Source organism: Pseudomonas sp. RC10-4-2 (assembly GCF_050433085.1).
GTDB classification, from domain to species: domain Bacteria; phylum Pseudomonadota; class Gammaproteobacteria; order Pseudomonadales; family Pseudomonadaceae; genus Pseudomonas; species Pseudomonas aeruginosa.
In genome coordinates, this window is the sequence record NZ_JBNPXX010000006.1 from 280,322 (window position 1) to 335,145 (window position 54,824).

General features: G+C 64.5%; 58 protein-coding genes and 1 other RNA gene (2 of these 59 running past the window's edge). 38 read left to right on the top strand and 21 right to left on the bottom strand.

From position 1 onward, the window contains the following. The 4 genes in view from rng to tldD are tightly spaced (at most 49 nt apart) and all read left to right on the top strand, a layout consistent with a single transcriptional unit that may run on beyond the window. On the top strand, nt 1-882 hold the 3' portion of the coding sequence (rng, locus tag FHW81_RS25080; protein ID WP_012614526.1) for a ribonuclease G. Its footprint begins 576 nt before the window's first position; only the last 882 of its 1,458 coding nucleotides appear in the window; the start codon falls outside the window, past its left edge; it ends in the stop codon at nt 880-882. A gap of 14 nt (nt 883-896) precedes the next feature. Continuing rightward, entirely contained in the window at nt 897-4,727 is a 3,831-nt protein-coding gene (locus FHW81_RS25085) for a YhdP family protein (protein ID WP_023090831.1), read from the top strand. Nucleotides 4,728-4,776: 49 nt separating this feature from the next. Then, complete coding sequence (locus FHW81_RS25090) at nt 4,777-5,625, top strand: carbon-nitrogen hydrolase family protein (RefSeq protein WP_003098871.1); 849 nt, start codon at nt 4,777-4,779, stop codon at nt 5,623-5,625. A 2-nt stretch (nt 5,626-5,627) separates the two neighbouring features. Then, a complete protein-coding gene (gene tldD / locus FHW81_RS25095; protein WP_003098866.1) occupies nt 5,628-7,070 on the top strand; it encodes a metalloprotease TldD in 1,443 nt (480 codons plus the stop codon). Between the two features lie 30 nt (nt 7,071-7,100). On the opposite strand, the gene yjgA is transcribed toward tldD, so the two are convergent. Then, on the bottom strand, nt 7,101-7,625 hold the full coding sequence (gene yjgA / locus FHW81_RS25100) for a ribosome biogenesis factor YjgA (RefSeq protein WP_003094378.1): 525 nt from the start codon (nt 7,623-7,625) through the stop codon (nt 7,101-7,103). A 98-nt stretch (nt 7,626-7,723) separates the two neighbouring features. Between yjgA and pmbA the strand changes: the two genes are divergently transcribed. The 6 genes from pmbA to FHW81_RS25130 all read left to right on the top strand — a co-directional run bounded on the left by pmbA (nt 7,724) and on the right by FHW81_RS25130 (nt 13,037). Then, the gene (gene pmbA / locus FHW81_RS25105; RefSeq protein WP_003123305.1) at nt 7,724-9,073 is read left to right on the top strand and encodes a metalloprotease PmbA; all 1,350 of its coding nucleotides are present in this window, start codon (nt 7,724-7,726) and stop codon (nt 9,071-9,073) included. A gap of 147 nt (nt 9,074-9,220) precedes the next feature. Further along, on the top strand, nt 9,221-9,616 hold the full coding sequence (locus tag FHW81_RS25110; protein WP_033980825.1) for a hypothetical protein: 396 nt from the start codon (nt 9,221-9,223) through the stop codon (nt 9,614-9,616). Next, entirely contained in the window at nt 9,609-10,985 is a 1,377-nt protein-coding gene (gene fumC / locus FHW81_RS25115; protein WP_003098863.1) for a class II fumarate hydratase FumC, read from the top strand. Before FHW81_RS25110 ends, fumC begins: the two co-directional genes overlap by 8 nt. Nucleotides 10,986-11,012: 27 nt before the next feature. Beyond that, on the top strand, nt 11,013-11,462 hold the full coding sequence (locus FHW81_RS25120) for a hypothetical protein (protein ID WP_003094369.1): 450 nt from the start codon (nt 11,013-11,015) through the stop codon (nt 11,460-11,462). A gap of 12 nt (nt 11,463-11,474) precedes the next feature. Continuing rightward, nucleotides 11,475-12,086 carry a superoxide dismutase gene (locus FHW81_RS25125; protein ID WP_003098862.1) on the top strand — a complete coding sequence of 204 codons (612 nt, stop codon included), beginning with the start codon at nt 11,475-11,477 and terminating at the stop codon, nt 12,084-12,086. 18 nt (nt 12,087-12,104) lie between these two features. Then, nucleotides 12,105-13,037, top strand: coding sequence for a ZIP family metal transporter (locus tag FHW81_RS25130; RefSeq protein WP_003120918.1), 933 nt, complete (start codon nt 12,105-12,107; stop codon nt 13,035-13,037). Between the two features lie 96 nt (nt 13,038-13,133). Here the strand turns inward: FHW81_RS25130 and FHW81_RS25135 are convergent, their stop codons facing one another. From FHW81_RS25135 to kdsD, 10 genes are all read right to left on the bottom strand, one after another. Then, complete coding sequence (locus FHW81_RS25135; RefSeq protein WP_003094362.1) at nt 13,134-13,406, bottom strand: HPr family phosphocarrier protein; 273 nt, start codon at nt 13,404-13,406, stop codon at nt 13,134-13,136. Between the two features lie 29 nt (nt 13,407-13,435). After that, on the bottom strand, nt 13,436-14,296 hold the full coding sequence (gene rapZ, locus FHW81_RS25140) for an RNase adapter RapZ (protein ID WP_003094361.1): 861 nt from the start codon (nt 14,294-14,296) through the stop codon (nt 13,436-13,438). A 1-nt stretch (nt 14,297) separates the two neighbouring features. Continuing rightward, nucleotides 14,298-14,762 (bottom strand): PTS IIA-like nitrogen regulatory protein PtsN, encoded by a 465-nt coding sequence (gene ptsN, locus FHW81_RS25145; protein WP_003098853.1) that lies wholly within the window; start codon nt 14,760-14,762, stop codon nt 14,298-14,300. A 13-nt stretch (nt 14,763-14,775) separates the two neighbouring features. Further along, nucleotides 14,776-15,084, bottom strand: a complete 309-nt coding sequence (hpf, locus tag FHW81_RS25150; protein ID WP_003094359.1) for a ribosome hibernation-promoting factor, HPF/YfiA family — start codon at nt 15,082-15,084, stop codon at nt 14,776-14,778. Between the two features lie 77 nt (nt 15,085-15,161). Continuing rightward, entirely contained in the window at nt 15,162-16,655 is a 1,494-nt protein-coding gene (locus tag FHW81_RS25155; protein ID WP_003094357.1) for an RNA polymerase factor sigma-54, read from the bottom strand. A 225-nt stretch (nt 16,656-16,880) separates the two neighbouring features. After that, a complete protein-coding gene (gene lptB / locus FHW81_RS25160; protein WP_003094355.1) occupies nt 16,881-17,606 on the bottom strand; it encodes an LPS export ABC transporter ATP-binding protein in 726 nt (241 codons plus the stop codon). Continuing rightward, the gene (lptA, locus tag FHW81_RS25165) at nt 17,606-18,133 is read right to left on the bottom strand and encodes a lipopolysaccharide transport periplasmic protein LptA (RefSeq protein WP_003120916.1); all 528 of its coding nucleotides are present in this window, start codon (nt 18,131-18,133) and stop codon (nt 17,606-17,608) included. Before lptA ends, lptB begins: the two co-directional genes overlap by 1 nt. Continuing rightward, a complete protein-coding gene (gene lptC, locus FHW81_RS25170; RefSeq protein WP_003094353.1) occupies nt 18,120-18,692 on the bottom strand; it encodes an LPS export ABC transporter periplasmic protein LptC in 573 nt (190 codons plus the stop codon). The genes lptA and lptC overlap by 14 nt, the downstream gene beginning before the upstream one ends. An 8-nt stretch (nt 18,693-18,700) precedes the next feature. After that, entirely contained in the window at nt 18,701-19,240 is a 540-nt protein-coding gene (locus tag FHW81_RS25175) for a KdsC family phosphatase (protein WP_003098849.1), read from the bottom strand. Beyond that, on the bottom strand, nt 19,240-20,220 hold the full coding sequence (gene kdsD / locus FHW81_RS25180) for an arabinose-5-phosphate isomerase KdsD (RefSeq protein WP_003134758.1): 981 nt from the start codon (nt 20,218-20,220) through the stop codon (nt 19,240-19,242). Before kdsD ends, FHW81_RS25175 begins: the two co-directional genes overlap by 1 nt. Nucleotides 20,221-20,633: 413 nt before the next feature. Here kdsD and FHW81_RS25185 point away from each other — a divergent pair, with 413 nt between their 5' ends. From FHW81_RS25185 to hisC, 10 genes are all read left to right on the top strand, one after another. Then, nucleotides 20,634-21,443: an ABC transporter ATP-binding protein gene (locus FHW81_RS25185; protein WP_003094343.1), complete on the top strand. Its 810-nt coding sequence runs from the start codon at nt 20,634-20,636 to the stop codon at nt 21,441-21,443. Further along, nucleotides 21,443-22,240, top strand: coding sequence for a lipid asymmetry maintenance ABC transporter permease subunit MlaE (mlaE, locus tag FHW81_RS25190; protein ID WP_003094341.1), 798 nt, complete (start codon nt 21,443-21,445; stop codon nt 22,238-22,240). Before FHW81_RS25185 ends, mlaE begins: the two co-directional genes overlap by 1 nt. Next, nucleotides 22,241-22,714 (top strand): outer membrane lipid asymmetry maintenance protein MlaD, encoded by a 474-nt coding sequence (gene mlaD, locus FHW81_RS25195; protein ID WP_003094339.1) that lies wholly within the window; start codon nt 22,241-22,243, stop codon nt 22,712-22,714. An 11-nt stretch (nt 22,715-22,725) separates the two neighbouring features. Next, nucleotides 22,726-23,373 (top strand): MlaC/ttg2D family ABC transporter substrate-binding protein, encoded by a 648-nt coding sequence (locus FHW81_RS25200; protein ID WP_003094337.1) that lies wholly within the window; start codon nt 22,726-22,728, stop codon nt 23,371-23,373. Continuing rightward, nucleotides 23,370-23,678, top strand: a complete 309-nt coding sequence (locus tag FHW81_RS25205; RefSeq protein ID WP_003094335.1) for an STAS domain-containing protein — start codon at nt 23,370-23,372, stop codon at nt 23,676-23,678. Before FHW81_RS25200 ends, FHW81_RS25205 begins: the two co-directional genes overlap by 4 nt. A 116-nt stretch (nt 23,679-23,794) precedes the next feature. Continuing rightward, nucleotides 23,795-24,034 (top strand): BolA family protein, encoded by a 240-nt coding sequence (locus FHW81_RS25210; protein WP_003094334.1) that lies wholly within the window; start codon nt 23,795-23,797, stop codon nt 24,032-24,034. Nucleotides 24,035-24,054: 20 nt separating this feature from the next. Further along, nucleotides 24,055-25,320 carry a UDP-N-acetylglucosamine 1-carboxyvinyltransferase gene (gene murA, locus FHW81_RS25215; RefSeq protein WP_003094332.1) on the top strand — a complete coding sequence of 422 codons (1,266 nt, stop codon included), beginning with the start codon at nt 24,055-24,057 and terminating at the stop codon, nt 25,318-25,320. 17 nt (nt 25,321-25,337) lie between these two features. After that, nucleotides 25,338-25,973, top strand: a complete 636-nt coding sequence (gene hisG, locus FHW81_RS25220) for an ATP phosphoribosyltransferase (RefSeq protein WP_003098837.1) — start codon at nt 25,338-25,340, stop codon at nt 25,971-25,973. 125 nt (nt 25,974-26,098) lie between these two features. Continuing rightward, nucleotides 26,099-27,421 carry a histidinol dehydrogenase gene (hisD, locus tag FHW81_RS25225; protein ID WP_003094326.1) on the top strand — a complete coding sequence of 441 codons (1,323 nt, stop codon included), beginning with the start codon at nt 26,099-26,101 and terminating at the stop codon, nt 27,419-27,421. Nucleotides 27,422-27,423: 2 nt separating this feature from the next. Beyond that, the gene (gene hisC / locus FHW81_RS25230; protein ID WP_003098833.1) at nt 27,424-28,479 is read left to right on the top strand and encodes a histidinol-phosphate transaminase; all 1,056 of its coding nucleotides are present in this window, start codon (nt 27,424-27,426) and stop codon (nt 28,477-28,479) included. Between the two features lie 42 nt (nt 28,480-28,521). On the opposite strand, the gene algW is transcribed toward hisC, so the two are convergent. Beyond that, entirely contained in the window at nt 28,522-29,691 is a 1,170-nt protein-coding gene (algW, locus tag FHW81_RS25235; RefSeq protein ID WP_003098831.1) for a Do family serine endopeptidase AlgW, read from the bottom strand. Nucleotides 29,692-29,807: 116 nt separating this feature from the next. Here algW and FHW81_RS25240 point away from each other — a divergent pair, with 116 nt between their 5' ends. Next, nucleotides 29,808-30,566: a Nif3-like dinuclear metal center hexameric protein gene (locus FHW81_RS25240; protein WP_003094318.1), complete on the top strand. Its 759-nt coding sequence runs from the start codon at nt 29,808-29,810 to the stop codon at nt 30,564-30,566. Here FHW81_RS25240 and mltB read toward each other — a convergent pair. Beyond that, nucleotides 30,553-31,656: a lytic murein transglycosylase B gene (gene mltB / locus FHW81_RS25245; protein WP_106120557.1), complete on the bottom strand. Its 1,104-nt coding sequence runs from the start codon at nt 31,654-31,656 to the stop codon at nt 30,553-30,555. The genes FHW81_RS25240 and mltB overlap by 14 nt on opposite strands. Before the next feature lie 342 nt (nt 31,657-31,998). Here mltB and cysD point away from each other — a divergent pair, with 342 nt between their 5' ends. Then, on the top strand, nt 31,999-32,916 hold the full coding sequence (cysD, locus tag FHW81_RS25250) for a sulfate adenylyltransferase subunit CysD (RefSeq protein ID WP_003094311.1): 918 nt from the start codon (nt 31,999-32,001) through the stop codon (nt 32,914-32,916). Nucleotides 32,917-32,927: 11 nt separating this feature from the next. Then, complete coding sequence (gene cysN, locus FHW81_RS25255) at nt 32,928-34,829, top strand: sulfate adenylyltransferase subunit CysN (RefSeq protein ID WP_003120909.1); 1,902 nt, start codon at nt 32,928-32,930, stop codon at nt 34,827-34,829. A 73-nt stretch (nt 34,830-34,902) separates the two neighbouring features. On the opposite strand, the gene FHW81_RS25260 is transcribed toward cysN, so the two are convergent. Then, entirely contained in the window at nt 34,903-35,349 is a 447-nt protein-coding gene (locus FHW81_RS25260) for a YhcB family protein (protein WP_003094304.1), read from the bottom strand. A gap of 144 nt (nt 35,350-35,493) precedes the next feature. On the opposite strand from FHW81_RS25260, the gene FHW81_RS25265 reads away from it, so the two are divergent. From FHW81_RS25265 to zapE, 3 genes are all read left to right on the top strand, one after another. Then, nucleotides 35,494-36,123: an alpha/beta hydrolase gene (locus FHW81_RS25265; protein WP_003098823.1), complete on the top strand. Its 630-nt coding sequence runs from the start codon at nt 35,494-35,496 to the stop codon at nt 36,121-36,123. 67 nt (nt 36,124-36,190) lie between these two features. Then, complete coding sequence (locus FHW81_RS25270) at nt 36,191-37,537, top strand: tryptophan--tRNA ligase (RefSeq protein ID WP_003094300.1); 1,347 nt, start codon at nt 36,191-36,193, stop codon at nt 37,535-37,537. Between the two features lie 94 nt (nt 37,538-37,631). Further along, nucleotides 37,632-38,726: a cell division protein ZapE gene (gene zapE, locus FHW81_RS25275; RefSeq protein WP_003094297.1), complete on the top strand. Its 1,095-nt coding sequence runs from the start codon at nt 37,632-37,634 to the stop codon at nt 38,724-38,726. Nucleotides 38,727-38,790: 64 nt separating this feature from the next. Here zapE and FHW81_RS25280 read toward each other — a convergent pair whose 3' ends face one another. Both FHW81_RS25280 and FHW81_RS25285 read right to left on the bottom strand, forming a co-directional pair. Next, a complete protein-coding gene (locus FHW81_RS25280) occupies nt 38,791-39,753 on the bottom strand; it encodes a hypothetical protein (RefSeq protein WP_003110032.1) in 963 nt (320 codons plus the stop codon). 158 nt (nt 39,754-39,911) lie between these two features. Then, nucleotides 39,912-40,811, bottom strand: a complete 900-nt coding sequence (locus FHW81_RS25285; protein WP_003120906.1) for a GlxA family transcriptional regulator — start codon at nt 40,809-40,811, stop codon at nt 39,912-39,914. 253 nt (nt 40,812-41,064) lie between these two features. Here FHW81_RS25285 and FHW81_RS25290 point away from each other — a divergent pair, with 253 nt between their 5' ends. Then, entirely contained in the window at nt 41,065-42,210 is a 1,146-nt protein-coding gene (locus FHW81_RS25290) for an acyl-CoA dehydrogenase family protein (protein ID WP_003120905.1), read from the top strand. 84 nt (nt 42,211-42,294) lie between these two features. Here the strand turns inward: FHW81_RS25290 and FHW81_RS25295 are convergent, their stop codons facing one another. After that, nucleotides 42,295-43,332, bottom strand: coding sequence for an NADP(H)-dependent aldo-keto reductase (locus FHW81_RS25295; RefSeq protein ID WP_003098813.1), 1,038 nt, complete (start codon nt 43,330-43,332; stop codon nt 42,295-42,297). 245 nt (nt 43,333-43,577) lie between these two features. On the opposite strand from FHW81_RS25295, the gene rplM reads away from it, so the two are divergent. From rplM to FHW81_RS25330, 7 genes are all read left to right on the top strand, one after another. Further along, the gene (gene rplM / locus FHW81_RS25300; RefSeq protein ID WP_003094164.1) at nt 43,578-44,006 is read left to right on the top strand and encodes a 50S ribosomal protein L13; all 429 of its coding nucleotides are present in this window, start codon (nt 43,578-43,580) and stop codon (nt 44,004-44,006) included. Between the two features lie 14 nt (nt 44,007-44,020). Continuing rightward, the gene (gene rpsI / locus FHW81_RS25305; protein ID WP_003098810.1) at nt 44,021-44,413 is read left to right on the top strand and encodes a 30S ribosomal protein S9; all 393 of its coding nucleotides are present in this window, start codon (nt 44,021-44,023) and stop codon (nt 44,411-44,413) included. 249 nt (nt 44,414-44,662) lie between these two features. Next, nucleotides 44,663-45,256 (top strand): ubiquinol-cytochrome c reductase iron-sulfur subunit, encoded by a 594-nt coding sequence (gene petA / locus FHW81_RS25310; protein ID WP_003100631.1) that lies wholly within the window; start codon nt 44,663-44,665, stop codon nt 45,254-45,256. Continuing rightward, nucleotides 45,256-46,467, top strand: a complete 1,212-nt coding sequence (locus tag FHW81_RS25315) for a cytochrome b (RefSeq protein WP_003094159.1) — start codon at nt 45,256-45,258, stop codon at nt 46,465-46,467. The genes petA and FHW81_RS25315 overlap by 1 nt, the downstream gene beginning before the upstream one ends. Then, nucleotides 46,467-47,249: a cytochrome c1 gene (locus FHW81_RS25320; protein WP_003094157.1), complete on the top strand. Its 783-nt coding sequence runs from the start codon at nt 46,467-46,469 to the stop codon at nt 47,247-47,249. Before FHW81_RS25315 ends, FHW81_RS25320 begins: the two co-directional genes overlap by 1 nt. A gap of 85 nt (nt 47,250-47,334) precedes the next feature. Continuing rightward, nucleotides 47,335-47,952, top strand: coding sequence for a glutathione S-transferase N-terminal domain-containing protein (locus tag FHW81_RS25325; RefSeq protein WP_003094155.1), 618 nt, complete (start codon nt 47,335-47,337; stop codon nt 47,950-47,952). Nucleotides 47,953-47,963: 11 nt separating this feature from the next. Beyond that, the gene (locus FHW81_RS25330) at nt 47,964-48,371 is read left to right on the top strand and encodes a ClpXP protease specificity-enhancing factor (RefSeq protein ID WP_003094153.1); all 408 of its coding nucleotides are present in this window, start codon (nt 47,964-47,966) and stop codon (nt 48,369-48,371) included. Nucleotides 48,372-48,427: 56 nt separating this feature from the next. Here the strand turns inward: FHW81_RS25330 and FHW81_RS25335 are convergent, their stop codons facing one another. Genes FHW81_RS25335 through FHW81_RS25350 form a run of 4 tightly spaced genes read right to left on the bottom strand, consistent with a single transcriptional unit; the run spans nt 48,428 to nt 51,813 of the window. Further along, nucleotides 48,428-49,006 (bottom strand): BON domain-containing protein, encoded by a 579-nt coding sequence (locus FHW81_RS25335; protein ID WP_003094151.1) that lies wholly within the window; start codon nt 49,004-49,006, stop codon nt 48,428-48,430. Further along, entirely contained in the window at nt 49,003-49,596 is a 594-nt protein-coding gene (locus tag FHW81_RS25340; RefSeq protein WP_003094149.1) for a phosphoheptose isomerase, read from the bottom strand. The genes FHW81_RS25335 and FHW81_RS25340 overlap by 4 nt, the downstream gene beginning before the upstream one ends. Nucleotides 49,597-49,624: 28 nt before the next feature. Beyond that, a complete protein-coding gene (locus FHW81_RS25345; RefSeq protein WP_003110149.1) occupies nt 49,625-50,002 on the bottom strand; it encodes a YraN family protein in 378 nt (125 codons plus the stop codon). After that, nucleotides 49,999-51,813 (bottom strand): penicillin-binding protein activator, encoded by a 1,815-nt coding sequence (locus FHW81_RS25350; protein ID WP_003103096.1) that lies wholly within the window; start codon nt 51,811-51,813, stop codon nt 49,999-50,001. Before FHW81_RS25350 ends, FHW81_RS25345 begins: the two co-directional genes overlap by 4 nt. Before the next feature lie 126 nt (nt 51,814-51,939). Between FHW81_RS25350 and rsmI the strand changes: the two genes are divergently transcribed. The 4 genes from rsmI to rsmH form a co-directional block, all read left to right on the top strand. Further along, nucleotides 51,940-52,788: a 16S rRNA (cytidine(1402)-2'-O)-methyltransferase gene (gene rsmI / locus FHW81_RS25355; RefSeq protein WP_003120901.1), complete on the top strand. Its 849-nt coding sequence runs from the start codon at nt 51,940-51,942 to the stop codon at nt 52,786-52,788. A gap of 40 nt (nt 52,789-52,828) precedes the next feature. Beyond that, an RNA gene (gene rnpB, locus FHW81_RS25360) (RNase P RNA component class A) lies at nt 52,829-53,178 on the top strand. Between the two features lie 314 nt (nt 53,179-53,492). Continuing rightward, complete coding sequence (gene mraZ, locus FHW81_RS25365; protein ID WP_003103101.1) at nt 53,493-53,948, top strand: division/cell wall cluster transcriptional repressor MraZ; 456 nt, start codon at nt 53,493-53,495, stop codon at nt 53,946-53,948. Nucleotides 53,949-53,950: 2 nt separating this feature from the next. Beyond that, a protein-coding gene (rsmH, locus tag FHW81_RS25370; RefSeq protein WP_003103102.1) for a 16S rRNA (cytosine(1402)-N(4))-methyltransferase RsmH crosses the window boundary here: on the top strand, nt 53,951-54,824 show its 5' portion. It continues 68 nt past the right edge of the window; only the first 874 of its 942 coding nucleotides appear in the window; the start codon lies at nt 53,951-53,953; its stop codon lies beyond the right edge, outside the window.

Consider the following 54,824-nt stretch of genomic DNA (forward strand, 5'->3'; position numbering starts at 1 on the left):
GCCGCGCAGATCCAGACCGTCGGCGCGCCTTCGGTGATCTACGAAGACCTGTCCCTGGCGATCCGTACACTGCGCGACCTGGTGAACCCGCGGATCGAGAAGATCCGCATCGACTCGCGAGAGAACTTCCAGAAGATCACTTCCTTCGTCGAAGAATTGATGCCGGAGATTTCCGATCGCCTCGAACACTACCCGGGCGAGCGACCGATCTTCGATCTCTACGGCGTCGAGGACGAAATCCAGAAAGCCCTGGAGCGCAAGGTACTGCTGAAGTCCGGCGGCTACCTGATCGTCGATCCGACCGAGGCGATGACCACCATCGACGTGAACACCGGCGCCTTCGTCGGCCATCGCAACCTCGAGGAAACCATCTTCAAGACCAACCTCGAGGCGGCCACCGCGATCGCCCGCCAGCTGCGCCTGCGCAACCTGGGCGGGATCATCATCATCGACTTCATCGACATGGAGGACGAGGAGCATCGCCGGCAGGTCCTGCGCACCCTGGAGAAGCAACTGGAGCGCGACCACGCGAAGACCAACATCATCGGCATCACCGAGTTGGGCCTGGTGCAGATGACCCGCAAGCGCACCCGCGAAAGCCTGGTGCAGATCCTCTGCGAGCCGTGCCCCTGCTGCCAGGGACGCGGCATGCTGAAGACTGCGGAAACCACCTGCTACGAGATTTTCCGTGAGATCCTCCGCGAGGCGCGTGCCTACCAGGCCGACTCCTACCTGGTGCTGGCCAACCAGAAGGTGGTGGACCGGCTGCTCGACGAGGAGTCGGGTAACGTCGCCGATCTCGAGGCGTTCATCGGCCGCACCATCAAGTTCCAGGTCGAGGCGATGTACTCGCAGGAGCAATATGACGTGGTCCTGCTCTGAGGCGTATGGCTGAAATGGCGGATGTGGGAAGCCTCGGAACGCGACTGCTACGGATCGTCCTGGGTCTGTGCGCCCTGGTACTGGTGCTGCTGGCGCTGTACGTCAGCCTTGGCCGGCAACTGGTGCCGCTGGTGGCCGAATACCGCCAGCAGCTGGAGGACGAAGCTGGCAAGCAACTCGGCATACCGGTGCGGATTGCCGAACTGACGGGCTCCTGGCGCGGCTTCGAGCCTCTGGTGGTAGCGCGCGACATTCAGGTCGGCGACGGCGAACAGAGTCTGCGCCTGGCGCGGGTGCGGCTGGCGCCGGACCTGCTCGGCAGCCTGCTGGCGCGCCAGGTGCGGATCGGCAGCCTGGAGCTGGAGGGACTCAAGCTGACCCTGCGCGAAGGCGAGGATGGCCAGTGGAGCCTGGATGGCCTGCCGCACAGCGACAAGCACAGCGATCCCCGGAAACTCCTGCAATTCCTGCTGCAGACCCAACGCATCTCGCTGCTGGACAGTCAACTGGAGGTGGCGCCGCGGGGAAGCGCAGCGCTGTCGCTCAGCGCGGTCGGCGCGACCCTGCGCAGTTCATCGGTCGGTGGGCAGAGTCTCGATGCCCGCCTGCAACTGCCGGATGGCCAACCCCTGGCGCTGCACGCCGAAGGGCGGATCGACAGCGAGGACTGGCCGCGCAGCAGCGCCAGGTTCTATCTCAGCCTGCCGCAGAGCGACTGGGCACAATGGTTGCCGGCCGGTCTGACCCAGGAATGGACGATCGTCCGGGCCAAGGCCGGCGGCGACTTCTGGTTCGACTGGCGCGACGGCAAGGCGCAACGGCTGGTGGCACGGCTGCTGGCGCCGCAGTTGAAGGCGTCGTATGCCGCGCGCAAGCCGGTGGAAATCAACGACCTGGGCATGAACCTGTTCTTCGATCGCGAAGCGCAGGGCTGGAAGGTTCGGGTCGGCGACCTGGCGGCGAATTTCGGCGAGCAGCGCTGGGGCGAGGTGGAGTTGCTGTTGCGTCGCGACCAGCAGAACAACGAGCCACACTGGAAGCTGCAGGCCGACCGCGTCGACCTGACGCCCCTGGTGCCGGCGATAGAAGCGCTGGCGCCGCTGCCGGACGCGGCGGCGGAGTGGGTGGCGGGCCTGAAGCCGAAGGGCATCCTGCACAACCTGAACGCCGATTTCTGGCCGCAGCGGGAGGTGCCCGAGCGGGTCAGCTACGCGACCAACCTGGAAAAGGTCGGTATCTCGGCGTTCCATGAGGTTCCGGCAGTGGAAAATGTCAGCGGCACCTTGACCGGCACCCTGGCTGGAGGCCAGCTCGACGCATCGGCGCAGGATTTCATGCTGCACCTGGCCAAGGTGTTTCCCGAGCCGTGGCGCTACCGCGAGGCCCGCACGCGGATGTTCTGGAGCCTGGACGACCGCGCCTTCACCCTCGGCAGCCACCTGATGCGGGTCGAGGGCGAGGAGGGCCGCCTGGCCGGCGACATGCTGATCCGCCTGATGCGCGATCCCGGCGCTGAAGACTACATGGACCTGCAGGTCGGCCTCAGCGACGGCGACGCGCGCTTCACCGCCAAGTACCTGCCGACCCAGTTGCCGGGAATGAACAAAAGCCTGGCGAACTGGTTGAAGACGGCGATCCGCAGTGGCCATGTCGAGCAGGGCTACTTCCAGTGGCAGGGCTCGCTGAACCGCGGCGCGGCGGCCGAAGCCCACGTCATGAACCTCTACTTCAAGGTCCGCGACGGCGAGCTGGCCTACCAGCCCGGCTGGCCCGCCTTGAGCAAAACGGTCGGCGAGGTGTTCGTCGAGGATTCCGGAGTCCGCGTGCTGGCCTCCAGCGGGAATCTGCTGAATTCCCGGGTCAGCGACGTCAAGGTCGACATTCCCCTCGGCCGTCCGGGACAGACGCCGCACCTGTATGTGGATGGGGCCGTCGACAGTAACCTGAAGGACGGCATCAAGCTGCTCCAGGAAGCGCCGATCCCGACCCGCAAGATCTTCGCCGGCTGGGAGGGCGATGGGCCCTTGCAGGGCCACCTGAAGCTGGATATTCCGCTGGACCACGACGAGGCCGGCAAGACCGGGGTGGTCGTGGATTTCTCCACCGTGGGCGCGACCCTGAAGATGCCCAGTCCGAAGCTGGATATGAGCGAAGTGAAGGGCGACTTCCGGTTCGACCTGGCCAAGGGCCTGAGCGCCCCGGCGGTGCAGGCCCGGGTGCTGGGCAACGAGGTACGCGGGCGGATCGTCGCCGAGGGGCGCGGCGATGCGCGCACGCGCTTGCTGCTCAACGGCCAGGTGGCGGTCAAGTCGCTGAGCGACTGGCTCGGCGCTGGCCAGCGTCCGTTGCCGGTCTCGGGACGCCTGCCGTTCCAGCTCAACCTGCTGCTGGATGGCAAGGACAGCCAATTGCAGATCGATTCGGATCTCAAGGGCGCCGTCGTCGACCTGCCGGCGCCGTTCGGCAAGACGGCCGCCCAGGCGCGGCCGACCCAATGGCGGATGACCCTGGATGGCGCCGAACGACGTTACTGGGCGCGTTACGACGGCCTCGCCAGCCTGGCCTATGCGGCCCCGGCGGACAAGCCGCTGAACGGACGCGGCGCCCTGCGCCTGGGCGGTGACCCGGCGTTGCTGCCCTCGGCACAGGGGCTGCGGGTGCGCGGGCGTCTGGCGGAACTGGACTGGGACGCCTGGCAGGCCACCCTGAAGCGCTACGGCAACGGCGACCAGGCCGCCAGTAGCGCTGCGGGCCTGCTGCGCGGCGCCGACCTGCGCATCGACAGCTTCAAGGGCTTCGGCCAGGAGCTGAAGAACCTGACCGTCGACCTGGCCCGCCAGGAGCGGGCCTGGCAACTGGTGCTGGTCAGCGACCTCGCATCGGGGCGCCTGGTCCTGCCGGATGCCAGGGGCGCGCCGATCGTGGTCGATCTGGACCGCCTGAACCTGCCGAAGTCGACCCTTCCCGACGAGAACAAGGTGGAGGACTCGGACCCGCTGGCCGCCGTCGATCCGCGCAGCCTGCCGGCGGTAGACGTGAAGATCGGCCAGGTCGCCCTCGGCGGCCAGCCGCTGGGCGCCTGGAGCCTGAAGGTACGGCCGGGCAGCAACGGCGTGGCGTTCAACGACCTGGACCTCGACCTGCGTGGCCTGCACGTCAACGGCAGCCTGCGTTGGGACGGCAGTCCGGGCAATACCCGCAGCACCTATCAGGGCCGGATCGAGGGCAAGAACCTGGCGGATGTGCTCAAGGCCTGGAATTTCGCGCCGAGTGCCACCAGCGAACGTTTCCGCATGGATATCAACGGCCAGTGGCCGGGATCGCCGGCCTACATGGCCCTGAAGCGCTTCAGCGGCAGCATGGATGCATCGCTGCGCAAGGGGCAGTTCGTCGAGGTCGAAGGCAGCGCCCAGGCGCTGCGAGTGTTTGGCCTGCTCAATTTCAACGCGATCAACCGCCGGCTGCGCCTGGATTTCTCGGACATCCTCGGCAAGGGACTGAGCTATGACCGGGTGAAGGGGGTTCTCTCCGCCACCGACGGCGTCTACGTCACCCGCGAGCCGCTGAAGCTGGAAGGGCCGTCGAGCAACCTGGAGTTGAACGGTACCCTGGACCTGGCTCACGATCGGATCGACGCCAAGCTGCTGGTGACCTTGCCATTGACCAACAACCTGACCCTGGCGGCACTGATAGTCGGCGGTCCGGCGGTCGGCGGCGCGGTCTTCGTCGTCGACAAGCTGCTCGGCGACCGGGTCTCGCGCTTCGCCAGCGTGCAATACAGCGTCAAGGGCCCCTGGCAGGATCCGAAGATCAGCTTCGACAAGCCATTCGAGAAGCCCCGCTGAGCGGCGCCCGGTGCCGCGACGCGGCGCTTTCGTCCGCAAGGAGGAAACCATGTCCATTGCCGTGATCCAGATGGTCAGCCAGGACGACGTGACGGCCAACCTGGCCGCCGCCCGTCGCCTGCTGGAACAGGCCGCCGAGGGCGGGGCGCGGCTCGCCGTGCTACCGGAAAACTTCGCCGCCATGGGCCGGCGCGACCTGGCCGAACTGGGGCGCGCCGAGGCGCGGGGGAACGGGCCTATCCTGCCGTGGTTGAATTCCGCCGCTCGCGACCTCAGGTTGTGGATAGTCGCCGGAACGTTGCCGCTGCCGCCGGATGGGCAACCCGAGGCGAAGGCGAATGCCTGTTCGCTGCTGATCGACGAGCACGGAGAGCGGGTCGCCCGCTACGACAAGCTGCACCTGTTCGATGTGGATGTAGCCGATGCGCGGGGCCGCTATCGTGAATCCGACGACTATGCTTTCGGTCAGAATATCGTGGTGGCGGATACGCCGGTCGGCCGCCTCGGCCTGACGGTCTGCTACGACCTGCGTTTTCCGGAGCTCTATACCGCCCTGCGCGAGGCCGGCGCGGAACTGATCACGGCGCCGTCGGCGTTCACCGCGGTGACCGGCGCGGCGCACTGGCAGGTACTGGTCCGCGCCCGTGCCATCGAGACCCAGTGCTACCTGCTGGCGGCCGGACAGGGTGGCGTTCACCCACGGGGCCGGGAGACGTTCGGCCATTCGGCCATCGTCGATCCCTGGGGCCGGGTCCTGGCCGAGCGGCCGCAGGGCGAAGCGGTGCTGCTGGCGGTGCGCGACGCCGCAGAACAGGCGGATATCCGCCGGCGCATGCCGGTGGTGGCGCACAGACGATTTTTCCCGCCGGCCGAACCGCGGCCGGCGCGTACGGAGTGAATATGAGCGAGTTGTTGTCATCCGTCAGCCAGCAATTGCTGGCCCCCGGTGGTCTGGAACTGGACAGCCTGCCCGGCATTCTTCATGAACTGAACGGCCCGGGCATCGATGCCGCCGACCTGTATTTCCAGAGTCAGGTCTCCGAGTCGTGGATGCTCGAGGACGGCATCGTCAAGGAAGGCAGCTTCAATCTCGACCAGGGTGTCGGGGTACGCGCGCAGTCGGGCGAGAAGACCGGCTTCGCCTATAGCAATGCGATCACCGCCGAGGCGTTGAAACAGGCCGCGGTGGCGGCCCGTTCGATTTCCCGTGCGGGACAGAACGGCAGCGTGCAGGCGTTCAAGGCCGTGGTGCCGGCTCGCCTGTACGCCGGCGAGAACCCGCTGGACGTGCTCAGCCGTGCCGAGAAGGTCGAGTTGCTGAAGCAGATCGACGCCGCTACCCGTGCGCTCGATCCCCGCATCCAGCAGGTCACGGTGAGCATGGCCGGCGTCTGGGAGCAGATCCTGGTAGCGGCCAGCGACGGTTCTCTGGCCGCCGACATTCGTCCGCTGGTGCGTTTCAACGTCAGCGTGATCGTCGAACAGAACGGCCGACGCGAACGCGGCGGCCACGGCGGCGGCGGTCGCACCGACTATCGCTATTTCCTCCAGGAGGATCGCGCCATGGGCTACGCCCGCGAGGCCCTGCGCCAGGCGCTGGTCAACCTCGAGGCGATTCCCGCGCCGGCCGGCACCCTGCCGGTGGTGATGGGCGCGGGATGGTCCGGGGTCCTGCTCCACGAAGCGGTCGGCCACGGCCTGGAGGGCGACTTCAACCGCAAGGGCAGCTCCGCCTACAGCGGCCGGGTCGGCGAAAAGGTCGCCTCGAGCCTGTGCACCATCGTCGACGACGGCACCCTGGCCGGGCGTCGCGGCTCGCTGAGCGTGGATGACGAAGGCACGCCGAGCAACTGCAACGTGCTGATCGAGAACGGCGTGCTCAAGGGCTACATGCAGGACAAGCTCAACGCCCGCCTGATGGGTGTGGCGCGCACCGGTAACGGCCGCCGCGAGTCCTACGCGCACCTGCCGATGCCACGCATGACCAACACCTACATGCTGGCCGGCGAGAGCGATCCGCAGGAAATCATCGCCTCGGTGGAGAAGGGTATCTACTGCGCCAACCTCGGCGGTGGCCAGGTCGATATCACCAGCGGCAAGTTCGTGTTCTCCACCAGCGAGGCCTACCTGATCGAGAACGGCAGGATCACCACCCCGGTGAAAGGCGCCACCCTGATCGGCAACGGTCCGGAAGCGATGAGCCGGGTGTCCATGGTCGGCAACGACCTGGCCCTGGACAGTGGCGTGGGAACCTGCGGGAAGGACGGTCAGTCGGTGCCGGTCGGCGTCGGCCAGCCGACCCTGAAGATCGATGCGATCACCGTCGGCGGCACCGGCGCCTGAGGCATGGCCCGGGCGCCGGCGCGGCGAAACCTAGCGCAGGCCGCGCTTGGTTTCGTCCAGCTCGCGGATGTACTTGAACACTTTGCGTGCGGCGGCCGGCGGTTTGTTGTGCGCGGCCTCGTGCTGGGCGTGGCGGACCAGGCCGCGCAGGTGCTGGCGATCGCACTCGGGGAACTCCCCGACGAAGGCGTCGAGCGCTGCGTCGCCGCCGGCGATCAACTGGTCGCGCCAACGTTCGAGGGCATGGAAACGTTCGTTGTACTGGCGGGTGGAGGAGTCCACCTGGTCGATGAGGGCGACGATGGCGTCCACGTCCTGGTCGCGCATCAGTTTGCCGATGTACTGGATATGCCGTTTGCGGGCGATGTGCGCCTTGTGCTTCGGCGCCTCGAGCAGCGCCTTGCGTAGCGGGTCGGTGAGCGGCAGGCGCTCCAGCAACTGCGGTTGCAGGGTGGTCAGGCGCTCGCCGAGGTCCTGCAGGGCATGCAGCTCGCGTTTGATCTGCGACTTGCTCTTCTCTTCGAATTGCGAGTCGTCGTCGTGAAATTCAGCCATGGTGGTGGTCCAGTGGAAAACGCCGCCATGATAACGAGTCAGGGGCCGCTTGTCCGGCCCGGCCGCGTGGGCGGCCACGTCAACAGGAGAGTCAACAGATGAGTCTACATGCCGCGGCAGTCGGTCCCTCCGTGCTTCCGGACCTTCGCGAGCAGGTCGAGCAGATCATCGCCGAGGCCCGCCGCCAGGGCGCCAGTGCCTGCGAAGTGGCGGTGTCGCTGGAGCAGGGCCTGTCCACCAGCGTGCGCCAGGGCGAGGTGGAAACCGTCGAGTTCAACCGTGACCAAGGTTTCGGCATCACCCTCTACGCAGGCCAGCGCAAGGGCTCGGCGAGCACCTCGGCGACCGGCGAGGCGGCCATCCGCGAGACGGTGGCGGCGGCGCTGGCGATCGCCCGCCATACCTCCGAGGACGAATGCGCCGGTCTCGCCGATGCCGCGTTGATGGCCCGCGAGTTGCCCGAGCTGGACCTCTATCATCCATGGAGCCTGAGTCCCGAGCAGGCCGTGGAACGAGCCCTGGCTTGCGAGGCAGCGGCGTTCGCCGCCGACAAGCGGGTGACCAAGGCCGACGGCACTACCCTGAATACCCACCAGGGTTGCCGGGTATACGGTAACAGCCACGGTTTCATCGGTGGTTACGCCAGCACCCGGCACAGCCTCAGCTGCGTGATGATCGCCGAGGGCGAAGGACAGATGCAGCGTGACTATTGGTATGACGTCAACCGCCGTGGCGAGGCCTTGGCCAGCGCCGAGTCGATCGGCCGGCGCGCCGCCGAGCGCGCCGCCAGCCGACTGGGCGCGCGGCCGGTGCAGACCGCCGAAGTGCCGGTGCTGTTCGCTCCGGAAATCGCTGTTGGCCTGTTCGGCCATTTCCTCGGGGCGATCTCAGGCGGCAGCCTGTATCGCAAGTCATCCTTCCTCGAAGGCGCGCTGGGCCAGCGCCTGTTTCCCGATTGGCTGAGCATCGACGAGCGGCCGCACCTGGTCGGCGCGCTCGGCAGCGCCAGCTTCGATAGCGACGGCCTGGCGACCTATGCCAAGCCATTCGTCGAGAACGGCGAGCTGGTGTCCTATGTCCTGGGCACCTATTCCGGGCGCAAGCTCGGCCTGCCGAGCACGGCCAACGCCGGCGGCGTGCATAACCTGTTCGTCAGCCATGGCGACGAGGACCAGGCCGCTCTCATACGCAGGATGGGGCGTGGCCTGCTGGTCACCGAGTTGATGGGGCAGGGCGTCAACCTGGTGACCGGCGATTATTCCCGCGGCGCCGCCGGCTACTGGGTCGAGAACGGCGAGATCCAGTTCCCGGTCCAGGAAGTCACCATCGCCGCCAACCTGCGCGACCTGTTCCGCCGTATCGTCGCGGTCGGCAAGGACATCGAACGGCGCGGCAACCTGCATACCGGTTCTGTACTGGTCGAGTCGATGATGGTGGCCGGGCGCTGAGGCCGGGTTTCCCTCTATAAAACGCCAGCGCTCGTCGCTGGCGTTTTCGTTTCCGCCTGTTCAATTGTCCGCCTCTATGGGGACCATGCTTGTCTTTTGCCAAGAAGAAAACAATAATCAATCTCATTATCGTCTGGTGAGGTTGCCATGTCCTTCGAGGCGCACGACCCGCAAGCATTGGATCACTGGTACTGGCTGGGCACGCAGATCCGCTGCGCGCTCGATCCCGACGAACCGCGCCTGCTCGACCAGTACCTCGGCGAGGCGCGCTATCTCGCCGGTTGGGAAGGTGTGGCCGCCTGGCCGCTGTTCGAGAAAGCCTACAACCTCCTGCTCGATACCGGTCGCGATCCGATATTGCCCTGGCACTGGCGCAGCCTCTGCCTCGACTACGCCTACCGGCCCCTCTGCGAACTTCAGCGACTGACCACCAACGGCAGCCAGCGACGCCGGCTGCGCCAGCTCTCCGTACGAATGGCCAGGCAGGACCTGGCGCCGTCGATGAGCTTCGATCACCTGCAACAAGGAAACCAAGATGACTGACACCCGCATCGAACGCGACAGCATGGGCGAACTGGCGGTCCCGGCGACCGCCCTCTATGGCGCCCAGACCCAGCGCGCGGTGAACAACTTCCCGGTCAGCGGCCAACGCATGCCCCAGGCCTTCGTCCGCGCCCTGCTGCTGGCCAAGGCCGCGGCGGCGCGGGCGAACGTCTCCCTGCAGCAACTGGATGCACCGATGGGCGAGGCGATCGCCGAGACCTGCCTGCAACTGCTGCAGGAGGACTTCATGCAGCATTTCCCGGTGGATGTGTTCCAGACCGGCTCCGGCACCAGTTCCAACATGAACGCCAACGAAGTGGTGGCGACCCTGGCCAGTCGTCGCCTGGGCGGCAAGGTCAATCCGAACGACCATGTGAACTGCGGGCAGAGCAGCAACGACATCATTCCCTCGACCATCCACATCAGTGCCGCCCTCGAGATCAGCGAACGCCTGCTGCCGGCGCTGCGCCACCTGGAGCAGACTATCCAGAGCAAGGCCGGCGAAGTGCATGCCTATGTGAAGACCGGCCGCACCCACCTGATGGATGCGATGCCGGTACGCATGAGCCAGGTGCTCGGTGGCTGGGCGCAGCAGGTGCGACAGGCCGGCGTGCACATCGAGAGCGTACTTCCTGCCTTGCAGCAGTTGGCACAGGGCGGCACCGCGGTGGGCACCGGGATCAACGCCCATCCTCGGTTCGCCGAACGTTTCAGCCAGGAGCTGAACGACCTGACCGGGCTGGCGTTCCGCCCCGGCGACGACTTCTTCGCCCTGATCGGTTCGCAGGACACCGCGGTCGCTGCTTCCGGCCAGTTGAAGACCCTGGCGGTGACCCTGATGAAGCTGGCCAACGACCTGCGCTGGATGAACTCCGGGCCGCTTGCCGGGCTCGGCGAGATCGAGCTGGAAGCGCTGCAACCAGGCTCCTCGATCATGCCCGGCAAGGTCAACCCGGTGATCCCGGAGGCCACCGCGATGGTCGCCGCCCAGGTGATCGGCAATGACGCCGCCATTGCCGTCGCTGGCCAATCGGGCAACTTCGAACTGAACGTGATGCTGCCGCTGGTGGCGGACAACCTGTTGCACAGCATCCAGTTGCTGGCCAACGTCAGCCGGCTGCTGGCGGACAAGGCCATCGCCAGCTTCAAGGTCAACCAGGGCAAGCTCAGCGAGGCGTTGGCGCGCAACCCGATCCTGGTCACTGCGCTGAACCCGATCATCGGCTACCAGAAGGCTGCGGAAATCGCCAAGCAGGCCTATCGCGAGGGACGGCCGATCATCGATGTGGCGCTGGAAAACACCGATCTGGACCGTGCGCGCCTGGAGGTGTTGCTGGATCCGGAAAAACTCACGGCTGGCGGCCTCTGAGGCCGCCCCACCACTGGAGGTACCGCCATGCGTCATTGGCAACGAACGATCGAACAGGGCAACCGCTGTTTCGTCACCGGCGCATTGATCGATGCGCGTGAGCACTACCTCCATGCCCTGGCCCTGGCCCAGGTGCTGCTGGAACGCTGGGGCGACGCCGACGAGGCGGTGATGGCGTTCGTCATTTCCCATCACAACCTGGCCGACTTGCACCTGCAACTGGAGCAACCGGAGGAGACCGCAGAATACCTGTGCGCCTGCCACGAGCGCCTGTTGCGGGTCAGCGCCGACCAGAAGCTGCCGCTGGCCCTGCGCCAGGCGGCCCAGCATCACAGCCGGCGCACCTATGTCGAACTGCTGTCGTTCATCGGCGAACACGGTGCCTATCCGCGCACAGAGCGCCTGCTCAAGGGACCGCCGAACGCGGAGGTCCGACCCGAGTTCCTCGCTCCGCCCCCCTCACTTCGCTATCACTGACGGAGAGTTTCCATGCCCCACGCCTTGCCGCCCTTGCCTTACGCCTACGATGCCCTGGAACCGCACATCGATGCGCTGACCATGGAGATCCACCACAGCAAGCACCACCAGACCTATGTGAACAACCTGAACGCCGCGCTGGAAGGCACGCCCTATGCCGAGCAGCCGGTGGAAAGTCTGCTGCGGCAACTGGCTGGTCTGCCGGAGAAGCTGCGCACCCCGGTTGTCAACAATGGCGGTGGGCATGCCAACCACTCGCTGTTCTGGACCGTGATGTCGCCCCAGGGCGGTGGCCGTCCCGATGGCGACCTGGGGCGGGCCATCGATGAGCAGCTCGGGGGCTTCGAGGCGTTCAAGGATGCGTTCACCAAGGCTGCGCTGACCCGCTTCGGCAGCGGCTGGGCCTGGCTCAGCGTGACTCCCCAGGGCAGCTTGCTGGTGGAGAGCAGCGGCAACCAGGACAGCCCGCTGATGAACGGCAATACGCCGATCCTCGGTCTGGACGTATGGGAGCACGCCTATTACCTGAAGTACCAGAACCGCCGCCCGGAATACATCGGCGCTTTCTACAACGTGATCGACTGGCGGGAGGTCGCGCGTCGCTATGCGCAAGCCCTGGCCTAGTGTTACCCGTGATGCGAGATGGCTGGCCGGCAGCCTGGCGGTGCGGCGATGAAGGCGTTGCTCCATGGCATCGCCGAAGGTAACGGGCGGACGCTGCGCAACCTGCTGGGCCTGCTGATCTTCATCGGCGGCGGCTACCTGCTCGGCCGCCACGCGCTGTTGCTGGCCGAACTCAACCTGCCGGCGCCCATCGTGCTGGCATTGAAAGGCGGCCTGCTCTGTGCCTTCGGTACCGCTCTCGGGGCGATGCCGGTGCTGGTGGTGAAGACCATGCCGGCGCGCCTGTCGGATGCGCTGCTGGGCTTCGGTGCCGGCGTGATGCTCTCGGCGACGGCCTTCTCGCTGATCATGCCGGCGCTATCCGCGGCCGGCGACCTCGGCTACTCGAAGTTCGGCGCGGGGTTCCTGGTCAGCTTCGGCCTGGCGGTCGGCGTGATGGGGCTGTTCATCCTCGGCCGGCTGATGCCGGACGTCCATCCCGGTTGCGAGGGCGCGCCACTGTCCGGTGGCATTCCCCCGCGCATCCTGCTGTTCGTCACGGCCATCGTCCTGCACAACATCCCCGAAGGCATGGCGGTTGGCGTGTCGGCCGGTGCCGGCCTGGACGAGGCGAACGGCCTCGCCCTGGGCATCGCTCTGCAGGATGTGCCGGAAGGTCTGGTGGTGGCGCTGGTGCTGGCCGGAGTCGGTATGTCGCGTTTCAAGGCGATGCTGGTCGGTGCCGCGTCGGGCCTGGTCGAGCCGCTGTTCGCGGTGCTCTGCGCCTGGCTGGTCGGCCTCTCCGCGCTGCTCCTGCCCTGGGGGCTGGCCGCCGCGGCGGGAGCGATGCTCTTCGTGGTCACCCACGAGATCATTCCCGAGTCCCACCGCCAGGGACATGCCGCCGAGGCTACGCTGGGCCTGGTGTTCGGTTTCTGCCTGATGATGGTGCTGGATACCGCGCTGGGCTAGGGGATTCATCCGACCCGCGCTGAATTGACGCCGGCCGCAATCGCCGGAAAGGAAAAGCCGCCAGTTGGCGGCTTTTTCGTTGTCGCTGGGAAGAGCCTACTCGCCCTCGTCGAACCTGTTGTTGATCAGTTCGACCAGCGCGTTCAACGCCTCGTCTTCCTGTTCGCCTTCGGTATGCAGGTGCAGGTTGGTGCCCTTGCCGGCAGCCAGCATCATCACGGCCATGATGCTCTTGCCGTCGACGCAGCTTTCAGGATTGCGGCCGACCCGGACCTGGCAAGGGTAGCGCCCCGCGACGCCGACGAACTTGGCCGCCGCGCGGGCGTGCAGACCGAGCTTGTTGATGATGGTGATCTCGAGGGCGGGCATCTTGGGGAGTCTGTCCTTCTTGTTATGGGCTAGCTGCTGAGATCGCGGTGGCGAATCTGCACGTTCTTCAGGGAATCCCTGAGTGCAGCGCCAATCCGCTCGGCGAGGTAGACCGAACGATGGTGCCCGCCGGTACAGCCTATCGCAACTGTTACATATGAGCGGTTACTGGCGGCGAAGCGCGGCAGCCATTTGTTCAGGTAGCCGACGATGTCCTGGTACATTTCCTCGACGTCCGGCTGGGCGGCCAGATACTCGCGGACTTCCGGCTCCAGCCCCGAATGATCGCGCAACTCGGGCTTCCAGTAGGGGTTCGGCAGGCAGCGCACATCGAACACCAGGTCGGCGTCGACTGGCATGCCGCGCTTGAAGCCAAAGGATTCGACGAGGAACGCGGTGCCGGGCTCCGGCTTGTTCAACAGGCGCAGTTTGATGGTGTCGCGCAGCTGATAGAGGTTGAGGCTGGTGGTGTCCAGCTTCAGGTCGGCGAGGTCGGCGATCGGTCCGAGCAATTGGCTCTCGTCGCCAATCGCCTCCGCCAGCGAACGGGTGTCGGTGGTCAGCGGGTGGCGCCGGCGGGTTTCCGAGAATCGTTTGAGCAGCGTCTCGTCGTCGGCGTCGAGATACAGCACATCGCAGTTGATGTGGTTGTCCCGCACTTCCTGCAACAGTTCGGGGAAGCGCTGCAACTGGCTGGGCAGGTTGCGGGCGTCGATCGACACCGCCACCTGTGGCTGCAGTAGCTCCGTGTGCAACAGGGCGCGCTGCGCCAGGTCGGGAAGCAGGCTGGCGGGAAGGTTGTCGATGCAATAGAAGCCGTTGTCTTCGAGGACGTTCAGGGCGGTGCTCTTGCCCGAGCCCGAGCGGCCACTGACGATGATCAGGCGCATGTCATTGCCCGTTCTGTACGTCTACCACGATCTGATAAAGCGCTTCGGCGGTGGGAGCGCTGCGCAGGCGGTCGCGTACGTCGGCACGGTCGAGCATGGCGGCGATCTGCCGGAGCAGTTCGAGATGTTCTTCGGTCGCGGCCTCCGGTACCAGCAGGACGAAGAGCAGGTCGACCGGCGCGCCGTCCAGCGCGTCGAAGTCCACGGGAGCATCCAGGTGCAGCACGGCGCTGATGGGGCTCTGGCAGCCAGACAGGCGGCAGTGCGGAATGGCGATGCCATTGCCGAAGCCGGTGGAACCGAGTTTTTCCCGGGCCACCAGGTTTTCGAAGATGGTCTGGGCGTCGAACTCCGGCAGCTCCCTGGCTACCAGGTTGGCGATTTGTTCGAGTACGCGTTTCTTGCTGCCGCCCGGCACGTTCACGAGGGAACGGCCGGGGGTCAGGATTTGCTCAAGTCGGATCATAGGGGAGGGGAGATCAGCGGGCGCCTACGCCTTGCTGCCGTTCGAGATACTTCTCTTTGTGTTTGATCAGTTGACGGTCGAGTTTGTCGATCAGCAGGTCGATGGCCGCGTACATGTCCTCATGTTCCGCATTGGCTACGATCTCGCCACCGGCGATGCGCAGGGTGGCTTCGATCTTCTGCTTCAGTTTCTCGACCTCCATGATCACCTGAACATTGGTGATCTTGTCGAAATGGCGCTCCAGACGGCTCAGTTTCTCGCCGACATAGTCGCGCAGGGCGTCGGTCACATCCAGTTGATGGCCACTGATGTTGACTTGCATACCGCGTTCTCCTTGTTGCCCGTGTGTAAGTGGCAGGTTAGCAACCTGCCTCCGGAACACCTTGGCGTGGATCAACGTCACACCAGTCGCTTGCGCTCGCTCGAAGGGGCTATGCCCAGGGATTCGCGGTATTTGGCGACGGTGCGGCGAGCCACTTGAATGCCCTGTGCCTCCAGTAAACCAGCGATCTTGCTGTCGCTCAATGGCTTTTTCGCATTTTCCGCGGCCACCAGTTTCTTGATGATCGCGCGGATCGCGGTGGACGAGCATTCCCCGCCTTCGGCGGTACTGACGTGACTTGAAAAGAAATATTTCAGCTCGAAAATGCCGCGCGGCGTATGCATGTATTTCTGCGTGGTGACCCGCGAAATGGTCGATTCGTGCATGCCCACCGCTTCGGCGATGTCGTGCAGGACCAGCGGCTTCATGGCTTCTTCGCCGTAGTCGAGGAAACCGCGCTGGTGCTCGACGATCTGGGTGGCGACCTTCATCAGCGTTTCGTTGCGGCTCTGCAGGCTCTTGATGAACCAGCGGGCTTCCTGCAACTGGTTGCGCATGAAGGTATTGTCGGCGCTGCTGTCGGCGCGGCGGACCATGCCGGCGTAGGTGGCGTTGACGCGCAGGCGTGGCATCGCCTCCTGGTTCAGCTCGACCAGCCAGCGCTCGTTGTCCTTGCGCACGATGACGTCGGGGACGATGTATTCGGCTTCGCTCGATTCGATCTGCGAACCGGGCCGGGGATGCAGGCACTGGATCAGCTCGATGACCTGGCGCAGTTCGTCTTCCTTGAGCTTCATGCGCCGCATCAATTGGCTGTAGTCGCGGCCGCCGAGCAGGTCGAGGTAGTCGGATACCAGGCGCAGCGCTTCGTTCAGCCAGGGCGTGGTGGACGGCAACTGGCGCAGTTGCAGCAGCAGGCACTCGCGCAGGTTGCGGGCGCCGATGCCGGCGGGTTCCAGTTGCTGGATGCGGCGCAGCACGACTTCCACTTCGTCGAGCTCGACGTCCAGTTCCGGATCGATGGCGGCGAGGATTTCTTCGAGGGACTCTTCGAGGTAGCCATCGTTGTTGATGCTATCGATGATGGTCACCGCGATCATCCGATCGGTGTCCGACATCGGTGCCAGGTTGACCTGCCAGAGCAGGTGGCTGTGCAGGCTCTCGCCGCTGCTGGTGCGCGCGGTGAAGTCCCACTCGTCATCGTCGTTGCTGGGCAGGCTGCTGGCGCTGGTCTGGTAGATGTCTTCCCAGGCGGTATCCACCGGCAACTCGCTGGGTATGCGTTCGCTCCACTGGTCGTCGTCGAGGCTTTCGACGCTGGGCGTGGCGCTTTCCTGGAGGGGGCTCTCCTGGGGCGCGCTGGCCGCCTGTTCGGCGCCATCGGCGAGAGGGTCGCTGTTGTCGAAATCGTCGCCGTCTTCCTGGCGTTCGAGCATGGGATTGGATTCCAGCGCTTCCTGGATTTCCTGCTGGAGGTCCAGGGTGGATAGCTGGAGGAGGCGTATGGCCTGTTGCAGCTGCGGCGTCATCGTCAGCTGCTGGCCCATCTTGAGGACTAGCGATGGTTTCATGGCTGAGGGCTTAGTACCTTATTCGCTGGTACCGGATGGCACCATCCACTACTACGGGTGCCGAGGTGGCGGCACCGCCAGGAAGCAAATTATATGCCTGAATTTTCGTACTTTGCCTAGGGTTGCTCTGAATAAATCATCCGCTCCAGGCGGCACTCGTGGTTGCGAAACCGCGGGCGAGCGGAACCGCTCCGGCGAGGCCGGAGGGCGCGCTAGGAGATTTCTTCAGAGGCGGAACTCGTGCCCCAGGTAGACTTCCTTGACCAGGTCGTTGGCGAGGATGCTCTCGGCATCCCCTTCCGCGATCAACTGCCCATCATTGACGATATACGCCGTTTCACAGATGTCCAGGGTCTCGCGGACGTTGTGGTCGGTGATGAGGATGCCGATACCCTTCGCCTTGAGGTGATGGATGATCTGCTTGATGTCGCCGACCGAGATCGGGTCCACGCCGGCGAAGGGCTCGTCGAGGAGGATGAATTTCGGCGCGCTGGCCAGGGCGCGGGCGATTTCCACCCGGCGTCGTTCGCCGCCGGACAGGCTCATGCCGAGGTTGTCGCGGATGTGGTGGATGTGGAATTCCTGCAGCAGGCCTTCCAGGGCTTCCTTGCGACCGTTGCGATCGAGGTCGCTGCGGGTCTCGAGGATCGCCATGATGTTGTCGGATACCGACAGCTTGCGGAAGATCGAGGCTTCCTGCGGCAGGTAGCCGATGCCGGCCCGGGCGCGCCCGTGCATCGGCAGGTGGGTGACGTTCTGCTCGTCGATGCGGACCACGCCCTGGTCGGCCTGGACCAGGCCGACGATCATGTAGAAGCAGGTGGTCTTGCCGGCACCGTTCGGACCGAGCAGGCCGACGATCTGCCCGCTATCGATGGACATGCTGACGTCGCGGACGACTTGCCGGCCTTTATAGCTTTTGGCCAGGTGCTGGGCTTTGAGCGTTGCCATTACTGGGCCTTTTTCTTCGGCTGGATGACCATGTCGATGCGCGGGCGCGGGCTGGTCACCTGGGAGCCGGTGGCACGACCCGCGTTGACGATCTGGCGCTGGGTGTCGTAGACGATCTTCTCGCCTTCGAAGGTGTTGCCTTCCTGGATCACCTTGGCCTGGTCGATCAGCACGACCCGGTTCTGCGTGACGAAGTACTGGATGGTCAGGCCATAGGCCTTGGTCACGTCCTTGTCCGGAGCGGGTTTCTGCTCGTAGTAGGCAGGTTTGCCGACCGAGGTCACGACCTCGATGTCGCCGTTCTTGTCCTGCTTCAGGGTCACGGTGTTGCCGGTCAGCTTGGTGCTGCCCTGGGTCACCACGACGTCGCCGCGGTAGACCGCGACGCCCTGCTTGTCGTCCAGTTCGGCGCTGTCGGCCTGGACGCGGATCGGTTGTTCGCGGTCCGAAGGCAGGGCCAAGGCCATGGAGCTGCCGAGGGCGGCAGTCAGACCGAAAATAAGGGGGAGGGTATTAACGAACCTCATGCTGACCTCTTACGTTGGACAGCAGGTGCATCCGGCTGTCTTTCAGATACGCTTTCATTCCAACAGCCGTCGTCACTCCATTGGCCGCGTCGATTTTAACGGCTTGCTCGGTCTGTGCATAATTCTTGTCGGGGAATACGGTCAGCCGAGTGGTGGTCAGGATGCTTGGTTGGCCCTTGGCATCGGTACGTGCGACGCGCACGTCGTCGATGAGTTCGACCTCCTTGCCTTTCGGTCCGACTTCGGCGCGGGCGCTCTGGATGTGCCAGGGTTGCACGTTGCCACGGAAGAGCAGCAGGTCGGGGGTGGTGACGAAAGTGATGTCCGTGGCTTTCTGGTGCTCCAGCTTCACCGCGGTCATCTCGTAGTCGAGGCTGCCGTCCTCCTGGTACTGGAGGCTATGGGCATTCTCGGCATAGTAGTCGATGGTATTGTCCTGGCCGGGACGGGTCGGCTGTTCGTTGAACAGCTCGAGCCCGACGTTCCAGTAGTAGCCCGCGACGATCAGCAACAGGGCGATCAGGGCGAGCAGCAGTTTCTGGCGTAGTGTCTTCGGCATGGTCGGCTCTACAGATAGGCGCCCTGGGCGGCTTCGAGCGTACCCTGGGCGCGCATGATCAGTTCGCAGAACTCGCGGGCGGCGCCTTCGCCGCCGCGGGCCGCGGTGACGCCATGGGCATGCTGGCGCACGAACGGGTCGGCACTGGCTACCGCCATGCCCAGGCCGACGCGGCGGATCACCGGCAGATCGGGCAGGTCGTCGCCAAGGTAGGCGACTTGCTCATAGCCTAGTCCGAGTTCGCCGAGAAGTTCGTCGAGGACGGCGAGCTTGTCTTCCCGGCCCTGATAGAGATGCTGGATGCCCAGGTTGCGCGCGCGCCGTTCGACCACCGGAGTGTCGCGGCCGGTGATGATGGCGGTGCGCACGCCGGAGGCGATGAGCATCTTGATGCCATGTCCGTCCAGGGTGTTGAAGGTCTTGAACTCGCTGCCGTCGACGAGGAAATACAGCTTGCCGTCGGTCAGCACGCCGTCGACGTCGAAGATCGCCAGGCGTATCCGGCTGGCCCGGACCGGGAGTTCCGCGGCCGAATGGGTATCGCTCATTACATCACTCCTGCGCGCAACAGGTCGTGCATGTTCAGGGCGCCGACCGGACGGTCGTCCGCGTCGACCACCACCAGTGCGCCGATCTTGTTGTCTTCCATGATCTTCAGGGCTTCCGCGGCGAGGATCTCGGCGCGGACGGTCTTGCCGTGGACGGTCATCACCTGGTCGATGGTGACCTGGCGGACGTCGATGCCCCGATCCAGGGCGCGACGCAGGTCGCCATCGGTGAAAATGCCGGCAAGCTTGCCATGTTCGTCGAGCACTACGGTCATGCCCAGGCCCTTGCGGGTCATTTCCATCAGCGCGCCGGTCAGCGAGGTGCCGAGCAGCACCTGCGGCAGCCCTTCGCCGACGTGCATGACGTCTTCCACCTTCAGCAGCAGTCGGCGGCCCAGCGCACCGCCCGGGTGCGAGAAGGCGAAGTCTTCCGCGGTAAAGCCGCGGGCTTCGAGCAGGGCGATCGCCAGGGCGTCGCCGAGGACCAGGGTTACGGTGGTGGAGGAGGTCGGGGCCAGGTTCAGTGGGCAGGCTTCCTGGCCGACACTGGCGTCCAGGTTCACTTCCGCAGCCTTGGCCAGGGGCGACTCGGGGTTACCGGTCATGCTGATCAGGGTGATGCCCAGGCGCTTGATCAGAGGCAACAGGGTGACGATTTCGGCAGTCGAGCCGGAGTTGGACAGGGCGAGGACCACGTCGTCCTTGGTGATCATGCCCATGTCGCCATGGCTGGCCTCGGCCGGATGCACGAAGAAGGAGGGGGTGCCGGTGCTGGCCAGGGTAGCGGCGATCTTTTTGCCGACGTGGCCGGATTTGCCCATGCCGACGACGACGACCCGGCCCTTGCCGGCCAGCAGCAGTTCGCAGGCCTTGACGAAATCGTCGCCAATCCGCGCCAGCAGGCTGTCTACCGCGTCGCGCTCGAGGCCGATGGTGCGCTGGGCGGAATGGATGAAATCGAGGTTCTGGCTCATGTTCAACGAATGTGGCGCCTGGATTAAAGGCGGGATTATAACGGGAAAGCGTGCCCCGCTTACACCAGCCATGCTGTGAAGTCGGTCCGCATCCCCCGCGGCGCAATGTTGTATGGACTGCAATGCTCTGTTACGCCGCCGTTATCTGCACTCCGCGCTATGACTGCATAAATGTCGATATATTCGACGTCGACGCGATTTTTTTCTGTCCGTAGTGAACCTGAAGTGTGCGATATGTCCTAAAGGGCTGAGAGAACGCTCCGAACAAGCTGAATCCAAGCTGAACGGCACGGTGCCAGGCCTTGGGCCAGAACCCGCCGCAGTGCTATAGTCCGCGCCCATTCGACCCCTCCGGGATGCGTGCCTTTGCAACGGGGCAAGGCGTCCAGCATGGACGGGTCGCATCGCAAGGAGTCCTGATGAGCACCGATAGTGCCTACGCGGTCGAGTTGAAGGGCCTGACCTTCAAGCGCGGATCGCGGGCGATTTTCGACAACATCGATGTGCGTATCCCGCGCGGAAAGGTGACCGGCATCATGGGCCCGTCCGGTTGCGGCAAGACCACGTTGCTGCGGCTGATCGCCTCCCAGTTGCGTCCTTCGAAGGGGGAGGTCTGGGTCAACGGGCAGAACCTGCCGCAGCTTTCGCGCGGCGACCTGTTCGACATGCGCAAGCAGTTCGGCGTGCTGTTCCAGAGCGGGGCGCTGTTCACCGATCTCGACGTCTTCGAGAACGTCGCATTTCCGCTGCGCGTGCATACCCAGCTGCCGGAAGAGATGATCCGCGACATCGTCCTGATGAAGCTTCAGGCCGTCGGCCTGCGCGGCGCCGTGGAACTGATGCCGGACGAGCTTTCCGGCGGCATGAAGCGCCGCGTCGCCCTGGCCCGGGCGATCGCCCTGGACCCGCAGATCCTGCTCTACGACGAGCCGTTCGTGGGGCAGGATCCGATCGCCATGGGCGTCCTGGTGCGCCTGATCCGCCTGCTCAACGATGCCCTCGGCATCACCAGCATCGTGGTTTCCCATGACCTGGCCGAGACCGCCAGCATCGCCGACTACATCTATATCGTCGGCGACGGCCGGGTACTTGGCCACGGGACGCCGGACGTCCTCAAGGAAACCGACGATCCTCGTATCCGCCAGTTCGTCAAGGGAATCCCGGATGGTCCCGTTCCGTTCCATTATCCGGCCCGCGACTACCGGGCCGACCTGCTGGGAGAGCGCTGATGCGTAGAGTCTCTCCCCTCGAACGTATCCGCCTGTTCGGCCGCGCCGGCCTGGACGTGGTCGCCGCGCTCGGCCGCTCGACCCTGTTCCTCGGCCACGCCCTGCTCGGCCGGCGCACGCCAGGCACCGGTTTGCACCTGCTGGTGAAGCAACTCTACTCGGTAGGCGTGCTGTCGCTGGCGATCATCGTCGTCTCGGGCCTGTTCATTGGCATGGTGCTGGCCCTGCAGGGCTACAACATCCTGATTTCCTATGGTTCCGAGCAGGCGGTCGGGCAGATGGTGGCCCTGACCCTGCTGCGCGAACTGGGGCCGGTGGTGACCGGCCTGCTGTTCGCCGGCCGTGCCGGCTCTGCGCTTACCGCGGAAATCGGCAACATGAAGGCCACCGAACAGCTTTCCAGCCTGGAAATGATCGGTGTCGACCCGCTCAAGTACATCGTCGCGCCGCGCCTGTGGGCCGGTTTCATCTCCATGCCGCTGCTCGCCGCGATCTTCAGCGTGGTCGGCATCTGGGGCGGGGCGATGGTCGCGGTCGACTGGCTGGGCGTATACGAGGGGTCGTTCTGGGCGAACATGCAGAACAGCGTGCAGTTCACCGAGGATGTGCTCAACGGCGTGATCAAAAGTATCGTATTCGCCTTCGTGGTGACCTGGATCGCGGTCTACCAAGGCTACGACTGCGAGCCGACCTCGGAAGGAATCAGCCGGGCGACGACCCGGACCGTGGTCTATGCCTCCCTGGCGGTGCTGGGGCTCGACTTCATTCTGACTGCTTTGATGTTTGGAGATTTCTGAATGCAAACCCGCACCCTGGAAATCGGTGTCGGCCTGTTCCTCCTGGCCGGCCTGCTGGCCCTGTTGCTGCTGGCCCTGCGGGTCAGCGGCCTGAGCGTGGGCAACGCCGGCGATACCTACAAGGTCTACGCCTACTTCGACAACATCGCCGGTGTTACCGTGCGCGGCAAGGTCACCCTGGCCGGCGTGACGATCGGCAAGGTGACGGCGGTCGACCTGGATCGCGACAGCTACACTGGTCGCGTGACCATGGAGATCAACCAGAACGTGAACAACCTGCCGGTCGATTCCACGGCGTCGATCCTGACCGCCGGCCTGCTGGGCGAGAAATACATCGGCATCAGCGTCGGCGGCGACGAGGACGTTCTGAAGGACGGCAGCACCATCCACGACACCCAGTCGGCGCTGGTGCTGGAAGACCTGATCGGCAAGTTCCTGCTGAACTCGGTTAACAAAGACGAAGCCAAAAAGTGAGGTTTTCTTCCATGCTGACTCTTCTGCGTCGCGGCCTGCTGGTGTTCCTGGCGGCTTTCCCGCTGCTTTCCATGGCGGCGCCGACCCCGCAACAGGTGGTGCAGGGCACGGTCGACGAACTGCTTTCCGACATCAAGGCCAACAAGGCCGCCTACAAGGCCGATCCGCAAAAGCTCTACGCCACTCTCGACCGTATCCTTGGGCCGGTGGTCGATGCCGAAGGCATCGCCAAGAGCGTGATGACCGTCAAGTACTCGCGCCAGGCCTCACCCGAGCAAATCAAGCGCTTCGAGGAAGTGTTCAAGAACAGCCTGATGCAGTTCTACGGCAACGCGCTGCTCGAATACGACAACCAGGACATCCGCGTGCTGCCTAGTTCGGCCAAGCCGAGCGACGATCGCGCCAGCGTCAACATGGAGATCCGTGACAGCAAGGGCACGGTCTATCCGGTCTCCTACACCATGACCAACCTGGCCGGTGGCTGGAAGGTCCGCAACGTGATCATCAACGGCATCAACATCGGCAAGCTGTTCCGCGACCAGTTCGCCGACACCATGCAGAAGAACCGCAACGACCTCGAGAAGACCATCGCCGGCTGGGGCGAGGTGGTCGCCAAGGCCAAGGAAACCGCGAAAGCGGAAGAGGCCGGGGCGAAATGAGCCAGGCCAGCCTGCGCGAAGGCGCGGCCGGCGAACTGCAGCTCGCCGGCGTGCTCGACTACAGCAGCGGGCCGGCGTTGCGCGAGCAGGGCGGTCGGCTGATCCGCGCCAGCCAGGCGGCGGAACTGGTCGTCGACTGCTCGGCGGTGGAGCGCTCCAGCAGCGTGGGCATTTCCCTGTTGCTGGCCTTCATGCGCGACGCACGCAAGGCCGGCAAGGTCCTGAGCGTCAGGGCGTTGCCGGACGACATGCGGGAGATTGCCAAGGTCAGCAGCCTTCTGGAGATCCTGCCTTTGCAGGAATGACCGGCCGGCGGAACGAGCGGCCCTCCGTCTGCGCGTCCCTTCCTGGGGTTCGCAGGCGGAGGGCTTTTTTGTATGATGGCCGACCGTGCGCGTAGGGCGCCCGATTGAGGTTGAGCATGCAGGCCGAAGACGTTAAGAGCCTTCTCCAGGAAAAACTCCCCGGCACCCAGGTGGAAGTCGAGGGCGAAGGGTGCAATTTCCAACTGAATCTGATCAGCGACGAACTGGCCGGCCAGAGCCCGGTCAAGCGTCAGCAGCAGGTCTACGCCCATTTGAACGCCTGGATCGCCGATGGCAGCATCCATGCCGTCACCATGAAATTCTTCAGCCGCGCCGCCTGGGCCGAGCGTTCCTGAGCCCACGGGGGATCATTGCAATGGATAAACTGATTATTACCGGCGGTAACCGCCTCGATGGCGAAATCCGCATTTCCGGCGCGAAGAACTCGGCGCTGCCGATCCTGGCCGCGACCCTGCTGGCCGATACTCCGGTCACCGTCTGCAACCTGCCGCACCTGCACGACATTACCACCATGATCGAACTGTTCGGCCGCATGGGCGTGCAGCCGATCATCGACGAGAAGCTCAACGTCGAAGTCGATGCCAGCAGCATCAAAACCCTGGTCGCGCCGTACGAACTGGTGAAGACCATGCGTGCCTCGATCCTGGTGCTGGGCCCGATGCTGGCGCGCTTCGGCGAGGCCGAAGTGGCCCTGCCGGGCGGTTGCGCGATCGGTTCGCGTCCGGTCGACCTGCATATCCGCGGTCTCGAGGCCATGGGCGCGCAGATCGAGGTCGAAGGCGGCTACATCAAGGCCAAGGCGCCGGCCGGCGGCCTGCGTGGCGGTCACTTCTTCTTCGATACCGTCAGCGTGACCGGCACCGAGAACCTGATGATGGCCGCCGCGCTGGCCAACGGCCGTACCGTGCTGCAGAACGCCGCTCGTGAGCCGGAGGTGGTCGACCTGGCCAACTGCCTGAACGCCATGGGCGCCAACGTCCAGGGCGCTGGCTCCGATACCATCGTCATCGAAGGCGTGAAGCGCCTCGGCGGTGCTCGCTACGACGTACTGCCCGACCGTATCGAGACCGGCACCTACCTGGTGGCCGCGGCCGCGACCGGTGGCCGGGTGAAGCTGAAGGATACCGACCCGACCATCCTCGAGGCGGTCCTGCAGAAGCTGGAAGAGGCCGGTGCCCACATCAGCACCGGCAGCAACTGGATCGAGCTGGACATGAAGGGCAACCGGCCGAAGGCGGTCAACGTGCGTACCGCGCCGTACCCGGCGTTCCCCACCGACATGCAGGCCCAGTTCATCTCCATGAACGCGGTAGCCGAAGGCACCGGCGCGGTCATCGAGACGGTCTTCGAGAACCGCTTCATGCATGTTTACGAAATGAACCGCATGGGCGCGCAAATCCTCGTCGAAGGCAACACCGCCATCGTCACCGGCGTACCCAAGCTCAAGGGCGCTCCGGTCATGGCGACCGACCTGCGCGCATCCGCGAGCCTGGTGATCGCCGGCCTGGTGGCCGAAGGCGACACCCTGATCGATCGCATCTACCACATCGACCGTGGCTACGAGTGCATCGAAGAGAAACTCCAGCTGCTCGGCGCCAAGATCCGCCGCGTACCGGGCTAGCGGAGGCTGTCGCGCAAATGCTGACCATCGCCTTGTCCAAGGGCCGGATTCTCGACGATACCCTGCCGCTGCTCGCAGCGGCGGGCATCGTACCGTCGGAGAACCCGGACAAGAGCCGCAAGCTGATCATCCCGACGTCCCTGTCCGATGTGCGCCTGCTCATCGTGCGCGCCACCGACGTGCCAACCTATGTCGAGCATGGCGCCGCCGATCTCGGCGTGGCCGGCAAGGACGTGCTGATGGAGTACGGCGGCCAGGGACTCTACGAACCGCTGGACCTGCGTATCGCCAACTGCAAGCTGATGACCGCCGGCGCCATTGGCGCGCCTGAACCCAAGGGACGCCTGCGGGTGGCCACCAAGTTCGTCAATGTCGCCAAGCGCTACTACGCCGAGCAGGGCCGCCAGGTCGACGTGATCAAGCTGTACGGCTCGATGGAGCTGGCGCCGCTGGTCGGTCTCGCCGACAAGATCATCGACGTCGTGGATACCGGCAATACCCTGCGCGCCAACGGCCTGGAGCCCCAGGAACTGATCGCCACGATCAGCTCGCGCCTGGTGGTGAACAAGGCCTCGATGAAGATGCAGCACGGTCGCATCCAGTCGCTGATCGATACCCTGCGCGACGCCGTCGAGGCGCGACACCGTCACTGATACCCGTGCGGCTCCGCGCCGCACCTGCCTATCCGTGTCATAGCCAAATTTTCTCGGGTGCCCGCACGGTGGGCTTGGTAGTCTAGCGGCGCCCGAGACAACGCCATCCATAAAAGAGGCTCGCTATGACCGCTCCCTTCGCTATCCGTCGACTCAATGCCGCTGATCCGGACTTCGGGCGTCATCTGGATCATCTGCTGAGCTGGGAAAGTGTCTCCGACGATTCGGTCAACCAGCGCGTCCTCGACATCATCGCCGCCGTACGCAGCCGTGGCGACGCCGCCGTGGTCGAGTTCACCCAGCGCTTCGACGGTCTCCAGGCCGCCTCGATGGCCGACCTGATCCTGCCGCGCGAGCGCCTGGAGCTGGCTCTCACCCGTATCACCGTAGCCCAGCGCGAAGCCCTGGAAGTCGCCGCCGAGCGCGTGCGCAGCTACCACGAGAAGCAGAAGCAGGGTTCCTGGCGCTACACCGAGGCCGACGGCACGGTGCTCGGCCAGCAGGTCACCCCGCTGGACCGCGCCGGGCTCTATGTGCCGGGCGGCAAGGCGTCCTACCCGTCCTCGGTGCTGATGAATGCGATCCCGGCCAAGGTCGCCGGGGTGTCCGAAGTGGTCATGGTCGTACCGACCCCGCGCGGCGAGATCAACGAGATCGTCCTCGCCGCCGCCTGCATCGCCGGCGTCGACCGTGTCTTCACCATCGGCGGGGCACAGGCCGTGGCCGCGTTGGCCTACGGCACCGAAAGCGTGCCGCGGGTGGACAAGATCGTCGGCCCCGGCAACATCTACGTGGCCACCGCCAAGCGTCACGTGTTCGGCCAGGTCGGCATCGACATGATCGCCGGTCCCTCGGAAATCCTCGTGGTCTGCGACGGCCAGACCGATCCCGACTGGATCGCCATGGACCTGTTCTCCCAGGCCGAACACGACGAAGACGCCCAGTCGATCCTGGTCAGTCCGGACGCGGCGTTCCTGGACCGCGTCGCGGACAGCATCGCTCGCCTGCTGCCGACCATGGAGCGCGCCGAGATCATCCGCACCTCCCTGGAGGGGCGCGGCGCGCTGATCCAGGTCGCCGACCAGGCCCAGGCCTGTGCGGTCGCCAACCGCATCGCCCCGGAACACCTGGAGCTGTCGGTGGCCGATCCGGAAAGCTGGCTGCCGGAGATCCGCCATGCCGGCGCGATCTTCATGGGCCGCTACACTGCCGAGGCCCTGGGCGACTATTGCGCCGGCCCGAACCACGTGCTGCCGACCTCCGGTACCGCGCGTTTCTCTTCGCCGCTGGGGGTATATGACTTCCAGAAGCGTTCGTCGATCATCAACTGCTCGGCCGAGGGCGCTTCGGTCCTCGGTCGTACCGCCTCGGTGCTGGCTCGCGGCGAGTCGTTGACCGCCCACGCGCGTAGTGCCGAATACCGCATCCTCGACGAGAAGGAGGCCTGAGCATGAGCAAATTCTGGAGTCCCTTCGTCAAGGACCTGGTGCCTTATGTGCCGGGCGAGCAGCCGAAGCTGTCGCGGCTGGTCAAGCTGAACACCAACGAGAATCCCTACGGTCCGTCGCCACAGGCGCTCGCCGCGATGCAGGCGGAACTCAACGACGACCTGCGCCTGTATCCCGATCCCAACGGCGAGCGGTTGAAGCAGGCGGTCGCCGCGCACTACGGCGTACAGGCCAACCAGGTGTTCGTCGGCAACGGCTCCGACGAGGTGCTCGCGCACATTTTCCATGGCCTCTTCCAACACGACCTGCCGCTGCTGTTTCCGGACGTGACCTACAGCTTCTATCCGGTCTATTGCGGCCTGTACGGGATCGCGCACGAGAAGATCGCGCTGGATGAAAGGTTCCGCATCCGCGTCGAAGACTACGCGCGGCCCAACGGCGGAATCATCTTCCCCAATCCGAACGCGCCGACCGGCTGCCTGCTGCCGCTGGACGCCATCGAAGCGATGCTGAAGGCGTCGCCGGATTCGGTGGTGGTAGTCGACGAGGCCTATGTCGACTTCGGCGGCGAGAGCGCCATCGCCCTGGTCGATCGCTACCCGAACCTGCTGGTCACCCAGACGCTGTCCAAGTCGCGCTCCCTGGCCGGCCTGCGGGTCGGCCTGGCGGTCGGCCATGCCGATCTGGTCGAGGCGCTGGAGCGGATCAAGAACAGCTTCAATTCCTACCCGCTGGATCGCCTGGCGATCGCCGGCGCGGCGGCGGCTTTCGAGGACGACGCCTATTTCCGTCGGACCTGCCAGGCAGTGATCGATAGCCGCGAGGCGTTGAGCGCCTCTTTGCAGGCGCTGGGCTTCGAGGTACTACCGTCGGCCGCCAACTTCGTCTTCGCCCGTCATCCGCGGCACGATGCCGGGCAGATTGCCTCGACCCTGCGCGAGCAGGGAGTGATCGTCCGCCATTTCAAGCAGGCGCGGATCGACCAGTTCCTGCGTATCACCATCGGCAGTCCGGAGCAGAACCAGGCGCTACTGGACGCCCTGCACTTCCTCAAGTGATACGAAAACGGCGCCCGAGGGCGCCGTTTTCAATGGCGGGGATTACTCGCCGCCGTCCTGTTTCTGCTGTGGAGCCGGTGCCGGCGGCGGACGCAGGCCGACCTCGGCGGTCAGGTTGACCTTCTGTCCGTTGCGCAGCACCACGATGCTGATCTTCTGTCCCGGACGGGTGCGCGCCACCTGGTTCATCGAGCGGCGGCCGTCGCTGGCTTCCTGCTTGTCGATGGTCAGGATCACATCGCCCGGCAGCAGGCCGCCGCGTGCCGCCGGACCGTCGCGATAGACGCCGGCGACGACGATCCCGGCGGTTTCGCCGAGGCCCAGCGACTCCGCCAGTTCCGGGGTCAGCGCCTTGACCTCGACGCCGAGCCAGCCGCGGATCACCTGGCCGTGCTCGATGATCGACTGCATGACCTCCAGGGCCAGCTTGGTCGGGATGGCGAAGCCGATACCCTGGGAGCCGCCGGACTTGGAGAAGATCGCCGTGTTGATGCCGATCAGGTTGCCGGCAGCGTCCACCAGCGCGCCGCCGGAGTTGCCGGGGTTGATCGCCGCGTCGGTCTGGATGAAGTCTTCGTAGGTGTTCAGGCCGAGCTGGTTGCGTCCGGTGGCGCTGATGATGCCCATGGTCACGGTCTGGCCGACGCCGAACGGGTTGCCGATGGCGAGGCAGACGTCGCCGGTGCGAATGCCGTCGGAGCGGCCGAGGGTCATCGCCGGCAGGTTCTTAAGGTCGATCTTCAGCACGGCCAGGTCGGTTTCCGGGTCGCTGCCGACCAACTGGGCGATGGTTTCGCGGCCGTCGCGCAAGGCCACGATGATCTGGTCGGCGCCAGCGGTCACGTGGTTGTTGGTCAGCAGGTAGCCTTCCGCGCTCATGATCACCGCCGAGCCGAGGCTCGACTCCATGCGCTTCTGTTGCGGCAGGTTGTCGCCGAAGAAGCGGCGGAACATCGGGTCGTCGAACAGGGGGTGGGAGGGCTTGCTGACCATCTTGGTGGTGTACAGGTTGGCCACTGCCGGAGCCGCTCGACTCACCGCGTTGGCATAGGACACCGGGCCTTCCTGCAGGCGGCTGAGCAGAGGCGCCTGCTCGACGTGCACCTCCTGGCGTGGCAGGCCGACCAGCTCGGGGTTGTGCTGGATGATCAGCAGGGCCAGCAGCACGCCGACCAGCACGGGCCAGCCGAGGAAACGCAGGGCCTTGGGCATCGGGAAAATCCTTGGGGTTGCGAGGCCGAAAAGCGGCCGATAAGGTGGCGCCCATTATAGGGGGAAGCCGTCCATTAGAGGAGCGGCGCGCCCTGCCTGAATGAAGAGGAATTTGCATGGCTATCGCCCTGAGCACCCTGGTCGAAGAGGCCGACCGTTATCTGGATGCCGCGCGCATCCAGGACTACTGCCCGAACGGCCTGCAGGTCGAAGGCCGGCCGCAGGTGCGGCGGATCGTCAGCGGGGTCACTGCCAGCCAGGCGCTGCTGGATGCCGCCGTGGAGGCCGACGCCGACGTGGTGCTGGTGCATCACGGTTACTTCTGGAAGGGTGAGAACCCCTGCGTGGTCGGCATGAAGCAACGGCGCCTGAAGACCCTGCTGAACAACGATATCAGTCTGCTCGCTTACCACCTGCCGCTGGATCTGCATCCGGAGGTGGGCAACAACGTGCAGCTCGCCCGGCAGCTCGGCTTCGAAGTGGAAGGGCCGTTGGAGCCGGGCAACCCGCGTTCCATCGTCCTCCTCGGTTCGCTTGCCGAGCCGATGCAGCCTGCCGATTTCGCTCGGCATGTGCGCGATGCGCTGGGGCGTGAGCCGCTGCTGGTCGATGCCGGTCAGCCGATCCGGCGCATCGCCTGGTGCACCGGCGGCGCCCAGGGCTATATCGACCAGGCGATCGCCGCTGGCGTCGATGCCTACCTGACCGGCGAGGTTTCCGAGCAGACCGTGCACAGCGCGCGGGAGAACGGCATCAGCTTCATCGCCGCCGGACACCATGCCACCGAGCGCTACGGGGTACAGGCGCTGGGCGACTACCTGGGCAAGCGCTTCGCCATCGAGCACTTGTTCATCGACTGTCCTAATCCTGCCTGACGACGGAGCGGTGACGCACCCGGTCGACTTCCTTGCCCAGTTCCCAGACGGCCATCGCGTAGTGGGTGCTGTGGTTATAGCGGGTGATCACGTAGAAGTTCGGCAGGCCGTACCAGTACTGGTGGTTCCTGCCCATGTCCAGGCGCAGCAGGCTGGCTTGCCGGTGGCCGCCGAGCGGACCCCGCGGGCGTAATCCGGCGGAAGCGAGCACGTCCAGCGGGTACAGCGTCTTGAAGCCATCTTCCAGCGAGGGAGCCCGGCCACTGGCGGGAACCGCCACGCGATCGCCGCTGACCCAGCCGTGCTGCTTGAAATAGTTGGCGACGCTGCCGATGGCGTCACGCGGATTCCACAGGTCGATATGCCCATCGCCATCGAAGTCCACCGCGTACTTGGTGAATGAAGACGGCATGAACTGGCCGTAGCCCATGGCGCCGGCATAGGAACCGCGCAGGGCCAGCGGGTCGGTGCCTTCCTTGCGCGCCTGGAGGAGGAATTGCTCCAGTTCGCCGCTGAAGAATTCCGCGCGGCGAGGGTAGGAGAAGGACAGGGTGGACAGCGCATCGATGATCCGCGTCTTGCCCATCACACGCCCCCAGCGGGTTTCCACGCCGATGATGCCGACGATGATCTCCGGCGGCACGCCGTAGACGCGCGATGCCCGTTGCAGGTCGGTTTCGTATTGGTCCCAGAACAGCACGCCGTTCTGTACGTTGCCTGGCGTGACGAACTTCTTCCGGTAGCGCAGCCAGGCGCCGTTCGGTCCGCTGGGTGGGGTATAGGTCGGAGCTTGCCGGTCCATCAGGCGGATCACCCAGTCCAGGCGCTGGGTCTGGGCGAACAGGTCGTGCAGTTGCTGGCGGTTGAAGCCGTGCTGGCTGACCATCCTGTCGATGAAGCGCTGTGCCGCCGGATTGTTCGCGTAATCGCCGCGCAGCGGCAGTATCGGTTGCACCGACTGGCGTACGGGGCGGGGGGAAATGACGGTGCGGGCCTGGGGTTTGGCGGCGGGTTTCGGTGGTGGCGTCGGTTCGCTGCTGCATGCTGAAACCAGAAGGAACAGGGGCAGGGTGAGGGCGGTACGGCGCATCTGGGGTCTTCTTGGCGGAATGACGATGCCCGCTATGCTAGCGCAGTGCCGCCGGCGTACAAGTCGAGCCGCCGAAAGGGGGCGGACCGTCTGCTCGCTGTCGCGGCGACGGCTTTGTCCGGTCCGGGACGATGCCGTCTCAGCTTTGTCCGCCCGGTCTGCGAAACGCCCCTGGAAAACCTCTCGACGCCAGTGTTTTCGCCGGCTGCGAGGCTGAGCGCTGATGGCTATATGGGTATATTTTTTCGGTATAAATGGCGAATCTTTTAGAGCCTTGCGCTGTGATAGAGTGCGCTTCGTCTACGGCCCGACGGCCGTCCATAAGCAATTCCGTGAGTAGCCATGGTCGACAAACTGACGCACCTGAAACAGCTGGAGGCGGAAAGCATCCACATCATCCGCGAGGTGGCCGCCGAGTTCGATAACCCGGTGATGCTGTACTCGATCGGCAAGGATTCCGCGGTCATGCTGCACCTGGCCCGCAAGGCCTTCTTCCCCGGCAAGCTGCCCTTCCCGGTGATGCACGTGGACACCCGCTGGAAATTCCAGGAGATGTACAGGTTCCGCGATCGGATGGTCGAGGAAATGGGCCTGGACCTGATCACCCACGTCAACCCGGACGGCGTCGCCCAGGGCATCAACCCGTTCACCCACGGCAGCGCCAAGCACACCGACGTGATGAAGACCGAGGGACTCAAGCAGGCCCTGGACAAGTACGGTTTCGACGCTGCCTTCGGCGGCGCGCGCCGCGACGAGGAGAAGTCGCGGGCCAAGGAACGGGTCTATTCGTTCCGCGACAGCAAGCACCGCTGGGACCCGAAGAACCAGCGTCCCGAGTTGTGGAACATCTACAACGGCAAGGTGAAGAAGGGCGAGTCGATCCGCGTCTTCCCGCTGTCCAACTGGACCGAGCTGGACATCTGGCAATACATCTACCTGGAAGGCATCCCGATCGTCCCGCTGTACTTCGCTGCCGAGCGCGAGGTCATCGAGAAGAACGGCACATTGATCATGATCGACGACGAGCGCATCCTCGAGCATCTCTCTGACGAAGAGAAAGCCCGCATCGAGAAGCGCATGGTGCGCTTCCGTACCCTCGGCTGCTACCCGCTCACCGGCGCGGTCGAGTCCAGCGCCACCACGCTGCCGGAAATCATCCAGGAAATGCTCCTGACGCGTACTTCCGAACGCCAGGGTCGGGTCATCGACCATGACCAGGCCGGTTCGATGGAAGAAAAGAAACGTCAGGGCTATTTCTGAGGATACGCAGCATGTCTCATCAATCCGATCTGATCAGCGAGGACATCCTCGCCTACCTGGGGCAGCACGAACGCAAGGAACTGCTGCGCTTCCTTACCTGCGGCAACGTCGATGACGGCAAGAGCACCCTGATCGGGCGCCTGCTGCACGACTCCAAGATGATCTACGAGGATCACCTGGAGGCCATCACCCGCGACTCGAAGAAAGTCGGCACCACGGGCGACGACGTCGACCTGGCGCTGCTGGTCGATGGCCTGCAGGCCGAGCGCGAGCAGGGCATCACCATCGACGTGGCGTACCGCTACTTCAGCACCGCCAAGCGCAAGTTCATCATCGCCGACACGCCCGGCCATGAGCAGTACACCCGCAACATGGCTACCGGTGCCTCGACCTGCGACCTGGCGATCATCCTGATCGATGCCCGCTACGGTGTGCAGACCCAGACCCGCCGGCACAGTTTCATCGCGTCCCTGCTGGGTATCCGGCATATCGTGGTCGCCATCAACAAGATGGACCTGAAGGGCTTCGACCAGGGTGTCTTCGAACAGATCAAGGCCGACTACCTGGCCTTTGCCGAGAAGATCGGTCTGAAGACCAGTTCGCTGCACTTCGTGCCGATGTCGGCGCTCAAGGGCGACAACGTGGTCAACAAGTCCGAGCGTTCGCCCTGGTACGCCGGCCAGTCGCTGATGGAAATCCTCGAAACCGTCGAGATCGCCGCCGACCGCAACCTCGATGACATGCGCTTCCCGGTGCAGTACGTGAACCGGCCGAACCTGAACTTCCGCGGTTTCGCCGGCACCCTGGCCAGCGGCGTGGTGCGCAAGGGCGACGAAGTGGTGGCATTGCCGTCGGGCAAGGGCAGCAAGGTGAAATCCATCGTCACCTTCGAGGGCGAACTGGAGCAGGCCGGTCCCGGCCAGGCCGTCACCCTGACCCTGGAAGACGAGATCGACGTTTCCCGCGGCGACATGCTGGTGCATGCCGACAATCGCCCGCTGGTCACCGACGGCTTCGATGCCATGCTGGTGTGGATGGCCGAGGAGCCGATGCTTCCGGGCAAGAAGTACGATATCAAGCGCGCTACCAGCTATGTGCCGGGTTCGATTCCGAGCATCGTCCACAAGGTGGACGTGAATACCCTGGAGCGGACCCCGGGCAGCGAGTTGAAGCTGAACGAGATCGCCAGGGTCAAGGTCAGCCTGGATGCGCCCATCGCGCTCGATGGCTATGAGCAGAACCGCACCACCGGCGCCTTCATCGTCATCGATCGCCTGACCAACGGCACCGTTGGCGCCGGCATGATCATCTCCGCTCCGTCGGCGGCCCATGGCAGCAGCGCTCATCACGGTTCGAATGCCCATGTGACGCGCGAGGAGCGTGCCGGCCGCTTCGGCCAGCAGCCGGCGACCGTACTGTTCAGCGGCCTCTCCGGCGCCGGCAAGAGCACCCTGGCCTACGCCGTGGAGCGCAAGCTGTTCGATATGGGCCGCGCGGTCTACGTGCTGGACGGGCAGAACCTGCGCCACGACCTGAACAAGGGGTTGCCGCAGGACCGCGCCGGACGCACCGAGAACTGGCTGCGCACCGCCCATGTCGCCAAGCAGTTCAACGAGGCCGGGTTGATCAGCCTCTGCGCCTTCGTCGCGCCGAGCGCGGAAGGGCGCGAGCAGGCCAGGGCGCTGATCGGCGCCGAGCGCCTGATCACCGTCTATGTGCAGGCGTCGCCGCAGGTTTGCCGCGAACGCGATCCACAGGGGCTGTATGCGGCGGGCGAGGACAATATCCCCGGCGAGTCCTTCCCCTACGACGTGCCGCTGGATGCCGACCTGGTGATCGATACCCAGGCGCTGAGCGTCGAGGACGGTGTGAAGCAGGTGCTCGACCTGTTGCGCGAGCGCCAGGCGATCTGATCGTCTCGCAGCCATGAAAAAGCCCCGCGGATGCGGGGCTTTTTCATGGGCGTCGGCAGGTTCGCGCAGCGCGTCAGTACTTGCCTTTCAGGCCGTAGGTGGCGTCGAGGGTGCCGGGGCTGTCCGGGCTTTTCGGCGCATAGTCCTTCGGCACTTCGCCGGAGGCCGGCGGAGTCAGGCGCTCGCGGCGCTCGGCCGGATAGGCCTCGTCGGCATGCAGCGCAGCCAGCAGGCGCTGGCGGGTCTGTTCGTCCAGGGCCAGGCGCTGGGCGCCGTCGGAGAGGTGCTCCTGCACGTCCTGGTAGCTCTGGGTCAGCTTCTTCACGAGGCTGGCGGTGGTGTTGAAATGGGTCACGACTTCGCGCTGATAGCTGTCGAAGCGGTCCTGCAGGTCGTCCATCTGGCGTTGCACCTTGTTCGGCGCGGCGTTGGGCAGCAGGCGGGCGATCAGAAAACCGATGGCGACCCCGGCGACCAGGGCGAGGGCCGGCAGCAGCCAGGCGGTGAGCGACTGTTCCACGCGAATCCTTCCTCTATAGACGGCTTTGCTTTACGTTAACGGCTTGAGTCCGAGCTGTATACCACGGCACGCGAGTAAGTGCCTGTGTCGCTTGGAGTAATCTGCTAGACGAGTCGACCCGAGCCGGGGTCACGGAGTTCCTGTTTGTCTACCCGCGAAATCCCTGTATCCATCGATGGCCCCTGCGGGCCGCTGGAAGCCCTGCACCTCGATCTGCCCGATGCCCGCGGCATCGCCCTGGTCTGCCATCCGCACCCGCTGTTCGCCGGCACCATGCAGAACAAGGTGGTCGCCACTCTGCAACGCAGCGCCCGCGATGCCGGCCTGGCGACCCTGCGTTTCAACTTCCGTGGCGTTGGCCAGAGCGCTGGCAGCTATGGCGAGGGGATCGGCGAGATCGACGACGCCGAGGCCGCCGCGCGCTGGTTGCTGGCACGCCATCCGGGGTTGCCGCTGACACTGATGGGCTTTTCCTTCGGCTCCTGCGTCGCCGGCAATCTGGCGGGGCGCCTGGAAGCGCAGGGCGTCGGGCTGGCGCGGCTGTTCATGATCGCGCCGCCGGTGGAACGCTTCGCGGTCAGCCTGCCTGCGCGTTGCCCGCTGACCGTGGTGCAGCCGGAGGACGACGACGTGGTCACGCCGGCCGCGGTATATGCCTGGAGCGAGTCCCTGGCACGACCGCACGAGCTGTTGCGGGTGGCAGAAAGCGGACATTTCTTCCATGGCAAGCTGATCGATCTGAAGGACCTGTTGCTGCCACGCCTGCAGGACTGACGTCGTCGCGCCGGCCCTGCTACCATCCGGCGCGCCATTCTTTTCTTTGCCTGACATCTGGTATCGCATGACTACTCGTATCCTGACCGGCATCACTCCTACCGGCACTCCGCACCTGGGCAACTACGCCGGCGCCATCCGCCCGGCGATCCTCGCCAGCCGTCGGAGCGACGTGGATTCGTTCTACTTCCTGGCGGACTACCACGCCTTGATCAAGTGCGACGATCCCGCTCGTATCCAGCGCTCGCGCCTGGAAATCGCCGCGACCTGGCTGGCCGGCGGCCTGGACGTCGAGCGTGCGACCTTCTACCGGCAGTCGGACATCCCCGAGATTCCCGAGCTGACCTGGTTGCTCACCTGCGTCAGTGCCAAGGGCCTGCTCAACCGCGCGCATGCCTACAAGGCCGCGGTGGACCGCAATGTCGAGGCTGGCGAAGACCCGGACGCCGGCGTGACCATGGGCCTCTACAGCTATCCGGTGCTGATGGCCGCGGACATCCTGATGTTCAACGCGCACAAGATCCCGGTCGGCCGCGACCAGGTGCAGCACGTGGAGATGGCCCGCGACATCGGCCAGCGTTTCAACCACCTGTTCGGCAACGGCCGCGAGTTCTTCGTCCTGCCCGAAGCGGTGATCGAGGAAAACGTCGCCACCCTGCCGGGCCTGGACGGGCGCAAGATGTCCAAGAGCTACGACAACACCATCCCGCTGTTCAGCCCGTCCAGGCAGCTCAAGGACGCCATCGCACGCATCGTCACCGACTCGCGCGCGCCGGGCGAGCCGAAGGACCCGGACAGTTCGCACCTGTTCCTTCTTTACTCGGCCTTCGCCAGCGCCGAACAGGTCGCCGCGTTCCGCCAGGAACTGCTCGACGGCCTGGCCTGGGGCGAAGCCAAGCAGCGCCTGTTCCAGTTGCTCGACAACGAACTGGGCGAGGCTCGCGAGCGTTACCAGGCGCTGATCGCCAAGCCCGACGATATCGAGGACATTCTCCTCGCCGGCGCCGCCAAGGCGCGCCGCATCGCCACCCCATTCATCGCCGAGTTGCGCGAGGCAGTCGGCCTGCGCTCCCTGCGCGAGCCGCTGAAAAGTACCGAGAGCGGCAAGAAGAAGGCCGCCAAGGCTGCGCGCCTGGTCAGCTTCCGCGACGACGACGGCAGCTTCCGCTTCCGCCTGCTGGACGCCGCCGGCGAACAGCTGCTGCTGTCCCGCGCCTTCGCCGACGGCAAGGCCGCCGGTGCGGTGAGCAAGCGCCTGCTGGCTGGCGAGACTGCTGACCTGCGGGCCGAGGGCAATGCCTTTGGCCTGTGGCTGGATGGCGAGGCGGTGGCGCAGAGCCCGGCCTTCGCCGACGCCGCCGCCCGTGACGCCGCCATCGAGCGCACCCGCGAAGCGCTGGCGCCGCAGGAGTAGGCCTCCCCGGTGCATCCTCGACGGATGGCCGATTGCCAAGAGACGGGGTCGTCGCTAAAGTGACGGCCCCGTTTTCGTTGCATTGCTACCGATCATGACGCCCCTCGAGCGCTACCAGGCCGATCTCCAACGCCCCGATTTCTTCCACGATGCCGCACAGGCGAATGCCGTGAAGCATCTGCAACGCCTCTACGATGACCTGGTCGCCGCCGACCACGCCAAGCCCGGCCTGTTCGGCAAGCTGCTCGGCAGGAAGTCCGGCGGGCCGGTGAAGGGCCTGTATTTCTGGGGCGGCGTCGGCCGTGGCAAGACCTACCTGGTGGACACTTTCTTCGAGTCGCTGCCGTTCGAGCAGAAGGTGCGCACGCACTTCCACCGCTTCATGAAGCGGGTGCACGAAGAACTGAAGACCCTCAAGGGCGAGAAGAACCCGCTGACCATCATCGGCAAGCGCTTCGCCGACGAGGCGCGGGTGATCTGCTTCGACGAATTCTTCGTCTCCGACATCACCGATGCGATGATCCTCGCCACCCTGCTGGAAGAGCTGTTCAAGAACGGCGTGAGCCTGGTGGCGACCTCCAACATCGTGCCGGACGGCCTGTACAAGGACGGCCTGCAACGCGCCCGTTTCCTGCCGGCGATCGCCCTGCTCAAGGAGCATACCGAGATCGTCAACGTCGATAGCGGCGTCGACTATCGCCTGCGCGCGCTGGAGCAGGCCGAGCTGTTCCACTGGCCGCTCAGCGAACAGGTCGAGGAGGAGATGGCGCGCAGCTTCAAGGCCCTGACCCCGGACTGCGCCAAGGCCCAGCGCGACGAGGCGCTGATGATCGAGAACCGCGAGATCCGCGCGCGCCTGACCTGCGACGACGTGGCTTGGTTCGAATTCCGTGAGCTGTGCGACGGCCCGCGCAGCCAGAACGACTACATCGAGCTGGCGAAGATTTTCCACGCCGTGCTGATCTCCAACGTCGAGCAGATGGGCGTCACCAAGGACGACATGGCGCGGCGTTTCATCAACCTGGTGGATGAGTTCTACGACCGCAGCGTCAAGCTGATCATCTCCGCCGAGGTCGAGCTAAAGGATCTCTACAGCGGCGGCCGGCTGGAGTTCGAATTTCAGCGCACCCTCAGTCGTCTGCTGGAAATGCAGTCCCACGAATACCTGACGCGTCCGCACCGGCCCTGATCCGGGGCGGAAACGAGAAAGGGGTTGCCGATGGCAACCCCTTTTTTCATGGACGCGCGGCGTTTCAGCGTTGCGCGGTGTTCTGCTCGAAGCCGGCGAGGAGCTTCTTCGCATGGGCCACTTCGAGGGCTTCCATGGCGTTGATCGGCTTGATCGCTACGGCCTGCTTCAGTTGGGCGATGGCCTTCTCCCGCTCGTCGTCGCCGTATACGTAGGTCAGTGCGTTGGCGTACTCGTAGTGGCCGATCGGCAGGTCGTTGGCCTGGCGGAAGGAGCGGGCGAAGTACTGTTCCATCTTGTCGGCGCTGACCCCGTAGGTCATCTTGCCGACCAGCTTGCCGACCTTGCGGATCACTCCCGCCTCGTAGCCGCCGTAGAGCGCCAGGGCGAACGGCTGGTTGGGTTGCCTGGCCAGGAGGGCGTCCAGTTCCTTGGGGATTTCGCTGGTATAGCCGCGCTTGAGCACTACCGGTACCGATAGCTCCTCGGCCAGGCGCGCCTTGGCGTAGACGCTGCCGAACTGGGCGACGATATCGGCCTTGACCAGCGGGCCGGCCTGTTCGGTGTAGTCGATGACTTCTTCGAGCAGGCGCTGTTTCTCCGCCTGGTCGGGAGCCAGGAACATGGCGTAGAGCACCTGGGCGAACATCGCCGGTACCTGGCCGCCGACTCCCAGGGCCAGTCCCTGCTCCTTGGCCTTGGCGTAGTCGCCGCGGAACAGCAGGCGCCAGACATCCTGCAGGCGCGCCGCATATTGCGCGGCCTCTTCCGGCTTGCCGGTGAAGCCGGTGCCGGCCTTCACGGTCTTTTCCAGGGCATCCGGATGGGCGGTCGCCATGTTCACCACCCAGTCGGCGTCCGGATAGGGATAGTCGCCGAAGCCGCGGGTCAGGCGCGGCCAGGCTTCCTTCAACTTGTCGCCTGGATAGTCATAGGCGCTCTGGTCGTAGGGGAAGGCTTTCCAGTTGTCGGCGGCCATAGCATTCATACCGAAGAGGGCCAGGAAGGCGAGCAGATAAAGGCGCATGGCAAAGGTCCGTTCTTGTCGTTGTTCGGAACGCCCGCGTCTGCGGCGGGCCTGCGGATTCATGAGAACCCGCGAAGGCCGACCTGGCTACCTATCCTAGGTTCTGTAGGAAAAGCGCCGGCGCCGATGCCGTTCGGGCAGGCCCGGCGATGTCCGGCTCAGCTTTCCTTCTGCATGAACTGGCGACGGTAATGGTGGGGAGAGAGTTCGGTGTGCTGGCGGAACAGGCGGGCGAAGAAGCTGGCGTCGTCGTAGCCGACCTCGTAGCTGATCGTCTTGATGCTCTTGCGCGTGCTCGAGAGCATGCCCTTGGCGGTCTCGATCCGCAGTCGCTGCAGATAGTGCAGCGGCTTGTCGCCGGTAGCGGCCTGGAAGCGCCGCATGAAGTTGCGGATGCTCATGCCGTGGTCGCGGGCGACGTCCTCGAAACGGAACTTGTCGGCGAAGTGGTCTTCCAGCCATTGCTGGATCTGCAGGATCGTCGGGTCATGGTGCAGCTTCTGTCCGCCGAAGCCGATACGCCCTGGGGTGTAGCTGCGCTGTACTTCGTAGAGGGTATCCCGGGCCACCGCCTGGGCCACCGATCCGCCGCAGAAACGCTCGATCAGATAGATGTAGAGGTCGCAGGCGGAGGTGACGCCGCTGGCGCAGAACAGGTCGTCGGCATCGGTCAGGTGCTTCTCCTGGTTGAGCAGCACGTTCGGGAAGCGTTCGGCGAATTCTCGATAGAAGCGCCAGTAGGTGGTAGCTTCCTTGCCATCCAGCAGACCTGCCTGGGCCAGCCAGAAGACCCCGGTCGCCTCGCCGCAGAGGGCGGTTCCCTCGGCATGGCTGCGGCGCAACCAGGGAACGATTTGCGGATAGCGCCGTTCGAGCGCGTCGAAATCGCCCCAGAAGGCGGGCAGGACCACGATATCGCAGGCGGCGAGGGGACCGTCGACGGCGATGCTGTCGCCGCTGAAGCTGCGTACCGGCTGGCCGTCGGGGCTGAGGATGCGGGTGCGGAAGGCCGGCTGGAGACCGAGGCCCTGCTGCTTGCCGTGGCGCAGGCTGGCCATGTGGAAGAAGTCCTTGGCCTGCATCAGGGTCGAGGCGAAGACGCCGTCGATGGCGACGATGCCGACATGTTTCAGCACCGGAGCGGATTGAGCGCGCATGGATTTTTATCGTTGTTGTGAGTAAGGGAAAGCGGTCAAAAGGCGGCTGGATCGTCTTATTTTTTGGCGCAACTGTCCAGTGCGTCGGTCGGGGCATTTCCCTACAGTCGAAGACCTGCCGCGTGCAGCCAACCCGATCCCAGACCGTTTCCAGGTGACCACGATGATACCGAGAACCCTGTTCAGCTCCGACCACGAACTGTTTCGCGACAGCGTGCGCAAGTTCCTCGAACAGGAAGCCGTGCCTTTCCATCACCAATGGGAAAAGGATGGGCATGTCGACCGCGCGCTCTGGAACAAGGCCGGCGAGGCCGGAATGCTCTGTTCGCACCTGCCGGAAGAGTATGGCGGGATGGGCGCGGACTTCCTCTACAGCGCCGTGGTCATCGAAGAGATCGGTCGGGCCGGCCTGACCGGGATCGGTTTCTCCCTGCATTCGGACATCGCTGCGCCCTACATCCTCCACTACGGCAGCGAGGCGCTGAAGCGCAAGTACCTGCCGAAGCTGGTATCCGGCGAGATGGTCGCGGCCATCGCCATGACCGAGCCGGGGGCCGGTTCCGACCTGCAAGGGGTGAAGACCACTGCGGTACTGGATGGCGACGAGTACGTCATCAATGGCTCGAAGACCTTCATCACCAACGGCTTCCTCGCCGACCTGGTGATCGTGGTGGCGAAGACCGATCCGAAGGCTGGCGCCAAGGGCATAAGCCTGTTCGTGGTCGAGGCGGGTACGCCGGGCTTCAGCAAGGGCAAGCGCCTGGAGAAGGTCGGGATGAAGGCCCAGGACACCTCCGAGCTGTTCTTCCAGGATGTGCGGATTCCCCGGGAGAACCTGCTCGGCAAGGACGGCCAGGGATTCATCTACCTGATGCAGGAGCTGCCGCAGGAGCGCCTGACCGTCGGTATCGGCGCGCTGGCGTCGGCCGAGGCGGCCCTGCAATGGACGCTCGACTACACTCGCGAGCGCAAGGCGTTCGGCAAGTCGGTGGCGGACTTCCAGAATACCCGCTTCAAGCTTGCCGAGATGGCTACCGAGATCCAGGTCGGCCGGGTCTTCGTCGATCGCTGTATGGAGCAGCATCTCCAGGGCAAGCTGGACGTACCCACCGCCGCCATGTGCAAGTACTGGACGACGGACCTGCAATGCAAGGTGCTCGACGAATGCGTGCAGTTGCACGGCGGCTACGGCTTCATGTGGGAATATCCGGTGGCGCGGGCCTGGGCCGATGCCCGGGTGCAGCGGATCTACGCCGGTACCAACGAGATCATGAAGGAGATCATCGCGCGGGCCCTGTGAGGCGCGCCTGGTCACCGGGAGGGGCGGACGACCGCATCGCGCGGTTGTCCGCCGAACCCGCGGCAGCGCCAGGCCCCTGGAGGCTCAGGGAGCCGGGTTCGGTTGCTCCCGGTGGATTGCATCGATACCGGCGAGCAATTCCTCGTCCAGCCTCAGGTCGACGCTGCCGAGATTGGTTTCCAGCTGTTCCAGCGAGGTGGCGCCGATGATGTTGCTGGTCACGAACGGCCGCGAGGTGACGTAGGCCAGTGCCATCTGCGCCGGTTCCATTCCATGTTCGCGGGCCAGCGCTACGTAGCGCGCGCAGGCCGCTTCCGCCTGCGGGTTGGTGTAGCGGGTGAAGCGGCTGTACAGACTGATGCGCGCGTTGGCCGGGCGGGCGCCGTCCGCGTACTTGCCGGAAAGCATGCCGAAGGCCATCGGCGAGTAGGCCAGCAGGCCGCACTGCTCGCGGATGGCGATTTCCGCCAGGCCCACCTCGAAGCTGCGGTTGAGCAGGTTGTAGGGGTTCTGGATCGATACCGCGCGCGGCCAGCCGCGCTCCTCGGCGAGCCTGAGGAAGGTCATGGTGCCCCAGGGCGTCTCGTTGGACAGGCCGATGTGTCGGATCTTGCCGGCGCGCACCTGCTCGTCGAGCACTTCCAGGGTTTCCTCCAGCGGTGTGAAGCTCTCTTCCTGGTGCTGGTAGCCGAGCTGGCCGAAGAAGTTGGTCCGCCGCTCCGGCCAGTGCAACTGGTAGAGGTCCAGCCAGTCTGTCTGCAGGCGCTCCAGGCTGGCATCGAGGGCGGCGACGATGTGCTGGCGGTTGAACTTGAGGTTGCCGTCGCGCACATGGCTGATGCCGTTGCCGGGGCCGGCGATCTTGCTGGCGAGGATCCAGTCGGCGCGGTCGCTGCTGCGGCGGAACCAGTTGCCGATGATGCGCTCGGTGCTGGCGTAGGTCTCGGCGCGGGGCGGCACCGGATACATTTCGGCGGTATCCATGAAATTGATCCCGGCGGCCTTGGCCCTGGCGATCTGGGCGAAGGCGTCCTGCTCGCTGTTCTGCTCGCCCCAGGTCATGGTGCCGAGGCAGAGGGCGCTGACTTTCAGATCGGTGCGGCCGAGCGGGCGATACTCCATGCGGGTGTCCTCGTGAAATTAAGTGGTTAATGCGGTTGTAAATTCTGGCGAAATCTGCATAATTCCGCAGCCTTTCATCGGTGGGGGATGCCAAGCCTGCCGATCGATGTATCTAGTCGTTACGGACGCACACCGACCCGAGCCCCAATTCGTGTCTGTTTTCGGCTGTCCTTGACTTGTCAAGGCAACCACTGTCCAGTAAGATTCGCCGTCTTATTTTCAGGCGGCCCCTGAGGCTATAACGAATGAAAACCTATACCGCGAAACCGGAAACTGTACAGCGCGACTGGTTCGTCGTCGACGCTGCCGGCCAGACCCTGGGTCGTCTGGCGACCGAAATTGCCCGCCGCCTGCGTGGCAAGCACAAGCCTGAGTACACTCCGCACGTTGACACCGGCGACTACATCGTCGTCATCAACGCCGAGCAGGTGCGTGTGACCGGTGCCAAGACCACCGACAAGATGTACTACCACCACTCCGGCTTCCCGGGCGGCATCAAGTCGATCAACTTCGAGAAGCTGATCGCCAAGGCCCCTGAGCGCGTCATCGAGACCGCTGTAAAAGGCATGCTGCCGAAGAACCCTCTGGGTCGCGATATGTATCGCAAGCTGAAGGTGTACAAGGGTGCCAGCCACCCGCACACCGCTCAGCAGCCCCAAGAACTGAAGATTTAACGGGATAGCTCATTATGTCGGCGACTCAAAATTACGGCACTGGCCGTCGTAAGACCGCTACCGCTCGCGTCTTCCTGCGTCCGGGTACTGGCAAGATTTCCATCAACAACCGTGGCCTCGATCAGTTCTTCGGTCGTGAAACCGCTCGCATGGTCGTGCGTCAGCCGCTCGAGCTGACCGAGACCGTCGAGAAGTTCGACATCTTCGTTACCGTCGTTGGCGGTGGCGTAAGCGGTCAGGCCGGTGCGATCCGTCACGGCATCACCCGTGCCCTGATCGAGTACGACGAAACCCTGCGTAGCTCGCTGCGCAAGGCCGGCTACGTGACTCGCGATGCCCGTGAAGTCGAGCGTAAGAAAGTCGGTCTGCGTAAAGCGCGTAAGCGTCCGCAGTACTCCAAGCGTTAATTCGACGCTTGCTGAAAAACGCCCACCTCTTCGGAGCTGGGCGTTTTTTTATGTCTACGCTTTAACTCTGCGGCAAGGTGTCGCATGGCCGAAGGGCGCGCCCTACAAGGGTTTCGGGCGTTTTGTGTCAGGCTATTACCTTGTCATCAAAGGGGGTTTTCTTTACCATTTGGCGAATTTTTTGCGCGGCTCGAATTTTTACTTAAAGGCCTGATTAGAACAGGTCTGAAGCTGATGGGAGACGACTGAATGAGTAATGACGGCGTGAATGCAGGCCGGCGTCGCTTCCTCGTCGCGGCCACCTCTGTGGTTGGCGCGGCGGGAGCGGTGGGTGCTGCGGTCCCGTTCGTAGGGTCATGGTTCCCCAGTGCCAAAGCCAAGGCTGCTGGCGCGCCGGTGCAGGTGAACGTGGGCAAGATCGATCCAGGTCAGCAGATCATCGCTGAATGGCGCGGCAAGCCTGTATTCATCGTGCACCGCACGAAGGAGATGCTGGACGCCCTGCCGAGCCTCGAAGGACAACTGGCCGACCCGGACTCCAAGGCCTCGGAGCAGCCGGAGTACGTCGATCCCAAGCTTCGCTCGATCAAGCCGGAACTGGCGGTGATCGTCGGCATCTGCACCCACCTGGGCTGCTCGCCGACCTTCCGTCCCGAAGTCGCCCCCGCCGACCTCGGTCCGGACTGGAAGGGCGGCTACTTCTGCCCTTGCCACGGCTCCCACTACGACCTCGCCGGTCGTGTCTACAAAGGCCAGCCAGCGCCGCTGAACCTGCCGATTCCGCCTTATACGTTCGATGCTGACGACGTCATCACCATCGGCGTGGACCAGGAGAAAGCCTGATGAACAAGTTCATGGCTTGGGTCGATGCGCGTTTTCCCGCGACCAAGATGTGGGAAGACCATCTGAGCAAGTACTACGCACCGAAGAACTTCAACTTCTGGTATTTCTTCGGCTCCCTGGCGCTGCTGGTGCTGGTCAACCAGATCCTCACCGGCATCTGGCTGACCATGAGCTTCACGCCGTCGGCCGAAGAGGCGTTCGCTTCCGTCGAATACATCATGCGCGATGTCGACTACGGCTGGATCATTCGCTACATGCACTCCACCGGTGCATCGGCGTTCTTCATCGTGGTCTACCTGCACATGTTCCGCGGCCTGCTCTACGGCTCCTATCAGAAGCCGCGCGAGCTGGTGTGGATCTTCGGCATGCTGATCTACCTGGCGCTGATGGCCGAGGCCTTCATGGGCTACCTGCTGCCTTGGGGTCAGATGTCCTACTGGGGCGCCCAGGTGATCATTTCCCTGTTCGGCGCGATTCCGGTGGTCGGCGAAGACCTGGCCCAGTGGATCCGCGGTGACTTCCTGATCTCCGGCATCACCCTGAACCGCTTCTTCGCCTTGCATGTGATCGCCCTGCCGATCGTCCTGCTCGGCCTGGTCGTGCTGCATATCCTGGCGCTGCACGAAGTCGGTTCGAACAACCCGGACGGCGTTGACATCAAGAAGAAGAAGGACGAGAACGGCGTACCGCTGGACGGCATCGCGTTCCATCCGTACTACACCGTGAAGGACATCGTCGGCGTGGTGGTGTTCCTGTTCATCTTCTGCACCGTGATCTTCTTCTTCCCGGAAATGGGCGGCTACTTCCTCGAGAAGCCCAACTTCGAGATGGCCAACCAGTTCAAGACCCCCGAGCACATCGCTCCGGTCTGGTACTTCACCCCGTTCTACGCGATCCTCCGCGCGGTTCCGGACAAGCTGATGGGCGTGGTGGCGATGGGTGCGGCGATCGCTGTGCTGTTCGTCCTGCCGTGGCTGGATCGCAGCCCGGTTCGCTCGATCCGCTACAAGGGCTGGCTGAGCAAGCTGTGGCTGGTGATCTTCGCGGTGTCCTTCGTGATCCTCGGCTACTACGGCGCCCAGGCTCCGAGCCCGCTGGGTACTACCCTGTCGCGCGTTTGCACCGTCCTGTATTTCGCCTTCTTCATCCTGATGCCGTTCTACACCCGGATGGAGAAGACCAAACCGGTTCCGGAAAGGGTGACTGGCTGATGAAAAAGCAATTCGCTGCACTGATTCTGGCGGTACTGCCAGTCCTGGGTTTCGCCGCTGGCGGCCATGGGCCGCAACTGGATCATGTCGATATCGACCTGACCGACAAGGCGGCCATGCAGGATGGCGCGCGTACCTTCGCCAACTACTGCATGGGCTGCCATAGCGCCAAGTTCCAGCGTTACGAGCGTGTCGCCACCGACCTGGGCATTCCTGCCGATCTGATGATGGAGAAGCTGGTGTTCACCGGCGCCAAGATCGGCGACCACATGGACATCGGCATGAAGCCGGCCGACGCCAAGACCTGGTTCGGCGCCGCTCCGCCGGATCTGACCCTGGTTGCCCGCGTACGCGGCACCGACTGGCTGTACAGCTACCTGCGCTCGTTCTACGAGGATCCCAAGCGTCCGTGGGGCGTGAACAACGTGATCTTCCCCAACGTCGGCATGCCGAACGTCCTGGCGCCCCTGCAGGGACGCCAGGTGATCGGCTGCAAGCAGGTACAGGTGGTCGAGGATGGCAAGAAGCAGTTCGATCCGTTGACCGGTACCCCGCTGACTCACGAAGCTTGTGACCAGTTGACCGTGGTGCCGAAGACCGGCGAGCTGAACGAAGCCCAGTTCGACGAGAAGGTCAAGAACCTGGTGACCTTCCTGGCCTATTCGGCCAACCCGAACAAGCTGGCCTCCGAGCGTATCGGTACCTACGTCCTGCTCTACCTGGCCTTCTTCTTCGTATTCGCCTATCTCCTCAAGCGCGAGTACTGGAAGGACGTGCACTAACCCGCACGTTGGTCTTCGAAGCGCGCGCCCTACGGGGCGCGCGCGTCTTTTCACCTCCCACAAGTCGACCTGCGAGGAGGGCTCCATGGCTTCAATCAACAAGCTGACCTGCTATTCCGACCCTGCCGATCATTACTGCCATCGCATCCGCCTGGTCCTGGCCGAGAAGAACGTGGCGGTAGAGGTGATCGATATCGAGGCGGGCCGCTGTCCGCCGATGCTGGCGGAGGTCAACCCCTACGGCAGCGTACCGACCCTGGTCGATCGCGACCTGGCGCTGTACGAGCCGACGGTGGTCATGGAATACCTCGACGAACGCTATCCGCATCCGCCGCTGCTGCCCGATTATCCGGTGAAGCGTGCCAACAGCCGCCTGTTGATCCATCGTATCCAGCGGGACTGGTGTTCCCTGGTGGACCGGATCCTGGATGCGCGCAGCAAGGAGGCCGAGCGGGTCCAGGCGCGCAAGGAGTTGCGCGAGAGCCTGACCGGGGTTTCCCCGCTGTTCGCCGACAAGGCATATTTCCTCAGCGAGGATTTCAGCCTGGTGGATTGCTGCCTGTTGCCGATCCTCTGGCGTCTGCCGTTGCTGGGCATCGAGTTGCCGCGGCAGGCCAAGCCGTTGCTCGACTACATGGAGCGCGGATTCGCCCGGGAAAGCTTCCGGGCCAGCCTGTCTTCCGTTGAACGAGATATGCGTTAAGGAACATGAAGATGAATTCCAGCCGTCCCTATCTGGTCCGCGCGCTCTATGAATGGATCGTCGACAACGATTGCACGCCACATATCCTGGTGAACGCAGAGTTCGCCGGGGTAAAGGTGCCTCCGGGTTATGCCAGCGATGGGCAGATCGTGCTCAATGTCTCGCCCTCTGCCGTGCGGCATCTGCACATGGACAACGAGGCGGTCAGCTTCGAGGGGCGTTTCGGCGGCGTGGCGCAGAGCCTGTACATTCCAGCGCTGGCGGTAATGGCCATCTACGCCCGGGAAAACGGACAGGGCATGGTCTTCGATCTGGAGCAGCCGGGTCCGGTGGACGACGAGCCGGGCGATGACGATGGCGGACCGTCCGATGAGCCGCCGCGTCCCAGTGGCAGGCCATCCCTGAAGGTGGTCAAGTAAACGGCGAGCAATGAAAAAGGCGATCGAAGGATCGCCTTTTTTTCGTTCGCTGTTCTTCAGTTTATGTATTCGAACAGCTTGACGATCTTCTGCACCCCGTCGACGCCCTGGGCGACGCGGACAGCCTGGGCGGCTTCCTGCTGGTTGACCAGGCCCATCATGTAGACGATGCCGTTCTCGGTGACCACCTTGATCCGCGACGAGGGCACGTTGGGATCGCTGAGCATCTGGGTCTTCAGCTTGGTGGTGATCCAGGCGTCGTTGTTGCGGGCGAGCAGGGAGGAGGGCGAGGTCACCTGCAGTTCGTTATGCACGTTCTTGACCTTCTGCACCGTGCGCGCGGCCTGTTCGGCCTTGCTCTTGAGGTCGGCGCGCGGGGTCTGGCCGGCGATCAGAACGATGCCGTTGTAGCTGACCACGACGATGTGAGAGTCCTTGTCCAGGGCCGGATCGGCCTTGGCGATGTTCACCGCGGCCTTGGTCTCGATCAGCGAGTCGTCGATCTTGCTGCCGATGGTTCGGGTCCCGCGATCGTCGTCGATCGGTTTGTCCCGGGTGGCGCTGAGGAAACTGCTGCAGCCTCCCAGGGCCAGGCTCAGGGCCAGGGTGGCGGCGACGAAGGCGGTACGGCTCATTCTTCACTCCCGAACAGTTGGCGGTCGATCAGGTCGCAGAGGCAGTGGATGGCCAGCAGGTGGACTTCCTGGATGCGTGCGGTGATCTTGGAAGGAACGCGGATCTCCACGTCTTCCGGCAGCAGCAGCGAAGCCATGCCGCCACCGTCGCGGCCGGTCAGGGCGACCACCAGCATCTCGCGGTCGTGGGCCGCCTGGATGGCCTGGATCACGTTGGCCGAATTGCCGCTGGTGGAAATCGCCAGCAGGACGTCGCCCGGCTGGCCCAGGGCGCGGATCTGCTTGGAGAAGACTTCGTTGTAGCTGTAGTCGTTGGCGATCGAGGTGATGGTCGAGCTGTCGGTGGTCAGGGCCACGGCCGGCAGGCTCGGACGTTCGCGCTCGAAGCGGTTGAGCAGTTCGGAGGAGAAGTGCTGGGCATCGCCGGCCGAGCCGCCATTGCCGCAGGAGAGGATCTTGCCCTCGTTGAGCAGCGCATTGACCATCACCAGGCTGGCTTGCTCGATATAGGGAGGCAGTACTTCCAGCGCCTGCTGCTTGGTCTCGATGCTGGCCTGGAAGAGCTGGCGGATACGGTGTTGCATGTCCATCGGTAATGACCTTCGGTGGGGCGGCTGATCAGGCGTCGAATGCGTTCTGAATCCAGTCCAGTCGCGGTGGTGATTGTCCGTCGCTGGTATCGACGGTGACCACATCGAAGCGACAGGGGCGTTTGGCCCAGCGCGCCTCCTGTTGCAGAAAAAGTTCGGCGGAGAGAATCAGGCGCTGCCGCTTGCGCGCGTCGATGCTCTCCAGGGCTCCGCCCCAGGCGCGATGCCGGCGGGAGCGGACTTCGACGAATACTACTGTATCGCCGTCGAGCATGACCAGATCGAGCTCTCCGCGGCGACAGGTCCAATTCTTGCCAAGTGTGGCAAGGCCCTGTCGCCGTAGATGGGCGCAGGCCAGTTCCTCGGCCTGGCGCCCCTTGTCCCGGGAGCTTTCCCTATCGGTCAAAAGCTGCTGGTCCCCAGCGGCTGGACCTGGCCATTGCGGAACTCGGCCCATTGCAACTGGCGTTCGATACGTTGGGTCGGATTCAGGCTCAGGGTACCGGTCAGGCCGTCGATCTGCAGGCTCGGCACGGCCTTCAGTTCAGGCAGACGCGGAGCGAGGCGGTAGGCGTCGACTCCCATGGCGTAGAGGCGGCCCATGCTGCCGTTGGCCTGGGGCCATTGGGCGGCGACCTGCTGGCGGGTCGGGTCGCTGGGGTTGAGCAGCCACGGGGTCTCGCAGAAGCGGATGCCGTTGAGATCCTGGTCCTGGGTCGGGTTGTTGGTCCCGGTGTAGAGGTGCGAAGTGGCGTAGACCGGAAGGTCGCCGGCGTACTGGAAGGCCAGGGTCGGCTTGATCTGGCGGGCCTGCTGCGGGGTGGCGGCGAGGAACACGAAGTCGATGTCCTGGCGGCGCGACGGCTGGGTGGCGATCTGGCTGCCGAGGGCGCCCTGCAGGCGCTGGGCGCGGCCTTCGCTCTGGCGCAGTTGCAGCAGGTCGGCGATCTGTTGCGCCAGTTGTACCGGCTGGTCGACATGCTCGGCGGCGATCAGGCTGCCGCCCGCGGACTGCCAGCTCTGGCTGAAGGCGGCCAACACGCGGTCGCCCCATTCGCCGCGCGGCACCAGCGCCACGGCCCGGCGCATGCCGTCGCCCCAGGCCCGGCTGGCCACCGCGCGCGCTTCGTCCTCGGCGGCGAGGCCGAACTGGAACAGCTGCGCCGGGCCTTCCTGGCTGTTGTCGCTGTAGTTGAGTGCGAGGGTGGTGATCGGCAGTTGCTCGCGGCTAGCGAGTTGCTTGACCAGCGGCTTCTCCAGTGGACCGACGACCAGTTCGACGCCATCGGCCTGGGCCTGGCGGTAGAAGTCATCTAGCGAGCGCACCTGGGTACTGTCGTAGAGCTTGATCGAAGGAGGATTCTGGCCGGCCTGCTGGGCCTGGAAGTGGGCGGCGAGGAAGCCGTCCTGCAGGGCCCGGGCGACGTTGGCCAACTGCCCCTGCTGGGGTAGCAGGAGGGCGATGCGGGTCAGCGGCTGCTGGGACAGCGTCTTGAGTTTCTCCAGCGCCGCCGGCAAGTGCTTGGCCGCCGGGTGCTCGGGGTTCTGCTGTTGCCAGCTCTCGATGCTGGCCTGCTGTTGCTGCAGGGTCGGCGAGGTCTTGGTGATGCGTGCCAGGGTCAGCCAGCCGCTGAGGTCGCCTTCGTTGGCGCTCGGTTGCAACTGGTCGACCGGCAGGCTGCTGACCAGGGTCCAGATCTTTTCCTGGTTCTCGATCACCGCCGGGCCCTCGAGCAGCGGTGCGAAGTAGATGCGCTCCTTGGCTGCGGCAAGGACCTGGCCGTCGGCGGCGAGGGCCTGGGCCTTGGCGCGCTGGGTACGAACCTGCTGGGTCACCGGCAGTTCGCTGAGATGCTGCATGCTCGGATGCTGCAATGCCTGCAGGGCGGCCTTGGGCTTGCTGCGGGCGAGGGCCAGTTCGGCGTTCAGGGTGCTGGCGAAGACCTGCTGGGCCGGCTTCAGGCTTTCCAGCGGAATCTGTCCCAGGATGGCGGTGGACCTGGCGAGGTCCTTCTGCTGGTAGGCAAGGTCCGCTGCCGAGAGGCGCAGCAGCGCCGCTTCCTCGGGCTTGCTCTGGCTGGCCTGTTGCAACAACTGCTCGATGCTGGCATTCGGCGTACGGGGAAGTTCGCCCAGTCCGGAATTGGACGAGGTCGCGCAGGCGGTCAGCAGACCGGCCAGGATCAGAGCAGAAAGCGGACGCAGGCAAGCGATCATATAGGGCTTCTCATGGCGCATTCACGAAGAGTCGCCGATTGTACCGGAGGCCCGCCTCGGGTGCGATGGCGGCACCCTGAATCGCGATACAATGCCGCCTTTTCAGATAGCTCCCGAGGTATTTTCGTGTCAGCAGGCACTCTGTTCGTAGTGGCGACCCCGATCGGCAATCTCGACGACATCAGCCCGCGCGCCCTGCGGGTGCTGCGGGAGGTGGCCCTGGTGGCTGCGGAGGATACCCGCCATTCGATCCGGCTGTTCCAGCACTTCGGCATCGAGACGCCATTGGCGGCCTGCCACGAGCACAACGAGCGCGAGGAGGGCGGGCGCTTCATCTCCCGGCTGCAGGGTGGGGAGGACGTCGCGCTGATCTCGGACGCCGGTACCCCGCTGATTTCCGATCCCGGCTTCCACCTGGTGCGCCAGGCACAGGCGCTGGGTATCCGGGTGGTCCCGGTGCCGGGCTCCTGCGCGCTGATCGCGGCGCTGTCGGCGGCGGGATTGCCGTCGGACCGGTTCATCTTCGAAGGTTTCCTGCCCGCCAAGGCTGCGGGACGACGCAGCCGCCTCCAGGCGGTACAGGAAGAGCCGCGCACGCTGATTTTCTACGAGGCGCCCCATCGTCTGCTGGAAAGCCTGGCGGACATGCGCGACGTGTTCGGCGGGGAGCGCCGTGCGGTGCTGGCGCGGGAGCTGAGCAAGACCTTCGAGACCATTCGCAGCCTGCCGTTGGCCGAACTGCACGATTGGGTCGCGTCGGACAGCAACCAGCAGCGCGGCGAGTGCGTTGTGCTGGTGGCGGGGTGGCAGGCGCCGGAAGGCGAGGAGTCGATCGGTGCGGAGGCGCTCAGGGTGCTCGACCTGCTGCTTGCCGAGCTGCCGTTGAAGAAAGCCGCGGCGCTGGCGGCGGAAATTACCGGGGTGCGAAAAAACCTTTTGTATCAACAGGCTTTGCAACGCCAAGGGAAGAGTTGAGCTTGTTCTTCGCGCCTGCTCCCGCTAACCTTGTCGGCGGAGAGTCGATTGGACAGTCGCTGTCGCGCAATAGCGCGGTGGAGGAAAGTCCGGGCTCCATAGGGCAGAGTGCCAGGTAACGCCTGGGAGGCGCGAGCCTACGGAAAGTGCCACAGAAAATAACCGCCTAAGCGCAACAGCGCCGGTAAGGGTGAAAAGGTGCGGTAAGAGCGCACCGCACGGCTGGCAACAGTGCGTGGCTAGGTAAACCCCACTCGGAGCAAGACCAAATAGGAATCCATTGGCGCGGCCCGCGTTGGATTCGGGTAGGTCGCTTGAGGCGTACAGTGATGTGCGTCCCAGAGGAATGGCTGTCCTCGACAGAACCCGGCTTATAGATCGACTCTCCCACTTCTTCCCACTCTCTTCGCTTTTTCCCGGTTTTATCCGTCCGTCGCAAAAGCGAAAAGCCGCAACTCTTGATAAATCACTTTAAGTTCGAAGGCTAAGACTTTGGACTTATTGTGTTTTGTCATCTCTTTTACTTCTAAAAGCGCTCCGCAACCTTCCAAAAGCACGCTAAATCTCCGTCCTGTAAGGATTTTTCACTTCTGACGCGCCTTGACGGTGGGGAGTGTGGATTTCTATAGTGTGCAGAAGTGGTATGAAGTGGGTAAAAGTGGGATCAATTGGCATGGAAAGCCAACCACAGGGGAAGCGCTGACGTGTTTCGCGGAGCTAATGCCATAAGTCTCGACGCCAAAGGGCGCCTCGCGATGCCGAGTCGGTATCGTGACGAGCTCGTTTCGCGTTGTGCCGGCCAGCTCATCGTCACTATCGACGCAGTCGACCCCTGCCTCACCGTTTACCCCTTGCCCGAATGGGAACTGATCGAAGCCAAGCTGCGCGAGCTGCCTTCTTTGCGAGAAGAAACGCGGCGCCTGCAGCGGCTGCTGATCGGTAATGCCGTCGATCTGGAACTGGACGGAAACGGGCGTTTCCTGATTCCGCCGCGCCTGCGCGAGTACGCCAAGCTGGACAAGCGGGCGATGCTGGTGGGGCAACTGAACAAGTTTCAGTTGTGGGATGAGGATGCCTGGAACGCCATGGCTGAAGCCGACCTGGCGGCAATCAAACAACCCGGTGGGCTGCCGGACGAACTACGCGACCTGATCCTTTGACTATGAATGCCACCTACCGCCATATCACCGTTCTGCTCGAGGAGGCCGTTTCCGCACTGGCCCCGCGGGAGGACGGCTGCTATCTGGACGGTACCTTCGGAAGAGGGGGGCATAGTCGAGCCTTGCTCGAGAAACTGGGCGCCGGGGGACGCCTGCTCGGATTCGACAAAGATCCCCAGGCCATCCAGACAGGAAAAGCATTGGCGGCCGAAGACGGCCGCTTCGTCATTGTGCAGCGCTCGTTCGCCGAACTGGGCGATGAGGTGCGCGCACGCGGTCTCGAAGGGCGGATCGATGGTGTCCTGCTCGACCTTGGCGTGTCGTCGCCGCAACTCGACGATCCCGAGCGCGGCTTCAGCTTCCTCAACGATGGTCCGCTGGACATGCGCATGAATCCCGGCCAGGGCATCAGCGCAGCGGAGTTCATCGCCAATGCCGCCGAAGAGGAAATCGCCCGGGTCTTCAAGGAATATGGCGAAGAGCGCTTCGCCAAGCGGATGGCTCGCGCCATCGTGCAGCGCCGCCAGGAGCGCCCGTTCGAACGGACCGCCGATCTGGCCGAAGTGATCACGGTTGCCAACCCTGCCTGGGAGAAGGGCAAGAATCCGGCGACCCGCGCATTCCAGGGCCTGCGCATCCATGTGAACAATGAGCTGGGCGATCTCGAGCGTGGCCTTGACGCCGCGCTCGAATCGCTGGCCGTCGGCGGCCGGCTGGTGGTGATCAGTTTCCATTCCCTGGAAGACCGCATCGTCAAGCTGTTCATGCGCAAGCACGCCAAGGGCGAGGCGGACAACCTGCCGCGCGACCTGCCGATCCGTTCCAAGGTCTTCGAGCCGCGCCTGAAGCTGCTGGGCAAGCCGCAGTACGCTTCGG

Bases quoted from the DNA above. Each gene is read 5' to 3' on its own strand.
- FHW81_RS25085 (WP_023090831.1), top strand. From the start codon at position 897: ATGGCGGATGTGGGAAGCCTCGGAACGCGACTGCTACGGATCGTCCTG.
- FHW81_RS25090 (WP_003098871.1), top strand. From the start codon at position 4,777: ATGTCCATTGCCGTGATCCAGATGGTCAGCCAGGACGACGTGACGGCC.
- tldD (WP_003098866.1), top strand. From the start codon at position 5,628: ATGAGCGAGTTGTTGTCATCCGTCAGCCAGCAATTGCTGGCCCCCGGT.
- yjgA (WP_003094378.1), bottom strand. From the start codon at position 7,625: ATGGCTGAATTTCACGACGACGACTCGCAATTCGAAGAGAAGAGCAAG.
- pmbA (WP_003123305.1), top strand. From the start codon at position 7,724: ATGAGTCTACATGCCGCGGCAGTCGGTCCCTCCGTGCTTCCGGACCTT.
- FHW81_RS25110 (WP_033980825.1), top strand. From the start codon at position 9,221: ATGTCCTTCGAGGCGCACGACCCGCAAGCATTGGATCACTGGTACTGG.
- fumC (WP_003098863.1), top strand. From the start codon at position 9,609: ATGACTGACACCCGCATCGAACGCGACAGCATGGGCGAACTGGCGGTC.
- FHW81_RS25120 (WP_003094369.1), top strand. From the start codon at position 11,013: ATGCGTCATTGGCAACGAACGATCGAACAGGGCAACCGCTGTTTCGTC.
- FHW81_RS25125 (WP_003098862.1), top strand. From the start codon at position 11,475: ATGCCCCACGCCTTGCCGCCCTTGCCTTACGCCTACGATGCCCTGGAA.
- FHW81_RS25130 (WP_003120918.1), top strand. From the start codon at position 12,105: ATGGCTGGCCGGCAGCCTGGCGGTGCGGCGATGAAGGCGTTGCTCCAT.
- FHW81_RS25135 (WP_003094362.1), bottom strand. From the start codon at position 13,406: ATGCCCGCCCTCGAGATCACCATCATCAACAAGCTCGGTCTGCACGCC.
- rapZ (WP_003094361.1), bottom strand. From the start codon at position 14,296: ATGCGCCTGATCATCGTCAGTGGCCGCTCGGGCTCGGGCAAGAGCACC.
- ptsN (WP_003098853.1), bottom strand. From the start codon at position 14,762: ATGATCCGACTTGAGCAAATCCTGACCCCCGGCCGTTCCCTCGTGAAC.
- hpf (WP_003094359.1), bottom strand. From the start codon at position 15,084: ATGCAAGTCAACATCAGTGGCCATCAACTGGATGTGACCGACGCCCTG.
- FHW81_RS25155 (WP_003094357.1), bottom strand. From the start codon at position 16,655: ATGAAACCATCGCTAGTCCTCAAGATGGGCCAGCAGCTGACGATGACG.
- lptB (WP_003094355.1), bottom strand. From the start codon at position 17,606: ATGGCAACGCTCAAAGCCCAGCACCTGGCCAAAAGCTATAAAGGCCGG.
- lptA (WP_003120916.1), bottom strand. From the start codon at position 18,133: ATGAGGTTCGTTAATACCCTCCCCCTTATTTTCGGTCTGACTGCCGCC.
- lptC (WP_003094353.1), bottom strand. From the start codon at position 18,692: ATGCCGAAGACACTACGCCAGAAACTGCTGCTCGCCCTGATCGCCCTG.
- FHW81_RS25175 (WP_003098849.1), bottom strand. From the start codon at position 19,240: ATGAGCGATACCCATTCGGCCGCGGAACTCCCGGTCCGGGCCAGCCGG.
- FHW81_RS25185 (WP_003094343.1), top strand. From the start codon at position 20,634: ATGAGCACCGATAGTGCCTACGCGGTCGAGTTGAAGGGCCTGACCTTC.
- mlaE (WP_003094341.1), top strand. From the start codon at position 21,443: ATGCGTAGAGTCTCTCCCCTCGAACGTATCCGCCTGTTCGGCCGCGCC.
- mlaD (WP_003094339.1), top strand. From the start codon at position 22,241: ATGCAAACCCGCACCCTGGAAATCGGTGTCGGCCTGTTCCTCCTGGCC.
- FHW81_RS25200 (WP_003094337.1), top strand. From the start codon at position 22,726: ATGCTGACTCTTCTGCGTCGCGGCCTGCTGGTGTTCCTGGCGGCTTTC.
- FHW81_RS25205 (WP_003094335.1), top strand. From the start codon at position 23,370: ATGAGCCAGGCCAGCCTGCGCGAAGGCGCGGCCGGCGAACTGCAGCTC.
- FHW81_RS25210 (WP_003094334.1), top strand. From the start codon at position 23,795: ATGCAGGCCGAAGACGTTAAGAGCCTTCTCCAGGAAAAACTCCCCGGC.
- murA (WP_003094332.1), top strand. From the start codon at position 24,055: ATGGATAAACTGATTATTACCGGCGGTAACCGCCTCGATGGCGAAATC.
- hisG (WP_003098837.1), top strand. From the start codon at position 25,338: ATGCTGACCATCGCCTTGTCCAAGGGCCGGATTCTCGACGATACCCTG.
- hisD (WP_003094326.1), top strand. From the start codon at position 26,099: ATGACCGCTCCCTTCGCTATCCGTCGACTCAATGCCGCTGATCCGGAC.
- hisC (WP_003098833.1), top strand. From the start codon at position 27,424: ATGAGCAAATTCTGGAGTCCCTTCGTCAAGGACCTGGTGCCTTATGTG.
- algW (WP_003098831.1), bottom strand. From the start codon at position 29,691: ATGCCCAAGGCCCTGCGTTTCCTCGGCTGGCCCGTGCTGGTCGGCGTG.
- FHW81_RS25240 (WP_003094318.1), top strand. From the start codon at position 29,808: ATGGCTATCGCCCTGAGCACCCTGGTCGAAGAGGCCGACCGTTATCTG.
- mltB (WP_106120557.1), bottom strand. From the start codon at position 31,656: ATGCGCCGTACCGCCCTCACCCTGCCCCTGTTCCTTCTGGTTTCAGCA.
- cysD (WP_003094311.1), top strand. From the start codon at position 31,999: ATGGTCGACAAACTGACGCACCTGAAACAGCTGGAGGCGGAAAGCATC.
- cysN (WP_003120909.1), top strand. From the start codon at position 32,928: ATGTCTCATCAATCCGATCTGATCAGCGAGGACATCCTCGCCTACCTG.
- FHW81_RS25270 (WP_003094300.1), top strand. From the start codon at position 36,191: ATGACTACTCGTATCCTGACCGGCATCACTCCTACCGGCACTCCGCAC.
- zapE (WP_003094297.1), top strand. From the start codon at position 37,632: ATGACGCCCCTCGAGCGCTACCAGGCCGATCTCCAACGCCCCGATTTC.
- FHW81_RS25280 (WP_003110032.1), bottom strand. From the start codon at position 39,753: ATGCGCCTTTATCTGCTCGCCTTCCTGGCCCTCTTCGGTATGAATGCT.
- FHW81_RS25285 (WP_003120906.1), bottom strand. From the start codon at position 40,811: ATGGCCAGCCTGCGCCACGGCAAGCAGCAGGGCCTCGGTCTCCAGCCG.
- FHW81_RS25295 (WP_003098813.1), bottom strand. From the start codon at position 43,332: ATGGAGTATCGCCCGCTCGGCCGCACCGATCTGAAAGTCAGCGCCCTC.
- rplM (WP_003094164.1), top strand. From the start codon at position 43,578: ATGAAAACCTATACCGCGAAACCGGAAACTGTACAGCGCGACTGGTTC.
- rpsI (WP_003098810.1), top strand. From the start codon at position 44,021: ATGTCGGCGACTCAAAATTACGGCACTGGCCGTCGTAAGACCGCTACC.
- petA (WP_003100631.1), top strand. From the start codon at position 44,663: ATGAGTAATGACGGCGTGAATGCAGGCCGGCGTCGCTTCCTCGTCGCG.
- FHW81_RS25315 (WP_003094159.1), top strand. From the start codon at position 45,256: ATGAACAAGTTCATGGCTTGGGTCGATGCGCGTTTTCCCGCGACCAAG.
- FHW81_RS25320 (WP_003094157.1), top strand. From the start codon at position 46,467: ATGAAAAAGCAATTCGCTGCACTGATTCTGGCGGTACTGCCAGTCCTG.
- FHW81_RS25325 (WP_003094155.1), top strand. From the start codon at position 47,335: ATGGCTTCAATCAACAAGCTGACCTGCTATTCCGACCCTGCCGATCAT.
- FHW81_RS25330 (WP_003094153.1), top strand. From the start codon at position 47,964: ATGAATTCCAGCCGTCCCTATCTGGTCCGCGCGCTCTATGAATGGATC.
- FHW81_RS25335 (WP_003094151.1), bottom strand. From the start codon at position 49,006: ATGAGCCGTACCGCCTTCGTCGCCGCCACCCTGGCCCTGAGCCTGGCC.
- FHW81_RS25340 (WP_003094149.1), bottom strand. From the start codon at position 49,596: ATGGACATGCAACACCGTATCCGCCAGCTCTTCCAGGCCAGCATCGAG.
- FHW81_RS25350 (WP_003103096.1), bottom strand. From the start codon at position 51,813: ATGATCGCTTGCCTGCGTCCGCTTTCTGCTCTGATCCTGGCCGGTCTG.